This window comes from Leifsonia sp. 115AMFTsu3.1 (assembly GCF_004362795.1).
Lineage (GTDB): Bacteria > Actinomycetota > Actinomycetes > Actinomycetales > Microbacteriaceae > Leifsonia.
The window spans coordinates 443,734-498,160 of sequence record NZ_SNYB01000001.1; the positions used below are offsets into that span (position 1 = coordinate 443,734).

At 69.5% G+C, this 54,427-nt stretch carries 61 protein-coding genes (2 of these 61 running past the window's edge); 38 read left to right on the forward strand and 23 right to left on the reverse strand.

The genetic code is table 11. The features are described 5' to 3' along the window. The 6 genes from AXZ95_RS02270 to AXZ95_RS02295 all read right to left on the reverse strand — a co-directional run. Positions 1-89, reverse strand: partial view of a copper homeostasis protein CutC gene (locus AXZ95_RS02270; RefSeq protein WP_018189373.1) — the 5' end (the start) only. The gene continues 667 nt to the left of window position 1, outside the view; only the first 89 of its 756 coding nucleotides appear in the window; it begins with the start codon at positions 87-89; its stop codon lies beyond the left edge, outside the window. Further along, entirely contained in the window at positions 86-1,102 is a 1,017-nt protein-coding gene (locus AXZ95_RS02275) for an asparaginase (RefSeq protein ID WP_018189374.1), read from the reverse strand. Before AXZ95_RS02275 ends, AXZ95_RS02270 begins: the two co-directional genes overlap by 4 nt. Further along, entirely contained in the window at positions 1,095-2,048 is a 954-nt protein-coding gene (locus tag AXZ95_RS02280) for an amino acid ABC transporter permease (RefSeq protein WP_018189375.1), read from the reverse strand. The genes AXZ95_RS02275 and AXZ95_RS02280 overlap by 8 nt, the downstream gene beginning before the upstream one ends. Next, entirely contained in the window at positions 2,045-2,689 is a 645-nt protein-coding gene (locus tag AXZ95_RS02285; RefSeq protein ID WP_018189376.1) for an amino acid ABC transporter permease, read from the reverse strand. Before AXZ95_RS02285 ends, AXZ95_RS02280 begins: the two co-directional genes overlap by 4 nt. A gap of 111 nt (positions 2,690-2,800) precedes the next feature. Further along, positions 2,801-3,739, reverse strand: coding sequence for a glutamate ABC transporter substrate-binding protein (locus AXZ95_RS02290; RefSeq protein ID WP_018189377.1), 939 nt, complete (start codon positions 3,737-3,739; stop codon positions 2,801-2,803). Between the two features lie 73 nt (positions 3,740-3,812). Beyond that, complete coding sequence (locus tag AXZ95_RS02295) at positions 3,813-4,565, reverse strand: amino acid ABC transporter ATP-binding protein (protein ID WP_018189378.1); 753 nt, start codon at positions 4,563-4,565, stop codon at positions 3,813-3,815. Positions 4,566-4,729: 164 nt separating this feature from the next. Between AXZ95_RS02295 and AXZ95_RS02300 the strand changes: the two genes are divergently transcribed. The 4 genes from AXZ95_RS02300 to AXZ95_RS02315 are packed head-to-tail and all read left to right on the forward strand — an operon-like array spanning position 4,730 to position 9,073. Beyond that, on the forward strand, positions 4,730-5,917 hold the full coding sequence (locus AXZ95_RS02300) for an ROK family transcriptional regulator (protein WP_018189379.1): 1,188 nt from the start codon (positions 4,730-4,732) through the stop codon (positions 5,915-5,917). After that, on the forward strand, positions 5,914-6,822 hold the full coding sequence (locus tag AXZ95_RS02305) for a Gfo/Idh/MocA family oxidoreductase (protein WP_018189380.1): 909 nt from the start codon (positions 5,914-5,916) through the stop codon (positions 6,820-6,822). Before AXZ95_RS02300 ends, AXZ95_RS02305 begins: the two co-directional genes overlap by 4 nt. Before the next feature lie 9 nt (positions 6,823-6,831). Beyond that, on the forward strand, positions 6,832-8,556 hold the full coding sequence (locus AXZ95_RS02310; protein ID WP_018189381.1) for an alpha-glucosidase: 1,725 nt from the start codon (positions 6,832-6,834) through the stop codon (positions 8,554-8,556). A 46-nt stretch (positions 8,557-8,602) separates the two neighbouring features. Then, entirely contained in the window at positions 8,603-9,073 is a 471-nt protein-coding gene (locus AXZ95_RS02315) for an SRPBCC family protein (RefSeq protein WP_018189382.1), read from the forward strand. A gap of 36 nt (positions 9,074-9,109) precedes the next feature. On the opposite strand, the gene AXZ95_RS02320 is transcribed toward AXZ95_RS02315, so the two are convergent. The 5 genes from AXZ95_RS02320 to AXZ95_RS02340 all read right to left on the reverse strand — a co-directional run bounded on the left by AXZ95_RS02320 (position 9,110) and on the right by AXZ95_RS02340 (position 13,882). Beyond that, entirely contained in the window at positions 9,110-9,694 is a 585-nt protein-coding gene (locus AXZ95_RS02320; protein ID WP_018189383.1) for a TetR/AcrR family transcriptional regulator, read from the reverse strand. Between the two features lie 99 nt (positions 9,695-9,793). Next, a complete protein-coding gene (locus AXZ95_RS02325; protein WP_018189384.1) occupies positions 9,794-12,070 on the reverse strand; it encodes a transglycosylase domain-containing protein in 2,277 nt (758 codons plus the stop codon). A gap of 130 nt (positions 12,071-12,200) precedes the next feature. Beyond that, the gene (locus AXZ95_RS02330; RefSeq protein WP_018189385.1) at positions 12,201-12,668 is read right to left on the reverse strand and encodes a helix-turn-helix domain-containing protein; all 468 of its coding nucleotides are present in this window, start codon (positions 12,666-12,668) and stop codon (positions 12,201-12,203) included. Positions 12,669-13,040: 372 nt separating this feature from the next. After that, positions 13,041-13,481, reverse strand: a complete 441-nt coding sequence (locus AXZ95_RS02335) for a DoxX family protein (protein WP_018189386.1) — start codon at positions 13,479-13,481, stop codon at positions 13,041-13,043. A 167-nt stretch (positions 13,482-13,648) separates the two neighbouring features. Further along, positions 13,649-13,882: a histidine ammonia-lyase gene (locus AXZ95_RS02340; RefSeq protein ID WP_231374309.1), complete on the reverse strand. Its 234-nt coding sequence runs from the start codon at positions 13,880-13,882 to the stop codon at positions 13,649-13,651. Between the two features lie 268 nt (positions 13,883-14,150). Between AXZ95_RS02340 and AXZ95_RS02345 the strand changes: the two genes are divergently transcribed. Genes AXZ95_RS02345 through AXZ95_RS02405 form a run of 13 tightly spaced genes read left to right on the forward strand, consistent with a single transcriptional unit; the run spans position 14,151 to position 27,885 of the window. Next, positions 14,151-14,993, forward strand: a complete 843-nt coding sequence (locus AXZ95_RS02345) for a GntR family transcriptional regulator (protein WP_231374310.1) — start codon at positions 14,151-14,153, stop codon at positions 14,991-14,993. Continuing rightward, positions 14,914-15,984 carry a BMP family ABC transporter substrate-binding protein gene (locus tag AXZ95_RS02350; protein ID WP_018189389.1) on the forward strand — a complete coding sequence of 357 codons (1,071 nt, stop codon included), beginning with the start codon at positions 14,914-14,916 and terminating at the stop codon, positions 15,982-15,984. Before AXZ95_RS02345 ends, AXZ95_RS02350 begins: the two co-directional genes overlap by 80 nt. A gap of 13 nt (positions 15,985-15,997) precedes the next feature. Beyond that, complete coding sequence (locus tag AXZ95_RS02355) at positions 15,998-17,572, forward strand: ABC transporter ATP-binding protein (protein WP_018189390.1); 1,575 nt, start codon at positions 15,998-16,000, stop codon at positions 17,570-17,572. Further along, positions 17,569-18,678, forward strand: coding sequence for an ABC transporter permease (locus AXZ95_RS02360; protein WP_018189391.1), 1,110 nt, complete (start codon positions 17,569-17,571; stop codon positions 18,676-18,678). The genes AXZ95_RS02355 and AXZ95_RS02360 overlap by 4 nt, the downstream gene beginning before the upstream one ends. Continuing rightward, positions 18,675-19,577 carry an ABC transporter permease gene (locus AXZ95_RS02365; RefSeq protein WP_018189392.1) on the forward strand — a complete coding sequence of 301 codons (903 nt, stop codon included), beginning with the start codon at positions 18,675-18,677 and terminating at the stop codon, positions 19,575-19,577. Before AXZ95_RS02360 ends, AXZ95_RS02365 begins: the two co-directional genes overlap by 4 nt. Positions 19,578-19,599: 22 nt before the next feature. Beyond that, the gene (locus tag AXZ95_RS02370; RefSeq protein ID WP_018189393.1) at positions 19,600-20,175 is read left to right on the forward strand and encodes an isochorismatase family cysteine hydrolase; all 576 of its coding nucleotides are present in this window, start codon (positions 19,600-19,602) and stop codon (positions 20,173-20,175) included. Beyond that, the gene (locus tag AXZ95_RS02375; RefSeq protein WP_018189394.1) at positions 20,172-21,092 is read left to right on the forward strand and encodes a PfkB family carbohydrate kinase; all 921 of its coding nucleotides are present in this window, start codon (positions 20,172-20,174) and stop codon (positions 21,090-21,092) included. The genes AXZ95_RS02370 and AXZ95_RS02375 overlap by 4 nt, the downstream gene beginning before the upstream one ends. Continuing rightward, positions 21,089-21,844 (forward strand): hypothetical protein, encoded by a 756-nt coding sequence (locus AXZ95_RS02380; RefSeq protein WP_018189395.1) that lies wholly within the window; start codon positions 21,089-21,091, stop codon positions 21,842-21,844. Before AXZ95_RS02375 ends, AXZ95_RS02380 begins: the two co-directional genes overlap by 4 nt. Positions 21,845-21,876: 32 nt before the next feature. Then, on the forward strand, positions 21,877-22,665 hold the full coding sequence (locus AXZ95_RS02385; protein WP_018189396.1) for an SIS domain-containing protein: 789 nt from the start codon (positions 21,877-21,879) through the stop codon (positions 22,663-22,665). A gap of 3 nt (positions 22,666-22,668) precedes the next feature. Next, the gene (locus AXZ95_RS02390) at positions 22,669-24,120 is read left to right on the forward strand and encodes an aldehyde dehydrogenase family protein (RefSeq protein WP_018189397.1); all 1,452 of its coding nucleotides are present in this window, start codon (positions 22,669-22,671) and stop codon (positions 24,118-24,120) included. Then, positions 24,121-25,239 carry a CoA transferase gene (locus tag AXZ95_RS02395; RefSeq protein ID WP_018189398.1) on the forward strand — a complete coding sequence of 373 codons (1,119 nt, stop codon included), beginning with the start codon at positions 24,121-24,123 and terminating at the stop codon, positions 25,237-25,239. Between the two features lie 31 nt (positions 25,240-25,270). Continuing rightward, positions 25,271-26,434 carry an acyl-CoA dehydrogenase family protein gene (locus tag AXZ95_RS02400; protein WP_018189399.1) on the forward strand — a complete coding sequence of 388 codons (1,164 nt, stop codon included), beginning with the start codon at positions 25,271-25,273 and terminating at the stop codon, positions 26,432-26,434. Beyond that, entirely contained in the window at positions 26,431-27,885 is a 1,455-nt protein-coding gene (locus tag AXZ95_RS02405) for an aldehyde dehydrogenase (NADP(+)) (protein WP_018189400.1), read from the forward strand. Before AXZ95_RS02400 ends, AXZ95_RS02405 begins: the two co-directional genes overlap by 4 nt. Here the strand turns inward: AXZ95_RS02405 and AXZ95_RS02410 are convergent. Next, positions 27,874-28,059 (reverse strand): hypothetical protein, encoded by a 186-nt coding sequence (locus AXZ95_RS02410; protein WP_133638751.1) that lies wholly within the window; start codon positions 28,057-28,059, stop codon positions 27,874-27,876. The genes AXZ95_RS02405 and AXZ95_RS02410 overlap by 12 nt on opposite strands. Positions 28,060-28,196: 137 nt before the next feature. Between AXZ95_RS02410 and AXZ95_RS02415 the strand changes: the two genes are divergently transcribed. The 3 genes from AXZ95_RS02415 to AXZ95_RS02425 all read left to right on the forward strand — a co-directional run bounded on the left by AXZ95_RS02415 (position 28,197) and on the right by AXZ95_RS02425 (position 30,860). Next, a complete protein-coding gene (locus AXZ95_RS02415) occupies positions 28,197-28,871 on the forward strand; it encodes a PadR family transcriptional regulator (RefSeq protein WP_018189402.1) in 675 nt (224 codons plus the stop codon). 154 nt (positions 28,872-29,025) lie between these two features. Further along, a complete protein-coding gene (locus AXZ95_RS02420; RefSeq protein WP_018189403.1) occupies positions 29,026-30,039 on the forward strand; it encodes an ATP-binding cassette domain-containing protein in 1,014 nt (337 codons plus the stop codon). Then, on the forward strand, positions 30,036-30,860 hold the full coding sequence (locus AXZ95_RS02425; protein WP_018189404.1) for an ABC transporter permease: 825 nt from the start codon (positions 30,036-30,038) through the stop codon (positions 30,858-30,860). The genes AXZ95_RS02420 and AXZ95_RS02425 overlap by 4 nt, the downstream gene beginning before the upstream one ends. A gap of 111 nt (positions 30,861-30,971) precedes the next feature. On the opposite strand, the gene AXZ95_RS02430 is transcribed toward AXZ95_RS02425, so the two are convergent. Both AXZ95_RS02430 and upp read right to left on the reverse strand, forming a co-directional pair. Next, positions 30,972-31,703, reverse strand: a complete 732-nt coding sequence (locus AXZ95_RS02430) for a winged helix-turn-helix domain-containing protein (protein WP_018189405.1) — start codon at positions 31,701-31,703, stop codon at positions 30,972-30,974. A gap of 380 nt (positions 31,704-32,083) precedes the next feature. Then, complete coding sequence (gene upp / locus AXZ95_RS02435) at positions 32,084-32,716, reverse strand: uracil phosphoribosyltransferase (protein WP_026307013.1); 633 nt, start codon at positions 32,714-32,716, stop codon at positions 32,084-32,086. Positions 32,717-32,774: 58 nt separating this feature from the next. On the opposite strand from upp, the gene tadA reads away from it, so the two are divergent. Beyond that, on the forward strand, positions 32,775-33,242 hold the full coding sequence (gene tadA, locus AXZ95_RS02440) for a tRNA adenosine(34) deaminase TadA (RefSeq protein WP_018189407.1): 468 nt from the start codon (positions 32,775-32,777) through the stop codon (positions 33,240-33,242). A 26-nt stretch (positions 33,243-33,268) separates the two neighbouring features. On the opposite strand, the gene AXZ95_RS02445 is transcribed toward tadA, so the two are convergent. Together AXZ95_RS02445 and AXZ95_RS02450 are read right to left on the reverse strand one after the other, a co-directional pair. Beyond that, the gene (locus tag AXZ95_RS02445; protein ID WP_018189408.1) at positions 33,269-33,970 is read right to left on the reverse strand and encodes a glutamine amidotransferase; all 702 of its coding nucleotides are present in this window, start codon (positions 33,968-33,970) and stop codon (positions 33,269-33,271) included. Next, a complete protein-coding gene (locus tag AXZ95_RS02450) occupies positions 33,967-34,929 on the reverse strand; it encodes a cation diffusion facilitator family transporter (protein WP_018189409.1) in 963 nt (320 codons plus the stop codon). The genes AXZ95_RS02445 and AXZ95_RS02450 overlap by 4 nt, the downstream gene beginning before the upstream one ends. A 23-nt stretch (positions 34,930-34,952) precedes the next feature. Here AXZ95_RS02450 and proC point away from each other — a divergent pair, with 23 nt between their 5' ends. After that, on the forward strand, positions 34,953-35,798 hold the full coding sequence (gene proC, locus AXZ95_RS02455; protein WP_018189410.1) for a pyrroline-5-carboxylate reductase: 846 nt from the start codon (positions 34,953-34,955) through the stop codon (positions 35,796-35,798). 84 nt (positions 35,799-35,882) lie between these two features. Here proC and AXZ95_RS02460 read toward each other — a convergent pair whose 3' ends face one another. The 3 genes from AXZ95_RS02460 to AXZ95_RS02470 all read right to left on the reverse strand — a co-directional run bounded on the left by AXZ95_RS02460 (position 35,883) and on the right by AXZ95_RS02470 (position 39,020). Continuing rightward, a complete protein-coding gene (locus AXZ95_RS02460; protein ID WP_026307014.1) occupies positions 35,883-36,770 on the reverse strand; it encodes a hypothetical protein in 888 nt (295 codons plus the stop codon). A 146-nt stretch (positions 36,771-36,916) separates the two neighbouring features. Further along, the gene (locus AXZ95_RS02465) at positions 36,917-37,588 is read right to left on the reverse strand and encodes a TrkA family potassium uptake protein (RefSeq protein WP_018189412.1); all 672 of its coding nucleotides are present in this window, start codon (positions 37,586-37,588) and stop codon (positions 36,917-36,919) included. Continuing rightward, entirely contained in the window at positions 37,581-39,020 is a 1,440-nt protein-coding gene (locus AXZ95_RS02470) for a potassium transporter TrkG (RefSeq protein ID WP_018189413.1), read from the reverse strand. Before AXZ95_RS02470 ends, AXZ95_RS02465 begins: the two co-directional genes overlap by 8 nt. Positions 39,021-39,101: 81 nt before the next feature. Here AXZ95_RS02470 and AXZ95_RS02475 point away from each other — a divergent pair, with 81 nt between their 5' ends. The 5 genes from AXZ95_RS02475 to AXZ95_RS02495 all read left to right on the forward strand — a co-directional run bounded on the left by AXZ95_RS02475 (position 39,102) and on the right by AXZ95_RS02495 (position 40,580). Beyond that, complete coding sequence (locus tag AXZ95_RS02475; protein ID WP_018189414.1) at positions 39,102-39,527, forward strand: metalloregulator ArsR/SmtB family transcription factor; 426 nt, start codon at positions 39,102-39,104, stop codon at positions 39,525-39,527. 41 nt (positions 39,528-39,568) lie between these two features. Next, positions 39,569-39,781, forward strand: a complete 213-nt coding sequence (locus tag AXZ95_RS02480; RefSeq protein WP_020075898.1) for a helix-turn-helix domain-containing protein — start codon at positions 39,569-39,571, stop codon at positions 39,779-39,781. Between the two features lie 70 nt (positions 39,782-39,851). Next, positions 39,852-39,950, forward strand: a complete 99-nt coding sequence (locus AXZ95_RS02485) for an AURKAIP1/COX24 domain-containing protein (protein ID WP_003792170.1) — start codon at positions 39,852-39,854, stop codon at positions 39,948-39,950. A 70-nt stretch (positions 39,951-40,020) separates the two neighbouring features. Further along, positions 40,021-40,284, forward strand: coding sequence for a glutaredoxin family protein (locus AXZ95_RS02490; protein ID WP_018189416.1), 264 nt, complete (start codon positions 40,021-40,023; stop codon positions 40,282-40,284). Beyond that, positions 40,281-40,580: a Dabb family protein gene (locus tag AXZ95_RS02495; RefSeq protein ID WP_018189417.1), complete on the forward strand. Its 300-nt coding sequence runs from the start codon at positions 40,281-40,283 to the stop codon at positions 40,578-40,580. Before AXZ95_RS02490 ends, AXZ95_RS02495 begins: the two co-directional genes overlap by 4 nt. 23 nt (positions 40,581-40,603) lie before the next feature. Here the strand turns inward: AXZ95_RS02495 and AXZ95_RS02500 are convergent, their stop codons facing one another. Further along, positions 40,604-41,305: a GntR family transcriptional regulator gene (locus AXZ95_RS02500; RefSeq protein WP_018189418.1), complete on the reverse strand. Its 702-nt coding sequence runs from the start codon at positions 41,303-41,305 to the stop codon at positions 40,604-40,606. After that, a complete protein-coding gene (locus AXZ95_RS02505; protein WP_018189419.1) occupies positions 41,305-41,973 on the reverse strand; it encodes a GntR family transcriptional regulator in 669 nt (222 codons plus the stop codon). The genes AXZ95_RS02500 and AXZ95_RS02505 overlap by 1 nt, the downstream gene beginning before the upstream one ends. Before the next feature lie 216 nt (positions 41,974-42,189). On the opposite strand from AXZ95_RS02505, the gene AXZ95_RS02510 reads away from it, so the two are divergent. Continuing rightward, complete coding sequence (locus AXZ95_RS02510; RefSeq protein ID WP_018189420.1) at positions 42,190-43,410, forward strand: isochorismate synthase; 1,221 nt, start codon at positions 42,190-42,192, stop codon at positions 43,408-43,410. Between the two features lie 29 nt (positions 43,411-43,439). Here the strand turns inward: AXZ95_RS02510 and AXZ95_RS02515 are convergent, their stop codons facing one another. Then, the gene (locus AXZ95_RS02515) at positions 43,440-44,294 is read right to left on the reverse strand and encodes a polyphosphate kinase 2 family protein (RefSeq protein ID WP_018189421.1); all 855 of its coding nucleotides are present in this window, start codon (positions 44,292-44,294) and stop codon (positions 43,440-43,442) included. A 135-nt stretch (positions 44,295-44,429) separates the two neighbouring features. Here AXZ95_RS02515 and AXZ95_RS02520 point away from each other — a divergent pair, with 135 nt between their 5' ends. From AXZ95_RS02520 to AXZ95_RS02540, 5 genes are all read left to right on the forward strand, one after another. Next, complete coding sequence (locus tag AXZ95_RS02520; RefSeq protein ID WP_018189422.1) at positions 44,430-44,816, forward strand: hypothetical protein; 387 nt, start codon at positions 44,430-44,432, stop codon at positions 44,814-44,816. 101 nt (positions 44,817-44,917) lie between these two features. Continuing rightward, positions 44,918-46,054: a bifunctional demethylmenaquinone methyltransferase/2-methoxy-6-polyprenyl-1,4-benzoquinol methylase UbiE gene (gene ubiE / locus AXZ95_RS02525; protein WP_133638753.1), complete on the forward strand. Its 1,137-nt coding sequence runs from the start codon at positions 44,918-44,920 to the stop codon at positions 46,052-46,054. Between the two features lie 20 nt (positions 46,055-46,074). Continuing rightward, the gene (locus AXZ95_RS02530; RefSeq protein WP_018189424.1) at positions 46,075-47,130 is read left to right on the forward strand and encodes a polyprenyl synthetase family protein; all 1,056 of its coding nucleotides are present in this window, start codon (positions 46,075-46,077) and stop codon (positions 47,128-47,130) included. 30 nt (positions 47,131-47,160) lie between these two features. Continuing rightward, complete coding sequence (locus AXZ95_RS02535; protein WP_018189425.1) at positions 47,161-48,558, forward strand: FAD-dependent oxidoreductase; 1,398 nt, start codon at positions 47,161-47,163, stop codon at positions 48,556-48,558. 13 nt (positions 48,559-48,571) lie between these two features. Continuing rightward, the gene (locus AXZ95_RS02540) at positions 48,572-49,588 is read left to right on the forward strand and encodes an alpha/beta hydrolase (protein ID WP_018189426.1); all 1,017 of its coding nucleotides are present in this window, start codon (positions 48,572-48,574) and stop codon (positions 49,586-49,588) included. Here AXZ95_RS02540 and AXZ95_RS02545 read toward each other — a convergent pair. After that, the gene (locus tag AXZ95_RS02545; RefSeq protein WP_018189427.1) at positions 49,575-50,063 is read right to left on the reverse strand and encodes a YajQ family cyclic di-GMP-binding protein; all 489 of its coding nucleotides are present in this window, start codon (positions 50,061-50,063) and stop codon (positions 49,575-49,577) included. The genes AXZ95_RS02540 and AXZ95_RS02545 overlap by 14 nt on opposite strands. 127 nt (positions 50,064-50,190) lie before the next feature. Between AXZ95_RS02545 and AXZ95_RS02550 the strand changes: the two genes are divergently transcribed. The 5 genes from AXZ95_RS02550 to AXZ95_RS02570 all read left to right on the forward strand — a co-directional run. Continuing rightward, a complete protein-coding gene (locus AXZ95_RS02550; RefSeq protein WP_018189428.1) occupies positions 50,191-50,880 on the forward strand; it encodes a VTT domain-containing protein in 690 nt (229 codons plus the stop codon). After that, on the forward strand, positions 50,877-52,109 hold the full coding sequence (locus AXZ95_RS02555) for a sensor histidine kinase (protein WP_018189429.1): 1,233 nt from the start codon (positions 50,877-50,879) through the stop codon (positions 52,107-52,109). Before AXZ95_RS02550 ends, AXZ95_RS02555 begins: the two co-directional genes overlap by 4 nt. Further along, a complete protein-coding gene (locus AXZ95_RS02560; RefSeq protein WP_018189430.1) occupies positions 52,106-52,777 on the forward strand; it encodes a response regulator transcription factor in 672 nt (223 codons plus the stop codon). Before AXZ95_RS02555 ends, AXZ95_RS02560 begins: the two co-directional genes overlap by 4 nt. 172 nt (positions 52,778-52,949) lie before the next feature. Further along, positions 52,950-54,326, forward strand: a complete 1,377-nt coding sequence (locus AXZ95_RS02565) for an acyltransferase (RefSeq protein ID WP_231374311.1) — start codon at positions 52,950-52,952, stop codon at positions 54,324-54,326. Between the two features lie 28 nt (positions 54,327-54,354). Then, positions 54,355-54,427, forward strand: partial view of a biliverdin-producing heme oxygenase gene (locus tag AXZ95_RS02570; protein WP_018189432.1) — the beginning only. Its footprint extends 575 nt past the window's final position; the window shows 73 of its 648 coding nt (coding positions 1-73); it begins with the start codon at positions 54,355-54,357; its stop codon lies off the right edge, out of view.

Sequence of the window (54,427 nt, forward strand, 5' to 3'; positions counted from 1 at the left end):
GCCGCGCACAGCTCGATCCGGTCGGCGCCGGCCTCCTCGGCCACCCGGACGCCGGCGAGGTCGTCGAGGCAGATCTCGACGACGGTCACGCGAGGCGCTCCAGCGCGGCCGTGAGGTCCGCGCCGAGCTCGATCGCACCGACCGGGACGCCGCCGCCCAGCACGGGGAGGTCGGTGAGCGCGCGCGCGTCCGCGATCGGGGTCCCGAGCGCCTCGAGCACGCGGAGCGCGATAAGAGTCGTCGCCCGGGGGCTGCCATCCACGATCTTCATGGCGACCGCCGTGCCGTCCGCTGCCGCGACTCCGATCACGCCCTCGGCGCCGCCCTTGGCGAGCGCTCCGGGGACCGTCTCCATGAGCGTCGTGTTCTGGTGGCCCGTGCCGCCGACGTAATAGGGGTGCTCGCGCATCGCGTCGGCGACGGCGCGCTCGGGCGCGCCCGGCTCCGCCTGCACCAGCCGGCCGAAGGCGCGCGCGATCCCGCGGACGCTCGTGCCGAAGAGCGGTGCGCCGCAGCCGTCGATCGCATCGTGCCCGACCGGCACGCCGGTCAGCTCCGCCATGGTGGCGCGGATGTGCTGCTGCAGCGGATGCTCCGGCTCGAGGTAGCCGTCGGTCGGCCACCCGTTGGTCGCCGCGGCGAGGAGCATCGCGGCGTGCTTGCCGGAGCAGTTCATCCGCACGCGCGAGCGTCCCTCGCCGTCGCGCAGCATCCGCTCGAACGTCGCCTCGTCCTCGGGCCGGTCGACGGGGCAGCCGAGCGCAGCGTCGTCGACGCCCGCGCGGGTCAGCAGCTCGCGCACCAGCCGGACGTGCTCGTCCTCGCCCGTGTGGCTGCCCGCAGCGATGGCGAGCTCCGGACCGGCCAGTGGCGCGCCAGCGGTCAGGCAGCCGAGGGCCTGCAGCGGCTTCACGGTGCTGCGCGGCAGCACCACGGCATCCGGGTCGCCGAGCTCGATCAGCGGGTTGCCCGCGGGGTCGAGCGCCACGAGGCTCCCGAAGTGCCGGCTCTCGATGAGCCCGGAACGCCGCACGACGGCCAGCTCGGCGAGTCCGGTGGTGGAGTCGGCGGTGCGGACGGAGACGGTGGGGGCGTCAGACATGGTCGGCTTTCGTGGAATCGGTGCCGTCGTCGACGTGCTCGACGGCGACGACGGCGGGGAGCGTCGGGAGGACCGGCTGCGGTGAAGTGCGCCGGCGCGAGCCGCGCTGCAGCCGCGACGCGAAGGCCGAGAGGCTGCCGTTGACGACGAGGTAGATCACCGTCACCGCGACGTAGGTGGGGATGAGCAGGTGCAGGTATGAGGCGAGCACCTGCCCGCGGTACAGCAGTTCGGTGAACGCGACGATGTAGCCGAGCGAGGTGTCCTTGAGGAGGCTGACGAACTGGGTCACGAGCGACGGCGTGACGTTGCGCACCGCCTGGGGGAGCACCACGTACGTCATCGCCTGGACCGGACGCATCCCGAGGCTGAGGGCCGCCTCGCGCTGTCCGCGCGGCAGGCTGAGGATGCCGGCTCGGATGATCTCCGCGAACACCGCGGCGTTCGCGATGGTGAGCGGCACGACCAGCTTCCAGAGCGTCGGAAGGTTGATGCCGATCTGCGGGAGGCCGAACAGCATCAGGTAGATGACCAGAAGTACCGGGACGGTACGGGCGATCTCGATGTAGAGCCCGCAGACGAAGCGGACCCAGCGCACCTGGCTGACCCGGCCGAGCGCCAGCACGGTTCCGAGCGCAGCGCCGAGCACCGCGACGATCGCCGCCGCCTCCAGCGTCCCGAGCAGACCGACCAGCAGGTACTGCCAGATGGCCCACTCGGTGAACGGCGCCCAGCGCTCCGGTGCGAGCTGGCCGTGGGCGGCGAACTGCCAGAGCCCCAGGCCGACGATCGCAGCGAAGACGACGACGCTGACGATCGACCCGATGAGGATGTTGCGACGGCCGCGCGGGCCGGGAACGTCGTAGATGAAGGAGGCGCCGTACTGACGCTTCTGGCGCCGGGCGCGGGCGGGAACCGGCCGGTCCGGGATGAGCTGTGCGGTCATCGGGCGATCGCCACCTTCCGCTCGACCCAGCCGGCGGCGAGGCCGATGGCGAGGGCGATGGCCATGTAGATGAGTCCGGCGCTGGAGAAGATCAGGATGGGCTGCGCGGCGACGAGGTTGACCTTGTTGACCTCGGCCGTGAGCTCGACGACGCCGACGGCCGCGGCGAGGGCCGTGTTCATGGCGAGCGCGATCATGACGTTGCCGATGGGCTGCACGACGGCGCGCAGCGCCTGCGGGACGACGACGTAGCGCAGTGACTGCCACAGGGTGAGGCCGAGCGCACGGGAGGCCTCGACCTGGCCGACGGGGACGGTGTTCACACCCGATCGCACCGCCTCGGCGACGTACGCCGCCTCGTAGACGGTGAGCACGATGATCGCGGTCGGGGTCAGCGGGAGAAGGATGCCCGCATCCGGCAGGGCGAACACCGCGAGCAGCAGCAGGGCCAGCAGCGGGACGTTGATGAAGAACTGGACGTACAGGAACGCAGCCGCGCGCAGCACCGGGATGGGGCTGACGCGGGCGATCGTGACCAGCACGCCGAGCACGATGGAGCCGACGCCGGCCACCACGGCCATCAGCAGCGTGGTGCCGAGTGCCTGGGCCAGCGGCCCGAGGTTGTCGATCAGGGGGTTCATCGTTCTCTCGTCGAGTGGTCGGGGAGTGGCGGTCGGGGACTGGGGGGCCGGATGCGCGCGGGCCTGTGTGGGTGCCTCTCGCGCGCATCCGGCCGGTCTGGTGCGGTCGGATCAGGAGCCGGGAACCGACCCGATCTCCGGCGGCGTCGGGATGTCCGAGTCGGTCACGGTGCCGAGCGTGGTCTTCCACGCCTTGCCCCACTGGCCGTCCTTCTGGATGGTCTTCAGCCACTCGTTGACGAACTTCTTGAAGTCGTCGTCACCGTGCTTCAGGCCGATGCCGTACGGCTCCTTGGTGAAGGGCTGCCCGACGACCTTGATCTGCTTCTCGCTGGCGGCGTCGCTCGCGAGGAGCGTGTAGTCCTGAACGTAGGCGTCGCCGCGGCCCTGGATGAGCGCCTGGACGGCGGCCGGGTCGGTGCCGAACGCGGTGACCGTCGCCTTCGGGGCGATCTTCGGCACCTCGGTGACGGCCGGCGTGTTGGCGCCGACGATCACGTTCTTGCCGTCGAGGTCCTTGTAGCTCTTGATGTCCTTGTTGTCGCTCTTGACCGCGACCGCAAGACCGGACTCGAAGTAGGGGCCGGCGAAGTCGACCTGCTTGGCCCGCTCCTCGGTGATCGTGTAGGTGTTGAAGACGACGTCGACCGTGTCGTTCTGCAGCATCGCCTCGCGGGTCTCGGAGGCCGGCGGAACGATCTCGACGTTCGGCTTGCCGATGATGTAGATCGCCAGCAGCTTGGCCAGCTCGGCGTCGAAACCGTTGACCTTCTGCGGGTCGGTCGGGTCCTGCTGCGAGAGCAGCGGGGCGTCGAGCGCCTCGGCGACGATGAGCTTGCCGCGCTTCTTGATCTTCTCCATGGTCGAGCCGGAGAGGATGAGGTCGGCCTTCGCGACGGGGGCGCCGGCGAGGACGGAGTCCCCCGACGCGGTCGAGCTCGCGTCGCTGCCGGGCAGTGCCGTGTTGCCGGAGCAGGCGGTGACGGCGAGCGTCACGGCCGCGAGCAGGACGCCGGCGACGGCGCTCTTCCTGCGGATGCTGCGGGTCATGGGATGCATCCCTTTCTGATTGGACTTCGGTGTGATGTGGAACGGTGGTGCGCGGCCTCGTGCGGTGCGGGTGCTAGTGCGAGAGCACGGAGGCCAGGAACGACTTCGCCCGCTCGGTGGCGGGGGAGTCGAAGAACTGTGCTGGGGCGGCCTGCTCGACGATCTGCCCGCGGTCCATGAAGACGACGCGGTCGGCGGCGCGGCGGGCGAAGCCCATCTCGTGGGTGACGACGATCATCGTCATGCCCTCCTTCGCGAGGGAGGTCATGACGTCGAGCACCTCGCCGACCATCTCGGGGTCGAGGGCGCTGGTCGGCTCGTCGAAGAGCATGACCTTCGGCTGCATGGCGAGAGCGCGGGCGATGGCCGCGCGCTGCTGCTGGCCGCCGGAGAGCTGGGCCGGGTGGCTGTCCGCCTTGTCGGCGATGCCGACCCGGTCGAGCAGCTCCATCGCCTGGGCGCGTGCGGCATCCTTGCCGAGCTTGCGCACCTTGAGGGGAGCGAGGGTGACGTTGTCGAGGATCGTCCGGTGGGCGAACAGGTTGAACGACTGGAACACCATCCCGACCTCGGCGCGGAGCTTGGCGAGCGGCGCGCCCTCTTCCGGCAGCAGCTCGCCGTCGACGCGGATCTCGCCGGAGTCGATGGTCTCCAGGCGGTTGATGGAACGGCACAGCGTCGACTTGCCGGACCCGGACGGCCCGATGACCACGACGACCTCGCGCTCGGCGACGTCGAGGTCGATGTTCTGCAGCACGTGGAGGTCGCCGAAGTGCTTGTCGACCGCGCGCAGGCTCACCATCGGCCGGGCGTCGGTTGCTGTCATCGGGGTCCTCGCATCGTCGTCGGGAAGGTTTCGATGAGCGTACTAAGTATCGACCGTTGATCGCAATATCGAAATTAGTTAATCCGAAATCGAACGAAGTCGGTACAGTATTCTCGACGCAAGACGGCGGGCAGCAGGCCCATCGCCGCAGAGGGGATGCCGCGATGACGAGCACGATGGAGGGGGCGCCCGTCCTGACCGGACCGGGCACTCCTGGCGGCATCCTGGAGCTCGTCCGCTCCGGCCGGTCCCGGTCGCGGGCGGATCTCGCCCGCAGCACCGGCCTCTCGCCCTCGACGGTCTCGCAGCGCGTCGACGCCCTCATCGCCGCTGGCTACCTCCGCGAGGCGGGTGCGGGCGTCTCCCACGGCGGTCGCCGCCCGCGCGCCCTCGAAGTGGATGCGTCCACGGGTGTCGTCTGCGCCGCAGACCTCGGCTCTCACCACGCCACCTTCGGGCTCATCGATCTGAGCGGGCGCGTGCTCGCCTCCCGGACCGAGCCGATGGACATCTCCACCGGCCCTGCCGCCGTGCTCCGCTGGATCGCCGAGGTCGGCGCCGAGCTGACGGAGGCGCACGCGCAGCCGGGCCAGACGCTCCGCGGGTTCGGCATCGGACTCCCCGGCCCCGTCGACTCCACCACCGGTCGCATGGTGTCGCCCTCGCGCATGCCCGGCTGGAACGGTGTGGATGTAGCGGCCGAGCTCTCCGCGATCACCGGCCTCCCCGCCGCGGCGGACAACGACGCCAACCTGATGGCGCTCGGCGAGTATGACACCCTGGGCGGCGACGTCGGCGAGCTCGTGTTCGTGAAGGCGGGATCGAGCATCGGCTGCGGCATCGTCGCCTTCGGCGGCGTCTACCACGGTCACCACGGCATGGCGGGCGACATCAGCCACGTCACCGTCCCCGGCGCCCCAGCCGTGCTCTGCTCCTGCGGCCGGATCGGCTGCCTTGATGCGGTGGCCGGCGGCGCCGCCATCGTCCAGGCACTGCGGTCCTCCGGCGTCGAGATCTCCGACACCCGCGAGGTGCTCGCGCTCGCCAGGGACGCGCATCCACGCGCAACACAGGAGCTCCGGGAGGCGGGCCTCCGCACCGGCGGCGTCCTGGCGACCATCATGAACTTCTTCAACCCGCAGCGCCTGGTGCTCGGCGGCATCCTGGGGGAGGCCGAGGCGTTCGTCGCCGGGGTGCGCTCCGCCATTTACTCGGACTGCCTGCCGATGATCACCGACCAACTCGACATCGCGGTGAGCGTCGCCAAAGAGCAGGCGGGCATCCGCGGGGCCGGGCGGCTCATCCTCGACTCGGTGTTCGACCCCGCGCGCGTCGACCTCGTCGTCCGATGACCCAGGCCGTCGCCATCGTCGGCGCCGGCCGGATGGGCCGGGCGCACGCGGCGGCATGGGCGACGAACGACGTCCCGGTGCTCTACGCGGTGTCGCCGCGCCGGCGTCCGGATCTCCCGGAGGCGCCCGACGCCCGCTGGGCCACCCGGCTGGAGGAGGCGCTCGACGACCCCGCCGTCACCATCGTCTCGGTCTGCACTCCCACGCCATCGCACGCCGATCTGGCCATCCAGGCGCTCGAGGCGGGCCGTCACGTGCTGCTGGAGAAGCCCATCGCGCTCACTGTGGAGGACGCCGAGCGCGTGGAGGCCGCGGCTGGCAGGGCGCGCGGGACGCTGATGGTCGCGCACGTCGTCCGGTTCTTCCCCGGATACGCGGCGCTGGCGGAGCGCGTCACAGCGGGCACCGTCGGCCGTCCCCGCGTGGTGCGCGCGTCGCGGGTCTCGGCGGCGCCGATCGGCTACGACTGGCTCGAGGACGAATCGCGGTCCGGCGGCATGCTCGTCGACTTCGCCATCCACGACATCGACCAGGCGTCCGCCTACCTGGGTCGCGCTGTCGGCGTGACCAGCATCCCGTCGGCGGGTGCGGGCTTCGGCGTCCCCGTCACCACGACGATCGAGTACGAGGGCGGCGGCGTCGCACAGGTGCTCAGCGTGTCCGACCTCCCGGAGGGCCAGCCGTTCCGCACGACGTTCGAGGTCGTCGGCGACACGGGGGTGGATGCGGCGGAGCCGGAGGCGGGCGACGCGTTCGCCGCGCAGGCGCGCTACTTCCTCGACTGCGTGACCGCGGGCGTGCCGACCACCCGAGGACCCGTCTCCTCGGCGGTCGAGGCACTGCGTGTGGCCGTCGCGGCGCGGGAGTCCGCGCGCACCGGGCGACGCATCCTGCTGCCCCGGTAGGGTGGGCGCGTGAGCGACAAGTGGTGGCAGTCGGCGGTCGTCTATCAGGTCTATCCGCGCAGCTTCGCGGACAGCGACGGAGACGGGATCGGTGACCTGCGCGGGGTGATCGAGCACCTCGACTACCTGAACGAACTCGGCGTCGACGTGGTCTGGCTCTCGCCGATCTACGCGTCCCCGCACGACGACAACGGCTACGACATCAGCGACTACCGCGCGATCGACCCGCTGTTCGGCACGTTCGACGACTTCGACGAACTGCTGGAGGGGATGCACGCGCGCGGCATGAAGCTGGTCATGGACCTCGTCGTCAATCACACGTCCGATGAGCATCCGTGGTTCATCGAGTCGGCGTCCTCCACCGACAACCCCAAGCGCGACTGGTACTGGTGGCGTCCCGCTCGCGAGGGCAAGCAGCCGGGCGAGCAGGGCGCGGAGCCGAACAATTGGGGCTCCTTCTTCTCCGGGCCGGCCTGGCAGCTCGACCCGCAGACCGGCGAGTACTACCTGCACCTGTTCTCGCGCAAGCAGCCGGACCTCAACTGGGAGAACCCGGAGGTCCGCGACGCGGTCTACGAGATGATGAACTGGTGGCTCGACCGCGGGGTCGACGGCTTCCGGATGGACGTCATCAACTTCATCTCCAAGGTCACCTCGCTGCCCGACGGGGTTGTCCCGGAGGGCGCCCTCTACGGCGACGCGTACCCGTACTTCGCGCAGGGCCCGCGCATCCACGAGTTCCTGCACGAGATGCACGAGCGCGTGTTCGCCGGCCGCGATGACCGGTACCTGACGGTCGGCGAGATGCCGGGCGTCGACATCGAGCAGGCCCGACGCTTCACGGACCCCCGCAACGGTGAGCTCGACATGGTGTTCCAGTTCGAGCACGTCGACCTCGACCACGGACCGGGCGGCAAGTGGGATCACCGGCCGCTCAGCGTGCTCGACCTCAAGCGCAACCTCTCCACGTGGCAGGAAGGACTCGCCGACCTCGGCTGGAACAGCCTGTACTGGAACAACCACGACCAGCCGCGCGTCGTCAGCCGGTTCGGCGACGACGGCGAGCACCGCATCCCGTCGGCGAAGGCGCTCGGGACGGTCCTGCACCTGATGCGCGGCACGCCGTACGTCTACCAGGGAGAGGAGCTCGGGATGACGAACGTCCCGTTCTCCTCGATCGAGGACTTCCGCGACATCGAGTCGCTGAATCACTACGCGGAAGCCGTCGACATCCTGGGCGCACCCGCGGAGGAGGTGCTGGCGGCGCTGCGGCGGACCAGCCGCGACAACGCCCGCACTCCGATGCAGTGGACGTCCGGCCCGCACGCCGGCTTCACCACCGGGACGCCGTGGATCACGGTCAACCCGAACGCGGCCGAGATCAACGCCGAAGCCGAGGTGGCCGATCCCGACTCGGTGTTCGCCCACTACCGCGCGCTCATCGACCTGCGCCACAGGTCGGAGGTCGTCGCGATCGGAGACTATGCGCTCGTGCTGCCGGAGCATCCCCAGGTCTTCGCATACACCCGCAGCCTCAGCGACCGGTCGTTGCTTGTGCTCGCGAACCTCAGCAGCGAGCCGGCGACATTCGATGCCGCGCAGCTTCCCGCCTGGGCGGTCGGTGGCGACGATGCGCCTGCGGCCGAACTGGTGCTCTCCAACCTGGGATCCGCGACCGAGGCGACGAGCGGATCGCTCCGCCCCTGGGAGGCCGTGGTCTACTCCCGGGGCTGAGTCTCGCGACAGGTCGTCCTTGCGCGGGCGGCGCGCCGGGTGTGGGATGGGCGACACGACCCGGGAGGCGACGATGGGCAACTATGTGGCGCGTGCGGAGATCGACGTGGCCGCACCACGGCGTGCGGTGTGGGATGTGCTGACCACGAACGGCGCGCGTCCGGAGATCCTGTTCGGCGCGGACGTGGTGTCCGACTGGCGCCTGGGGTCGGAGATCGTCTGGCGCGGCGAATGGCAGGGCAAGGCGTTCGAGGACCACGGTCGGGTGATCGAGCTGGAGGATCGCGAGGAGCCGTGGCGTATTGTGCTGACGCACTTCAGCCCGCTGAGCGGCCTGCCCGACGAACCGGAGAACTATCACACCCTCCGGTTCGAGCTGGATGAGATCCCCGGCGGAACGCGCGTGACCCTCGACCAGGACAACAACCCGACGCGGGAGGCCGCGGAGCACTCCCGGGCGAACTGGGCGCAGATGTTGGAGGGTGTGAAGACGGTGGCCGAGCGCGACGCGCGGTAGGCGTCCGCTCGCCGGTTGGGCGGCGCGGTCGCCCGATCAGGCGTCGAACGCTTCGCGGAGGAACGCGACGAGGAACACGTCGAACGCCTGCACGGTGCCGTTTCGGTCGCCGGTCATCAGGAAGCCGAAGTGGAGCCCGGCGGCCGAGTCGACGAGCCAGGTGGCGAGGATGCCCGCCCGCCGGGTCTCGATGCCCTGCTTCTTGAGCCACGCTTTGACCGTGTCGCGCCACTGCATGAAGGACGTGGTCACGCGCTTGCCGATGTCGGGGTCGATCGGCTCCAGGGCTCCCGCCTCGAACTGCAGGCGAAGGCCGGTGCGATTGTTCTCACGCAGGGAGTGGCGGAACGCCTCCTTGTACCAGTCGTGGAACTGGTCGCGGTCGAACGCCGTCACTTCGACACCGGCGAGCGACTCGGTCTGCTGACGGACGCCCTCTTCGAGGATGGCGTCGATCATCTCCTGGCGGGAGCCGAAGTGGTACACGAACGAGTAGGTGCTCACCCCGAGGGCGCTGGCCAGACTGCGAAAGGTCATGCGGGAGAGCGGCTCCGTCGCCACGTGCTCCATGATGCGGCCGAGCAGTTCCGGTTTGCGGTTCGGATCTGGTGTGCGTCCCACGCGATAACACTAGTCCTGATATCGGGCGGCCTGGCTAGACAGCAGTGGACTCTGCTGCCGACCTTCGGCGTGCGAAGGCCGGGCCGACTCGCGGCTCTATCAGGGCTTACCGGGCTTGCCCGGACCGCCCTGGCCGCCACCGTTCCCGGGGTTGCCGCCGGCTCCCGGTGCGGGTGCCGTCGGCGCTCCCGGAGCGGTCGGCGGCTTGGGTGCGACCGGAACCGTCGTGAACTTGCCGCTCGGCGACGGGAAGGCCCCGCCTCCGTACGCCGCGTTCAGGGCTGTCTGGATGCGCTTGACGATCGAGAACTTGACGTTGCCGCCTCCGATGCCCTGGAAGCTCTGGCTGCGGAGCGCGACGCCGCCCTGGACGTTGCCGACCCAGGTGGCCTGGGCGACCTTGGTGGTGGAGGTGACGAGCCAGTTCTCGACGGAGTTGTCGGTCGTGCCGGTCTTGCCGAAGATCGGGATTCCGTCGCCGGGGTTGGCCGACGACGCCGTGCCGCCTCCGCGCAGCACGCCCTGCAGCGCGTAGATCGCGGCAGCGGCGACCTGCGGATCGATCGGCGTCGGCGAGCACGCCGTCTTGGGCACCGCGTGCTCGGCGCCGTCGGCGTCGACGATCTTGTCGATCGCGATGGGGCTGCAGGCGACGCCGTTGTTGGCGAGGCCCGCGTAGGCGGTGGCCATGGTGATCGGCGCGATGTAGTTCGTGCCGAGCACCGCCGACGGGTTGGCCATGAACGGGTTCGCCGCCTCGTCCGCGCCGTGGACCAGCAGATCCTGGGCGCGCTGCTTGATGCCGCACAGGTCGAGCTGGGTCGCCATCTTCGCGAACACGGTGTTGATCGACTGCGCGGTCGCATTCATCACGGTCGTCGCCGTGACGCTCTCGCCCTCGTCGTTGGAGACGTTCCAGGGGGCCCCGCCGATGTCGTTGCACGGGTCGCTCGCGTGGAACTGCGTCTGCGGGAAGACGTGCTGGGTTCCGCTCACCGTCTGGTAGAGCGAGTGCCCCTCCTGGAGCCATTCGAGCAGGTCGAACACCTTGTACGCCGAACCGGTCTGGAAGCCCTCGGAGCCGCCGTAGTCGTAGTCGGTGTTGTAATTGACGGCCGTTGTCGCCGGGGCCGGATTCGCCGTGTTGTCGTACGGGCGGTTCTGCACCATGGTCACGACGCGCCCGGTCCCGACCTCGACGGAGACGTTCGACGATCCGAGGTCGAGGCGCGGGTCGGCCGGCGGGATGTACGCGCTGATCGCCGCCTGCGCCTGGCTCTGCAGGTCGAGGTTGAGCGTCGTGTAGATCTTGAGGCCGCCGCGGGTGAGGAAGTTGGAGCGGTCGTCCTCGGTCTTGCCGAAGATCGGGTTCTGCTCGATGGTCCGCTCGACGTAGTCGCAGAAGAACGCGGCGTTGTACTGCTGGGCGGTCATGCAGCCGTTCTGCGTCGGGGTGATCTTTGGCTCGACCTTGGTGGCCCGAGCCGCGTCGTGCTCCTCTTTGGTGATCTTCCCGTTGGCGAACATCCGGTCGAGCACGTAGTTGCGCCGGTCGAGGGTCTCCTTGTAGCCGTTGGCGGCGCCGTTCTCCTTGTCGTCCGGACGGTCGATGCGCAGGTTGTCGGGGTTGTTCAGGATGGCGATCAGCGTCGCCGCCTGCTGGATGTTCACATCCTTCGCCGCAACGCCGAAGTAGTACTCGGCAGCGGACTGGACGCCGTACACCCGGCCGCCGAATAGCGCGATGTTCAGGTAGCTCTGAAGGATGTCGTTCTTCGAGTACTCCTTCTCGAGCCCGATCGCGTAGCGCATCTCCTTCAGCTTGCGCGACGGGTCCACCTTCGTCGCGTCGTCGTAGCAGGCCTCGTAGACCGTGAGCTGCTTCTTCTGGACCGCATCGGTCGCGGTCGGGTCCGGCTGCTTGTTCTCGCAGCGCTGGACGAGGATGTTCTTCACGTACTGCTGCGTGATCGACGAGCCACCCTGCACGGATTTGTGCAGCGCCGTCAGAACGGCCCCGCGCACGGTGCCCGTGACATCCACGCCGCCGTGCTCATAGAACCGCGGATCCTCCGTGGCGATGGCGGCGTCCTTGAGGTTCTGCGAGATGCCGTCCCAGCCGACCTCGACGCGGTTCTGCGAGTAGAAGCTGGCGATCGGGACCTGCTGCCCGTTGCTGAGGGCGTACATCGTCGAGGCCTGTGCGAGCGGCTCGACCTTGATGTATTCGGGCAGACCGTCGAAGACGCTGATGGTCGAATCGGCCGCGCTGCCCGTGAGCGCCACGGCCGGTGTCACCGCCGCCGCAGCCAGCACACCAGCGAGTCCGCTCAGTGCCACGAAGCCGGCCAGGGCAGGCGCCCATCCCCATCTCATGCGTCTTCTCCCTCGTGGAACAACCATCCGTCCGTGGCGGCAATGATACGCGTCGCATCCGACGGGTCCGGGACGCGCACGCTCAGGTTGGTGGAGAGAACGAAGACCGCTGGGCCTGTGGAAACCTTCGTCAGGAGGCGTCGCGCAGCTTGTCGCAGAGCACGGCGAGGGTCTCGAGTTCCTCGGGGGTCAGCCGACCGCCGACGCGTTCTGTGATGGTCTTCATATGATCGACGGCGACCCGGCGGAACATGTCGTATCCCGTGTCGGTCAGCCGGATCACCGTGCCGCGCGCATCGGACGGCTCCGGGCATTTCGCCACCAGTCCGCGTGCGACCAGCCGGTCGACGAGGCGGCTCACGCTCGGCTGGGTGAGCAGCACGTGCTTGTTCAGGTCGCGCAGGCGCAGTTCGCGGTTCGGCTGCCGCGACAGGTTGAACAGGACGTCGTACTCGTTGAACGAGATGTCGCGGGTGGGGAACTCGGCCGCCAACGTCCGCATCACGGCTACCTGGGCCCGGAACAGCGACTCCCACGCGGAGACGGCGCTGATGCGGGCGCGTTTCGTCGACTCCGCCGCCATCGCGCTCTCGGCCATGACCCGTCCTCCTTATGCGAGCTCAATGCATTCGCATCTTCTCATCATGCGCGCGAGGCCGACATCCGTGCCACCACGGGGGACCGGCGAGGGCGGAAGGAGAGGACGGGGAGACAAAAGATTGAGGGCCGGCCGCAGAGGCTAGCGGCCGGCCCTCTCCCTTGCACCAAGAGTGTCCTGCAATCACATTCCGCGATGGCTGCCACAGCAAACAACCATTGCTCTTGAACTATATAACGAAGAGGTAACGGCATCTAGTTATCAAGTCGTTATTTTTTCTGCGAGTTCGCTATGCGTACGTGAGAACTGTCGTCGGAACGACATCGCCGATCCCGCACGCCGCGGTTTTCCCTCGAACTCGACCGACCGGGCTCAGGCCGCCAGCGGCATCCGCCCATGCAGGACGGCTGCGTGCAAGGACAGGCGTCCGGGACCGGTCAGGGCGAGCGCGACGGCCGCACAGGCCAGCAGCAGCGGGAACTCGAATCCGCCGTCACTGGCGAAGAAGCCGGCGGAGATGTGGGCCGTGAATACGGCGCCCAGCATCGCGGCCGCGGCGAAGAGCCCGGCGATGCGTGTGCCGACTCCCGCCACGATGAGCGCACCTCCGAGCAGTTCGATGGTCGCGACCGCCGGCGCCACGACCTCCGCGGCGGGGACACCCATCCCCGCGAAGGATTCCGTCACCCCGGGCAGGGTGTAGACGAACAGCTTCTGGATGCCGTGGGCGATGAGTATGCCTCCGACGGCGATGCGGAGCAGGAGCAGACCGAGGTCGCGAGTCGACGGTCGAGACGTTGCGCGTGGGCTCATGGAGTCCTCCAGGTCGTGGTGACTTCCGGTGCGGGATGCACCGTGCGGTCTACCCTCGCAGCGCTTTCTGGAGCGCCGGTGGACATGCTCCGGGAATCGCCGGACAGCGGCGTGTCAGGTGAACCGATCCGATCGCGATCTCGTGTCGCCGAACGCGCCGCAGTCTTTCAGGAGGGCGAGCCGCCCGGGTAAGCCGGGTTCCCTGGGCCGTGGTGGCGGCCGGTCGCCGGGTCGATCCAGTTGCCCGAGCCGGTGAGCCGGTGCCAGCGTTTATGGAACCCGAGGTCGGTGCCCTCACCTTCGACGACGGCCGCACCGCACAGATCGCAGATGCGGAGGATGACGATGTCGCCGTCCGCGGTCGTGACTGAGATCATCCCCTCCGGGAATGCAACGCTCATGGTGCTCCTCCTCCTGCTGCCATCGCGCCCCGCATCCATGTTCCGAAACTTCTGTCAGGGTACGTGATCGATCCCGAGCTCCCGTGGGTGCCATCCGAAGTGTCTGTCGCTCTCCGGGGGCGTGTTTCCGGCTTCGGCACCCTATGTAAATTCGCTGTTTCGTCTCTTCCGCTGCGCGTTCCGGTCTGACAATCTCCACTTGACCGGACAACTGGTCAACCGTGACAATGTGACGACAACACCGTCGTTGCACCGAGAGGGATCCAGCATGAAAGTTGCGCTCGAGCAGGGTCGTGGAGGCCCGCCCATGTACCTCCAGCTGGCCAACGCACTGCAGGCGTTCATCGCCGAGGAGCAGCTCCAGCCCGGCGATCTCCTGCCCAGTGAGAACGCCCTCGCCAGCGAGAACCATCTGAGCCGCGCAACCGTGATCAAGGCGTTCGACCTGCTGATCGAGCGCGGTCTCATCTCACGTCGTCAGGGTCGTGGCACCTTCGTCAACGCGCGGCCGATGGAACGCCAGCTGCCCGACTTCACCAGCTTCTCCGAGCACGTCCACGGCCTCGGACTGACGCCCGGCAGCGAGCTCCTCTCGTTCGACCGCTTCGAGCCGCATGCGTCCGGGCGGCCGGACTCGTCGTTCGCCGAGGACCAGGCCGTGGTGTCCGTCGAGCGACTCCGCCTCGTCGATGGTGTTCCCGTCGGCATCCATCGTGCGCTGGTGCCGGCCGATGTCGTCGATGTCCTGGGGATGGACGAGCAGACGGCCGCGGCGCCCGGCTTCTCGTTCTATCAGTCGCTGCAGACACACGGGATCTTCCTGGCCTCCGGCGAGGAGACGTTGCGTGCGATCAACGCGAACGCCTCCGACGCCGCCGTCCTGAACGTCGACGAGGGGACGGCGCTCATCGAAATCGTCCGAGACTCACGTGACACCACCGGCCGGCTGGTCGAAGTCGTGCGAGCCCGCTATCTCGGATCGCAGTACCTGTACCACATCACTTTCGCCCCCTCTAACCCCGGAGTGACCCATGAAGAAGAAGACCGCACTCACAGCTTTCCTCGTTCCGGCGGCGGCCTCGCTGCTGCTGCTCAGCGGATGCGCCGCTGACGCCGGATCGTCCTCGTCGTCGGGCCCCGCCAAGTCCGCTGCGCTCGTCATCGCGCAGGGAGGTCTCGGCGATCAGTCGTACAACGACCTGGCCTACTCGGGCTTCAAGTCCGCAGTGAAGGCGAACGGGATGACCGGCTCCCCGATCGAGTCCTCCGACGTCGTCGGCCAGGGCGAGCAGATCCTCCGCCGCGCAGGCGGGCAGAACCTGGGCCTGGTCGTCGACCTCGAGTACTCCCACAACGAGATCCTCTCGAAGGTCGCGGCGGACTACGCCAAGACCGACTGGGTGCTGGTGAATGCGACCGCGAAGGGCAAGAACGTCGCCTCCGTCCTCTTCCAGGAGCAGGAGGGGTCGTACCTGGCAGGCGCCCTCGCCGCGATGCAGACCACGAACACGTCGGACCCGAAGATCAACCCGGAGAAGGTCATCGGCGTCATCGGCGGCACGCAGTCGGTCGGCATCGACAAGTTCCTGGTCGGATACATCCAGGGAGCCCACGACGTCGACCCGAACGTCAAGGTGCTCACCGCGTACGCCAACAGCTTCGCCGACCCGACCAAGGGCCAGCAGCTCGCCAAGTCGATGTTCGACCAGGGCGCCGACATCGTCTACGCGGTGGCCGGCGGCACCGGCTCCGGCGTCATCCAGGCGGCGAAGGACGCCGACCACTACGCGATCGGAGTGGACGGCGACCAGGACGGCATCGCACCGGGCAGCGTCCTGACGAGCATGGTGAAGAAGACGGATGTCGCCGTCGCCGACATCGTCAAGCAGTACGCCGACGGCTCGTTCCCCGGCGGCAAGACGGTCTATTACGGCCTGGCGCAGGACGGGGTCGGCCTCACCGACTTCAAGTACACCAAGGACGCCATCGGGCAGGCCACGATCGACAAGGTCGACGCGCTCAAGAAGAAGATCATCGACGGCTCCCTCAAGGTCTGGAACGTGGTCGACCAGGGCTACCCGAGCTTCTACAGCGGCAAGTAGGAAGCACCAGCGGATGCCCATCCTTTCCCCCACCACCCCCGCCGCCGATCCGGTGACCTGCCGGATCGGCGCGCGGGGCGTGAGCCGAGCCTTCGGTTCCGTCCGAGCGAACGTCGACGTGAGCGTCACCGTCCGGCGAGGGTCCGTGCACGCCATCGTCGGAGAGAACGGTGCAGGCAAGTCCACGCTCATGCGCATGCTCTACGGTCTCGACGCCCCCGACGCCGGAGCCATCGTCGTCGACGACGCCGACGTGACCTTCAGCGGCCCGCGGGACGCGATCGCCCGCGGTATCGGCCTCGTCCAGCAGGAGCTCGCGATCATCCCGGAGCTGACCCTGCTCGAGAACCTCGTCCTCGGCGCAGAGCCCCGCGCCGGGCTCGTCTGGGATCGGAAGCGGGCGCTCGCGGACGCACGCGAGCTCGCCGCGGTCGTCGGGGTGGAGATCGAATGGGACCTGTCAGCCGCGCACGCGTCGATCGCCGTCCAACAGCAGGTGGAGATCCTGCGACTGCTGTACCGGGGCGCGGACGTGCTCATCCTCGACGAGCCGACGGCCGTTCTCGCCCCTGCGCAGGCGGCGGAACTCCTCCGCCTGTTGCTGTCGCTGCGCGCGGCGGGTCGGACGGTGATCTTCATCAGCCACAAGCTGGATGAGGTGGTCGAGATCGCGGACGACATCACCGTCCTGCGCTCGGGCCGCACCGTTGCGTCGTTCTCCCGCGGTGAGGTCGACCGGGCGGGCCTGACCGAGCTGATCGTCGGCGATCAGGCGGTGGAGGTGCGCGATGAGGCCGGCCGGCCCGCGATCGGCGAGGCCGTGCTGGTGGTCGACGGGTTGAGCGCCGCCGACGATCGTGGGATCCAGCGGCTCTCCGGTGTCGGGTTCAGCCTTCACCGCTGCGAGATCGTCGGTGTCGCCGCGGTGGCGGGCAACGGGCAGGAGGAGCTCGCGGAGGCGATCCTCGGCATCCGGGACTGCTCGTCCGGATCGATCCTGCTCGACGGCGTCGATCTCACCCGGGAGACGGTTCGCGGGCGCCGCCGGCTCGGCATCCGCTATGTCAGCGCCGACCGCAAGCGAGAGGGGCTCGGCATCGACCTGAGCCTCGTCGACAACGCGATCGCGTCGTCCGGGCTCTCCCGGCTGGGCCGCGCCGGGTGGTTACGCCGTTCCACCGTCGACGCCAGGGTCCGGGCCGTCCTCGACCGCGCCGCCGTGCGCTTCGGCACGGCGAAGGACCCCGCATCGAGTCTGTCCGGCGGCAACCAGCAGCGCGTCGTGATCGGTCGGGAGACGATCGACGAACCCCGCGTCCTGATCGCCAGCCAGCCGACCCGTGGCGTCGACGTCCGCGGGATCGGCTACATCCACGAACTGCTCCGGCAGGCGCGCGACGACGGCGCCGCGGTCCTCCTGTTCAGCGAGGAGCTCGACGAACTGCATGTCCTGGCCGACCGCATCGTCGTGCTCTGCCAGGGCAGAGTCGCCGGGACGCTCCCCGGCGATGCGCCCCGCGCCGAGATCGGCCGCCTCATGCTCGGTGAGACCGCAACAACCCCCACAACAGAGGAGGAGGGGAGATGACCGAACTGCGCACCGCCTCCGTCGACGCCGTGCCTGGCTCCCGTGCGGGCTTCACCCGGGCGCGCATCCTCGCCGGCGTCCGCGGAGCTGGCCTGCCGGTGGCGATCGCACTGATCGTCGGGGGAGTCGTTCTGGCCGTGACCGGCAACAACCCCTTCGTCGTCTATGGGATGCTCGTCCGCGAGGCCTTCGGAGACATCAACCGGATCGACGCGACACTCGCCGCCGCGACGCCACTGCTGTTCACAGCGGTGGCCGCCGCCTTCGCCTATCGGGCGGGGGTGTTCACCGTCGGCGTGGAGGGCAGCTTCGTGCTCGGCGGGTTGACCGCCGCCGTCGTCGGCTCGTCGGTCGGCGGCCTGCCCCCAGTGCTCGCCGTCGCCGTCACCCTCCTGTCGGCCACCGTCGCCGGCGGTGCGGCGGCCGCCATCCCCGCGCTGCTCCGCGCGCGCTGGGCGGTCGACGAGGTCGTCACCACACTGATGTTCAACTTCATCGTCATCGGAGTGGCCAATTGGAGCGTCCAGGCCTTCTTCCAGCAGCGCGGGCAGGCCAACTCGGCTACGGCGTACGTCGCACCGGCCGCCGAGCTACCGCCACTGAACCCGCCGAACCAGGCCAACGTCGGACTCATCATCGCCATCGTCGTCGTCGCCGGGTACGCCGTGTGGATGCGTCGCTCGGTCCTCGGCTTCGAGTTCCGTGCCGTCGGGAGCGCACCGCGCTTCTCCCTCGCGCAGGGGCTCCGGGTCCGTCTGGTCGTCTTCGTCGCGATCCTCGGCGCTGGGCTGATCGGCGGTCTCGGCGGCGGTGCTCACGCGCTCGGCATCGTCCACCGGTACACCAGCGGCTTCTCGGCGAGCTTCGGCTTCACCGGCATCGCCATCGCCCTGCTTGCACGGTTCAATCCCATCGGCATCGTGGTCGGAGCGATCCTCTTCGGCGCCCTCAACTCCGCGGGGGCGACCGTCCAACTCTTCGTCAACATCCCGATCCAGCTGATCGACATCCTCCAGGGCACCGTGATGGTCTTCGCGGTGGCGTCCTTCGCGATCCCCCGCTTCATGAAACGCGCCCGTCGCGGCGCGGGAAGGGACGACGCGTGATCGACGACATCATCGCCTCCGCCCTCGTCCTCTCCGTGCCGATCGCGCTCGCCGCCCTGGGAGGCGCCATCCACCGTCGGGCCGGGATCGTCAACATCGGACTGGAAGCGCACATGCTGGTCGGCGCGTTCATCGGAGCGCTCGTGAGCGGCGCCAGTCAGAACTGGCTCCTCGGGGTGCTCGGGGGAGCGGCAGCCGGTGCGCTGTCCGGGTGGCTGATGAGCGCGATCATCACACGGCTGAAGGCCAACGAGATCATCGTGGGTCTCGGCTTCAACATCGTCGTGCTCGGTCTGGTCGGCTACGTGCTCCGGTCGGTCTTCTCGGTCTCCGGGACACTCCACGTCCCCGGCCTGCAGCGGCTTCCGGCGATCACGATCCCGGGCATCGACGACGTCCCCGTCCTCGGAGCCGTGCTCTCCGGCAAGGACCCGCTCTTCTGGCTGACGATCGCCCTGGTCCCGCTGATCGCCTGGGTCCTCGCCAGGACACCGGGCGGCCTCCGGTTGCGGGCGAGCGGCGCGTCGGCCGGGATCAGCACGTCACTCGGTCTCCGCACCCTTCGCATCCGCGACATCGCCGGGATCATCGCCGGGGCCCTTGCCGGTCTGGGAGGTGTCGCCCTCAGCCTGGGAGCCGTCGGGCTGTTCAACGAGAACATGACGGCGGGCCGTGGCTTCGTCGCGCTGGCCGCCTTCTACTTCGGCCGGTCCCGACCGTTGCCGACGGCCCTCGCGTGCGTGCTCTTCGGCTTCTTCGACGCTCTCCAGATCCGTCTGCAGACCGTCGGCGGCCTCTCGCCCGACCTCATCTCGACGCTGCCGTATGTGGCCGTCGTCCTCGTCCTCACGCTGACCGCGATCCGCGAGCAGCGCCGCAACGCCCGCCGGCTCGTCTGACCCTCTCCAGGAGGCACCCACCGTGACCACAGCACCAACGACCGCACAGACCGCCCTCGTGCTCGTCGACGTGATCGCATCGTTCTACCGACCGTTGGAGGCGAACTACTACCCGGACGCTCCGCTCACGCTCGACCCCATCCACCTGCTCCTCGACCAGGCCAGGGCGAGCGACGCGTTCGTCGTGCACGCCGTCGAGCGCCACCGCGCCGGGGTCGAGGACTTCGAGTTCGCCAAGCTCCCGCGCCACCATCAGGAGGGGAGCGCCGACGCGGAGTACGTGCCGGGCTTCGAGCCCGTGTTCGGGCCGCGAGAGGTCGAGGTGACCAAGCGGAGGTTCTCGGCGTTTTATGCGACCGACCTCGACCTCCTCCTCCGCGAGCAGGACATCCGCCGGGTCATGATCGTGGGCGTCAAGACGAACGTGTGCATCCGGGCCACGGCTCAGGACGCCTTCGCCGGCGGCTTCGAGGTCCTCGTCCCCCGCGAGACGACGAACTCCAACCGGCCCCACCTGGCGGCTGCCAGCCTCGAGGACATCGAGCGGTACATGGGGAGCGTGCCGACGCTCGACCAGGCGCTGGACGCGCTCCGATGACGGCGGGTTCTGTGCATCGGCTGGCCGTCGTCGGATACGCGAGCCTGGACTCAACGGTCCGGTCGCCGCGGTTCCAGGGACTCGACGCCACCAGCATCGTCGGCCCGAAGCTCGCCGACGGGAACGCCGGCGGCATCGTCCACATCACCAGCGCGATCCACCTCGCCGGGGCCGAGGCCGACGCGGTCAGCTGGGTCGGCGCCGACGAGAACGGCGACCGCTGGCGCGCGGCGCTCCGCTCGCACGGTGCTTCGGACGCGGGCGTCGCCGTCTCCGGCTCCCGGACGCCAACATCGACCCTCATCCACTTCGAGGCGGGCGGGACGATCTGCCTCTTTGACCCGGGAGACTGCCACGGGAGCGAGCTCACCCCCGCGCAGGCCGCGATCCTGGTTGCCGCGGACTGGTGCCTCCTGACCGTCGCCCCTCGGCACATCGTCGAGCAGGTGCTCGACCTCCTCCCGGACACGACCCGGCTGGCGTGGGCGGTCAAGTCGGACGCGTCGGCGTTTCCTCCCGAGCTCGTCGAGCGCCTTCTCCGTCGCTCCGCGCTCGTGAGCTTCAGCTCCGGCGAGGCACCCTTCCTGAGCGACGGTGGAGCCCGACCCGAGGCCCGAGTCCGCCCCGGGACGCTTCTGGTGGAGACCCGGGGAGCGCGCGGCGTCGACTACGCGGTCGTCGGCGACCCGGCCCTGGCCGGTTCGGTCGAGGTCGTCCCCGTCGCCGCCGCGGACGCCACCGGTGCAGGCGACACCTTCATCGGAACGCTCACCGCGCTCCTGGCAGCCGAACGGCCCGCCGGCGCGCTCACGCCCCAACAGCTCCACCAGCACCTGGTGGCCTCCACCGAAGCGTCCGCAGCGATGCTCGAACGCCGCCACCGCACCCCCCTCTCGATCACCAAGGAGACACCGTGACGTCCACCCCTCCCACCGCCTGGTACCTCCGATGCGGACGTGACGACGTCGGCGACCGCGCCGTCCTCGTGGGCGATCGCGGACGTGTGGCGATCGCGGCCACCATCCTCGAGGACGCCGTCGTGCTCAACGAGGACCGTGGGCTCACGACGGCCACGGGCACCTACCGCGGAGAGCGGATCACGGTCAGCGCCTTCGGGATGGGCGCGCCGATCGCGGCCATCGTGCTCCACGAGCTCAGTACCCTCGGCGTGACCCAGTTCATCCGGCTCGGCACCGCGCTCACGCTCGGCCCCACACGCCTCGGCGACTTCGTCGTCGCGCACGGCGCTGTCCGGAACGAGGGGACGTCCGCCGGATACCTCCCCGTCGAGTATCCCGCGGTGCCCGACTTCGACCTCACCCGCCGCGCGGAACGCGCGGCCACGGCGAGCGGCACCCCCACGCGCTCCGGCCTGTACGCGACGTTCGACGGCTTCTACACGGACATGTTCGATCTCGACCCGGCGTCGACCAGGGCCGCGGAGACGCTCGCGTTCCACGCGGCGAACGGCGTGATCGCGGCCGACATGGAGACCAGCGCCCTCTTCGTCGCGGCGCGGGCGCTCGGCGTGGCGGCCGCCTCCCTCTGCCTCGCCAGCGTCGACGGGAGCACCCGCGAGAAGCTCCCGCACGACGAGCGGATCGAGGCCGAGGCGCGACTGCTCCGCGCCGGATTCGACGCGCTCGTCGCCGAACCCGACACCTTCTGACCCATCCCCATCCGTCCAGAGAGGACACCACTATGACCATCGCGCACAGCTACCTCGACGACGTCATCGCCAAGCTCGCCTGGGTCCGCGACACCCAGGAGGAGAACATCTCGGCTGCCGGCGCCATCTGCGCCGACACGATCGAGGGAGACGGTCTCGTCTTCGCGTTCGGGACCGGGCACGGCGGGTTTGCCGCGCTCGAGACGTTTCCCCGGACTGGAGGCGTCACCGGCTTCCGTCCGATCGTGGAGACGTCCATCGCTCTGATGCACCACGTGCTCGGAGACATGGGAACGGCCCAGTACCGGTTCCTCCACACGCAGGAGGGATACGGCAAGGCCATCCTGCGCTCCCACCAGATCAAGGAAGGTGACGCGCTCATCCTGTTCAGCCACTCGGGCATCAACGCCGTCATCCTCGACATGGCGATCGAGTTCAAGGAGCGCGGGCTGAAGGTCATCGGCGTGACCAGCGTCCCGCACTCGTCCCAGGTCGCCAGCAGACACTCGTCGGGCAAGCGCCTCTTCGAGATCGCCGATGTCACGGTGGACACGGGCATCCCGCTCGAAGACGCGTCTCAGTTCATCGACGGCCTGGAGTATCCCGTCGGCCCCACGTCCACGTCGGTCGCCGTCGCGGTCTCGCACGCCATCAACGCGTCCGCCACCGCGTCGCTGGTCGCCCGCGGTTACCAGCCGATGATCATGGTCAACACGAATTCGAACCGCACGACCGAAGCCCACCAGCAGAACGACCGCAACTACGCGGACCTCTGGCGGCGGCTGCGCGACCGCGAGTTCTCGGCGCCGGTGGTGAAGTAGCGCATGGACAGGTCCCTCTACATCGGCGGCCGCTGGGTCGCGAGTTCGTCGGGCGAGACCATCGACGTCGTCGACCCGGCCACCCGACTCCCGGTCGGCCGCTCCTCGGTGGCCGGCGCGGCCGACGTCGACCTCGCGGTCGATGCAGCGCTGGCCGGGTTCTCGACCTGGTCGCGGATGTCCGCGTCGGAGCGCGCCGCCATCCTCCACCGGGCGGCGGCCCTCGTGAACGAGCGCGTGGACGACATCGCCGCGGTGCTCACGCTCGAACAGGGCAAGCCGCTGGCCGACAGCCGCAAGGAGATCCTGTTCGGGGCGGTCGTGCTCGACTACTACGCGGAGGAGGGCAGGCGGCTCGGGGGTAGCGTCCGTCCGAGCGACAGAGCCGACATCCGGTCCATCGTCAGCTGGGCGCCCGTCGGCATCGTCGGGGCGATCGTCCCCTGGAACTACCCGATCGATCTCTACTGCTGGAAGATCGGCCCCGCTCTCGCGGCCGGCAACGCGGTGATCGTCAAGCCGCCGGTGGAGACTCCGCTGGCCGTCGGGCTGCTCGTGCAGGCGCTCCACGACGCCGGCCTCCCCGCCGGTGTGCTGGCCGATCTCCCCGGCGGGATCGAGGCGGGACAGCGGCTGGCGGCGCACCCGCGGATCGACATGATCACAGCCACGGCCTCGACGCGGACCGGGCAGGCGTTGATGCGGACCGCCGCCGACACGATGAAGCGCCTCTCGCTGGAACTCGGGGGTCACAGCCCGTTCATCGTCCTCGACGACGCCGACGTCGCGGAGGCCGCCGCGGCCGCTGCGCGCCGGTCGTTCTCGAACACCGGGCAGATCTGCATCGCCGTGAACCGCGTGCTCGTCGCGGACTCGCTGGCCGACGACTTCGTCGCCGCGCTCGCCGAGGAGGCGTCGCGGATCCGTCTGGGCCACGGGACGGACGGAGACGTGACGTGCGGACCCGCCACCACCTCCGGCGTCATCGACACCGCCCGGGCGCACATCGACGATGCTCTCTCCCGGGGTGCGACCCTGGCGGCCGGAGGTTCGAGGGCGACGGTGAAGGACCTTCCGGACGGTCTGTTCTTCCAGCCGACCGTGCTCGACAACGTCCCCACCACGGCGCTCTCGATGAACGAGGAGACCTTCGGGCCTGTGGTCGCCGTCCATCGTTTCGCGCCGGACGAGAGCGTCACCGCCCTGGCTAATGCGACGCCGTTCGGTCTCGCCGCCTATGTCTACGGCCGCGACCTCGACCGCGCGTGGGCGGTCGCGGAGGGTCTCCACGCCGGAGGGGTCGGTGTCAACGTGAACGACGTCACCGAGCTCCAGGCGCCGTTCGGAGGCTGGAAGATGTCCGGTTTCGGCAGGGAGCTCGGCCCGGAGGGGCTCACCGGATTCTCGCAGCAGCGCCACATCCGCATCCGCCGCCATCGGCTGCCGGAGGGCTGAATGCTCTCCGGAGTCCGCGTCGTCGACTTCTCCCGTGTCCTCGCCGGCCCCTACGCGACGATGATGATGGCCGACCACGGCGCCGACGTCGTCAAGGTGGAGAGTCCCGCCGGCGATGACACCCGCCACTGGGCGCCGCCGGTGGATGCCGACGGCAACTCCACGTACTTCGCGTCGGTCAACCGCAACAAGCGCTCCGTGGTGTGCGACCTTCGCACGTCGGAGGGCGTCGCTCGCGCCAGGACGCTCGCCGAGAGCGCCGACGTGCTGGTCGAGAACTTCCGCCCCGGCGTGATGGCCGGCTTCGGTCTCGACGAACCGACGCTGCGGCGAGCCAACCCTGGGCTGGTCTACTGCACCATCACGGGCTTCGGCTCGTCCACGGCCCTCCCGGGATACGACCTCCTCGTCCAAGCACTGGGCGGCCTGATGAGCATCACGGGTGAGCCGGATCGTGCCCCGACCAAGGTCGGGGTCGCCCTCGTCGACGTCATCACCGGATCGCACGCCCTGTCCGGTGTGCTGATGGCGTTGCGGGCGCGGGAACGGACCGGGCGCGGCGGGTTGGTCGAGGTCGACCTGCTCTCGTCCCTGCTGTCGGCGTTGACGAATCAGGCGTCCAGCGCGATCACGACCGGGCAGTCTCCGCCGCGGTTGGGCAACGGGCACCCCAGCATCGCTCCCTACGACGTCTACCTGGCGGCCGACCGCCGGCTGGTGATCGCCGTCGGGAACGACCGCCAGTTCCGTCGGATGTGTGAAACGCTCGACATCGACCTGGCCGACGACCCGAGGTTCGCGACCAACGCGGACCGCGTACGCAACCGCGAGGAGCTTCGCGCGCTGATCGAGGATGCGCTCCGCTCGGCGGAGGCGTCTTCCTGGGTCGAGGCGCTCGGAGCGGCAGGAGTCCCCGCTGGTCTCGTGAACACCGTCCCCGAGGCGTTCGCGTTCGCCGAATCCCTCGGGCTGGAACCGATCGCCCGGTTCGTCGACCCGGCAACCGGCCGCTCCAGCGCACAGCCCGCGAACCCCATCCGCTTGTCCGACCACCCCGCACGGTACGTCCGCGCCGCCCCGGCGCTGGGCGAGCACGACGGCGCACTCTGGGCGGACTAGCGCCTCAGCCGACGAGAGAAAGAACCCACGAATGACCACCCAGCTGCAGCAAGTGTTCGACTACGACGATCTCCTCAGCCCGACGGAGCGGGAGTGGCAGGCCAAGGCCCGTGCCTTCGCCCGTGAACGGATCCTCCCGGTGATCGACGACGATGCCGAACACGCGCGCTTCCGCCGTGAACTGGTCGCGCCGCTCGGGGAGCAGGGGTTCCTCGGCATGCACCTTTCGGGCTATGGATGCGCCGGCGCGGGTGCCGTCGCATACGGGCTGGTGTGCCTCGAGCTCGAGGCCGCCGACAGTGCATGGCGCACTTTCGTCTCGGTGCAGGGGTCGCTGGCGATGTCGGCGATCCACAAGTACGGGTCGGAGGCGCAGAAGGAGGAGTGGCTCCCGCGGATGGCGCGCGGCGAAACGATCGGCTGCTTCGCCCTGACCGAGGCCCACGGGGGCAGCGACCCCGCTGCGATGTCGACGACCGCCCGGCGCGATGGCGATGGGTGGGTCCTGGAGGGCACGAAGCGGTGGATCGGGTTGGCCAGCGTCGCCGACGTCGCGGTCGTCTGGGCCGCCACGGGCGAGGGGATACGCGGTTTCCTCGTCCCCACCGACTCACCCGGCTTCACCGCGACACCGATCGACGGCAAGCTCGCCATGCGCGCATCCATCCAGTGCGACATCGTCCTGGACGGCGTCCGGCTGCCCGAGGACGCGATCCTTCCCGGCGCCGCGGGCCTGTCCGGCCCCTTCGGCTGCCTCAACGAAGCCCGATTCGGGATCGTGTGGGGCGTCATGGGGGCGGCTCGCGCCTGCCTGGAGGCGGCTCTCGAACGCAGCACGTCGCGCTCGGTGTTCGGCAAGCCGATCGGCCAGCACCAGCTCACGCAGGCGAAGCTCGCCGACATGCTGCTGGAGTACGAGAAGGGCATCCTCCTCGCCCATCGCCTGGGCCGGCTCAAAGAGAGCGGCGCGCTCACACCCGCGCAGATCAGCGTCGGAAAGCTGAACAACGTCCGGGAGGCGCTGGAGATCGCGCACACCGCGCGCGCCATCCTCGCGGGCGACGGCATCACGAGCGAGTGGCCGATCATGCGCCATGCCGCCAACCTGGAGGCCGTCCGCACCTACGAGGGCACCGACGACATCCACGCGCTCGTGATCGGTCGTGCGCTCACGGGACTGGCAGCGTTCGCATGAGCCGCCCGGTCCCGGTCGAGGAAGCAGCGGTCGCCGCAGCCGACGCGGCCGCGCTCGTCGCGGCGAGTCCGCGTCCGGACCGCGCCCGCTGGCTCGACGCGCTCGCGGCCGTGCTCGAGGCGCACAGGGACGAGCTGGTGCAACTCGCCGCAGAGGAGACGCACCTGTCGACGTCCCGCCTCGACGGGGAGGTCACCAGGACGGCCGCCCAACTGAGGTTCTTCGCGGGGGTGGTGCTCGAAGGGTCGTACCTCGAGGCCACGATCGACACCGCGGACGCCACTCTCACCCCGCCGAGGCCCGACCTGCGGCGGATCCTGCGCCCGCTCGGACCCGTCGGTGTCTTCGCTGCGTCGAACTTCCCGTTCGCGTTCTCAGTGCTCGGCAACGACACGGCGTCGGCCCTCGCGGCCGGCTGCCCCGTGGTCGTCAAAGCCCACCCAGGACACCCGCTGCTGTCGCGACGCGTCGCCGAGCTGGCCCGGGGCGCGCTCTCGGATGCCGGCGCGCCCCCCGGTATCTTCGACCTCGTCGAAGGGGTGGAGGACGGGGTCGATCTCGTCCGGCACCCGGCGATCCGGGCGGTCGGCTTCACCGGCTCGACCGCCGGCGGCCGAGCGCTCTTCGACATCGCCTGCGCCCGGCCGGCGCCGATCCCGTTCTACGGGGAGCTGGGCAGCATCAATCCGGTCGTCGTCACCGAGGCGGCCGCCAGACGCCGGGGGCCGAGCATCGCGGCCGGCTTCGTGGGCTCCTTCACCCGGGATGGCGGACAGTACTGCACCAAACCGGGACTCGTGTTCGTCCCCGACAGCGATGCCGGAGACGCCCTCGTCGCCGCCATAGAAGAGCAACTGCTGCTGGCACCGTCACAGATGCTTCTCACCGAACACATGACCGCCGCGTTCGACCACCACGTCGCCCGGGGAGAATTCGATGGGAGAAGCATCCTCCGAGGCTGCGCCGCGGTCGGAGAGACGGACCCGGTCGTCGTCACGGTCGACCTGGGCCAGTTCCTCGACCGCCATGACTACTTCGTGCACGAGTGCTTCGGCCCGTTCGCTGTCGTGGTGCGGTACCGCGAGGACCGGGACCTTTCCGTCGCTCTGGTGCAGGTGGAGGGTTCGCTCACAGCGACACTCCACATAGAGGACTCCGACGACATCGCCGCCCTGGTCGAGCAGCTTTCGGCCCGGTCCGGACGGGTGATCTTCAACAGCTGGCCGACCGGCGTCGCCATAGCGTGGGGGCAGCACCACGGCGGGCCGTGGCCGGCGACGACGTCGTCCATCCACACATCGGTCGGTGCAACGGCGATCCGCAGGTTCCTCACACCGATCGCGTACCAGGACTGCCCGCCCGCGTTGCTTCCCGAAGAACTCACCGATGAGAGCACGGTTCCTCGCCGAATCGACGGTGAAATGGTCTCCCCGAGCCGACTACGTGCGTGAGACGTCGGACAGGCTCTCGAGATAACGGTTCACTTCGTCGAGGGCTATCCGCACGGCTCCGCGGTAGAACACGGTACGCAGCCCGCCGGCCGCGATGAGTTCGTGCACCTGCAGCTCTCCGATGCCGATCCGCGAAGCCGCCATCTCGGGGAGAAGAAAAGTCGGGTCGTCCACGGGAAAACCGTAATCGCGTGCGTCGAGGCGGGAGGCCGCGAGTACGGGTACGCGAACCCCGAGGGCCGAGAGGGTGGACAGCCTTACTCTGAATCGAATACTCTAATCAGAGTAATGATCCGTTCCGAGGAGGCGTCATGGCGAAGCGTGCGGTATCCAACCCGCTGGCGTTGGCCGTCCTGGCCTGCCTCTGGGAGCGGCCGATGTACCCGTACGAGATGACGACGACCATGAAGGAGCGCGGAAAGGAAGACAGCATCCGCCTGAACTTCGGGTCGCTCTACGCCGTCATCAAGTCGCTCGAGAAGCACGGCTTCATCGACGTGGCGCAGACCGAGCGCGAGGGCAACCGGCCGGAACGCGTCGTCTACGCGATCACGCCGGCCGGGCGGCAGGAGGCCGAGGAATGGCTGCGGGAGCTCGTCGAGATCCCGGTCAAGGAGTACCCGGCCATCGAAACCGGCCTCTCGCTCCTTCCGATGCTGCCGCCGCAGGTCGCAGCGGATCTGCTCGAGCGCCGGCGCGACCGGATCGACGCCGACATCGCCGAACGCACCGTCCTCCTGGCGGAGGCGAGCGGCCTCCCGGAGCTCTTCATGGTCGAGTTCCACTACCGGATGGCTGTGCTCCAGGCGGAGCGCGCGTTCGTGGCCGACCTGGCCGCACGCATCCGCGACCGCTCGATCGGCGGCTACGACTGGTGGGAGCAGCTGCATGAGCTGCTCGCCCAAGGGATCGGCATGGAGGAGCTGCGCGAGCGCATCGCCGCGGGTGCCTTCGGAAAGGAGGCGGCCGAGCTGTTCCTGTCGTAAGGCCTCGTGCCACAGAACGATGGCCGGAGAGCGGCAACTCTCCGGCCATCCACACCTTCAGTCGTTCCGTGAGGAACCTGCGTCAACAGTCACCGAGGGCTGTCTTCAAGGATATCCCTGTCGGTGGCTGCCTACCTGAAAGAGAGAAGCCACCATGGCAACCGCAAACGGGCCGGCGCTCGCCGCCGACCGCCTCGTGAAGACCTATCCAGGAGGGCGGGGGAGGCCTCCGCTCCGCGCCCTCGACGACCTCGGCTTCGTGGCCGAGAAAGGCACCGTGTTCGGCCTGCTCGGACCCAACGGCGCCGGCAAGTCGACGACCATGAAGATCCTGTCGACGCTCACCCGCCCGGACTCGGGAACGGCCTACGTCGCGGGCATCGATGTCGCGCGTCATCCGGCGCGCGTCCGCCGTGCCCTCGGGTTCGTCGCCCAGAAGCCGGTGTCCGATCCGATGGACACCGGAGTGGAGAACCTCGTACTCGCCGGCCGGCTGCAGGGCATGTCCGGGCGCGAGGCGGCGGCTCGCGCCCGCGAACTCCTCGACCGGTTCGGCCTGACCGACCACGCCCGCCGCCAGGTGAAGACCTACTCCGGCGGCATGGCGCGAAAGCTGGATGTGGCGATCGGCCTCATGCACCGGCCGGAGGTGCTGTTCCTCGACGAGCCGACCACCGGCCTCGACCCGGAGGCGCGTGCCGAGCTCTGGCTGGAGCTCGAACGGATGACGACCGCCGAGAACCTGACCGTGCTGCTGACGACCCACTATCTCGACGAGGCGGACCGTCTGGCCGACCGGCTGGCGATCGTCGACCACGGACGGGTGGTCGCCGGCGGGACGCCCGAGGAGCTCAAGAACGATCTCCGCGGCGACGCCGTGATCGTCGAGCTGGCCGGCGACGCGGATCCGTTCGCGGGGCTCACCGCCCTGCAGCGGGTGGATGCGCTCCGCGAGGTGGGCGGAGACGGCCGCACCCTGCGCGCCCGCGCCGACAACGGCGCTGCGACGCTCCCGCTGGCACTCGCCGCGCTGGAGGCCGCGGGCGTCGCCGTCGCCTCCGCCACCGTCGCCCGGCCCAGCCTGGACGACGTCTACCTGCGGCACACCGGCCGCACCTTCACGCGGGCGCAGGAGTCCGCCGAGTTCGTCCTGGAGAACGCATCATGACCACGACCGCCCTTCCCGCGTCCCGTCCGCAGCGGCGGAACGGCCCCACCTTCCTGACGCACACGCTGCTGCTGACCGGACGGCAGCTGCGCGCCGCCTGGCGGATGCCGGCCTTCCTGGTGATGAACCTGGTGCAGCCGGTGATCTGGCTCCTGCTGTTCGGTCAGCTGTTCAAGTCGGTGATCGACATCCCCGGCTTCGGCGTCGGCCAGAGCTACCTGGAGTACCTCACGCCCGGCGTCGTGATGATGCTGGCGCTGTTCGGGTCCGCGTGGTCGGGGACCGTGTACATCCAGGACATGGATCGCGGCGTGATGGACCGCTTCCTCACCTCGCCGACGAACCGCGGCGCGATGATCGTGTCGACGCTCGTCTACCAGTCGCTGCTCGCGGTGGTGCAGTCGCTGGTGGTGGTCGGCATCGCGTTCTGGGCGGGGGCGCGGTACGAGGGAGGCGTCGTCGGCATCCTGCTTCTCCTCCTCGGAGTGGTGCTGCTGACCGCGGTGTTCTGCTCGCTGTCGAACGCGGTCGCGCTGCTGGCGCGCGAGCAGACGGCGCTGATCGGAATCTCGCAGCTCATCACGCTGCCGCTGATGTTCCTCAGCTCGGCGATCATGAACACGAAGCTCTCGCCGGAGTGGGTGCAGAACGTCTCCGCCTACAACCCGTTCGAGTGGGCGGTGATCGTCGGTCGCCAGGCGCTCAGCGCGCATCCCGACTGGGCGACACTGTGGGCGCACGCCGGTCTGCTGGCGGCGCTCGCGGTCGTCATGGCCGCCTGGGCGACCAGCGCCTTCCGCGTCTACCAGCGCTCCGCCTGACCCCGCGCCCCATCCGCCCACCGTCGAGTCCGCACAAATTGCACGTTTCTCCCCCGAGAAGCGGTAAGTCTTTGCGGACTCGGCGGTGGGCGCCGGGGCGGGGCGGGGCGGTCAGAAGAGGTCGGGGGAGGGAGCGCTCGCGTAGCGGATCGAGACGTCGGCGTGACGGTCGAAGCGGTAGCCGACACCGCGGACGGTGCGCACGATGTCCTCGTAGCGGCCCAGCTTCGCGCGCAGGCGGCGAACGTGCACGTCGATGGTGCGCTCGTTCGGGATCTCGTCCTCATCGGCGCCGCTCCACAGCGACGAGATGAGCTCGGAGCGCTCGATGGTGCGGCCCTCGCGGAGCACGAGGTACTGCAGCAGCTCGAACTCCTTGTAGGTCAGCGCGACGGTCTGGTTGTCGAGCACGAGACGCTTCCGTGAGATGTCGACGACGACGCCGGATGCGGCGCGGTCCTCATCCTCGTCGACGGTGACAGCGTGGCGGTGCTTCGCGATGGCGGCCGGGTCCTGCAGGGCGAGGCGCACCACATCCACGTCGCGTCCACCGGCGCCGGCCGGGGCGAGGGCGACCGCGGCGTAGGTCTCGGCGGTCGGGGCGATCTCGGCGGTGAGACGCTTCAGCGCCTCCACGATGCGACCGAGGTCGGTGCCTGCGGCGGCGGCCTTCGCCTCGTCGATGCCGACGTAGAGCACGAAGCCACGGGCCTCGGTTCCCTCGGGCACGGCGCGGATGCGAGGAGCCGGGTCGGCGGCGGGCGCCGGAGCCGGACGGACCGGGCTGACGGGGGAGACGGCGGAGGTGCGGGGGAAAGCGGTGTCGATGGTGGCCAGAGACATGGGAATCGAGTCCTTAGTGATGATGTTCCGGATCCCGATGCGATGAAGCTCCGCGGGTACGGCGGAGTGCAGGGATTCCGGGGAATGTCGTGTTGTGTGCCCCTAGACGGTGGGGCGGATGCGCGGGAGCGTGAGTGTGGCGCTCCCGGGGAGCGTGCGCCCGGTCACGACGAGATGACGTCGGAGGGCTGCTGCTCGGCGAAGGGTCGTCAGATCAGCGACACATTCGGCAACACATGACGGAGTCGCGGCCGGCCATCATCATGCCGGCATCCCCAAGGGCCTCGAAGGAGGTCAGGGTACGCGAGTTGTCAGTCATGGAGGTTAGTAAAACCGACGATGACTCGACGTGTCAAATCATTACGCAATGTTTCGTGCGGCTACACCGTGCCGTAAAGGCGGTCGCCGGCGTCTCCGAGGCCCGGAACGATGTAGCCGTTCTCGTTCAGGCGCTCGTCGAGCGCGCCCAGGACGATGGTCACATTGCGGCCTTCTGTCGCCTTCTCGAGCGCCTCGAGACCCTCCGGGGCCGCGAGCAGGCAGATGGCCGTCACATCGACGGCGTTACGTGCGAACAGGAACTCGATCGCTGCGCCGAGCGATCCGCCGGTGGCGAGCATCGGGTCCAGCACGAAGCACTGCCGGTCGGACAGGTCCATCGGGAGTCGCTCGGCGTACGTGGTCGGCTCGAGCGTCTCCTCGTTGCGGACCATGCCGAGGAAGCCGACCTCGGCGGTCGGCATGAGTCGCACCATCCCCTCGAGCATCCCGAGGCCCGCACGCAGGATCGGGACGACGAGCGGGCGCGGCTCGCTCAGGGCGACGCCGGTCGTGGTGGTGACCGGGGTCTGAATCTCGACGGGCTGCACACGGACACCGCGCGTCGCCTCGTACGCGAGCAGCGTCACGAGCTCCTCGGTGAGCTGGCGGAACACCGGCGACGGCGTCCGCTTGTCACGGAGCACCGTCAGCTTGTGGGTGATGAGTGGGTGGTCCGCAACGTGCACTCGCATAGGCTCAAGGCTAGCCGAACCCCGACCAGCCGAACCCCCGAACGCCGAGAGGACCGCCGTGAGCCTGCCCGTGCCCAGCGACTACGAGCAGTGGATGCGGCGCGCGCTAGACGACGCCCGGCTCGCCTTCGATACGGGCGACGTACCGGTGGCCGCCCTCGTGCTCGACGAGCACGGCGAGGTCATCGGACGGGGCCGCAACGAACGCGAGCTCCGGCACGACCCGACGGCGCACGCCGAGGTGCTGGCCCTGCGGGAGGCGGCGGCGACCCGCGACGACTGGCACCTCGAGGGATGCACGCTCGTGGTCACGCTGGAGCCGTGCGTGATGTGCGCGGGCGCCGTGCTGGCGGCACGCGTGCCCACCGTCGTGTTCGGCGCCTGGGACGAGAAGGCGGGCGCCGCGGGGTCGGTGTACGACGTCCTGCGCGATCGCCGGCTCAACCACCGCGTCGAGGTGTTCGCGGGCGTGCTCGCGGAGGACTGCGGCGAAGTGCTTCTGGACTTCTTCCGCGCCAAGCGCTGAACGCTGGGCTCTCACAACGCGACCCGTCAAGCGGGCAGGCGCTCCAGCCACTCGGAGAACGCCGCGCGCGACGCCTCCTGCATCCGCGCCGAGTACACCTCGCGGTCGCGTCGGAGGGCGTCCGGGTCGATGGCCAGCTCATCCAGCTCGTTGTATCCATCGGCGACCCACGCCTCGTGCATCTCATCCGTGACCTCGGGATGGAATTGCACGGCGAGGGCGAAGCCGCCGATCGCGAACGCCTCGTTCGAGTAGTCGCTGGAGGAGGCCAGCAGCGTCGCCTGCTCCGGCAGTTCGAACGTGTCGCCGTGCCACTCCACGACCGGAACGCCATCGAAGTGGCGGATCGGCGAGTCCGCGCCGGCTGTCGTCGGCTCGACCCGGCGGTAACCGATCTGGGTGGTTTCACCCTTGTAGACGCGCTCGCCGAGCGCGCCGGCCATCAGCTGAGCGCCAAGGCACACACCGAGCACGGGACGCTCCGCGGCGATGCGCTCCCGCAGCAGCTCCTTCTCCTGTTCGAGGAAGGGGAACTCGTCGGTCTGGTAGGCGCCCATCTCCCCGCCGAGGACGACGACGAGGTCCGCCTCCGCCGGGTCGATCGCCGAAACGTCCTCCGTGGTCACATCCACGATCCGCAGGTCGTAGCCGTGCTCGGTCAGGACCGGACCGATGTTGCCGAGGTGGATGCTGGGGTCGTGCTGCAGGATGACGGCGGTGCGGGTCACTCGAGTCCTTTGATGACGATGGTGTCGGTTGCGGGAGCGGCCTCGTTGGGGTCGACCCATACGTCCGGCTCGATGTAGATGACGCGCGCCGCGGGGACGGCTTCACGGATGCGGTGCTCGACGACATCGATCGCCGCGGCGACGTCCGCGAGACGGTGCTCGCCCGAGAACGCGAGCTTCGCGGCCACCATCAGCTCGTCCGGGCCGAGGTACAGGGTCTTCATGTGGATGATGCGCTCCACCTCGGGGCCGGACGTCACCGCGCTCTCGATCGCGGCGAGATCGGCGTCCGACGCGCCCTCGCCGACGAGCAGGCTCTTCGTCTCGATACCCAGCACGACGGCGACCGCGACCAGCAGCGCGCCGATGAAGAGGGTGCCGATGCCGTCCCAGACGCTGTTGCCGGTGATGATCGTCAGGCCGACGCCGATCAGGGCGAAGACGAGGCCGGTCAGCGCCGCCACATCCTCGAGCAGGACCACGGGGAGTTCGGGAGCCTTCGCGCGGCGCACGAACTGCGGCCACGACATCCCCTTCTTGTGCGGGCGGGACTCGTGGACCGCCGTGCGCAGCGAGAAGGACTCCAGACCGATGGCGATGAGCAGCACCAGGATCGGCAGCCAGGCGTTCTCGAGCGGGTGCGGGTGGGTGAGCTTCTCGATCCCCTCGTAGATGGAGAACACGCCGCCGACAGAGAACAGGATGATGGAGACGACGAAGGCGTAGACGTAGCGCTCGCGCCCGTAGCCGAAGGGATGCTCGCGGTCGGCCTTGCGGCGCGACTGCCGACCGCCGAGGAGCAGGAGCAGCTGGTTGCCCGAGTCGGCGACCGAGTGCACGCCCTCCGCGAGCATCGACGACGAGCCCGAGAACGCCCACGCGATGAACTTGGTCAGGGCGATCCCCAGGTTGGCCGCGAAAGCAGCGATGATCGCTCTGTTACCGCCGGATGCGCTCATGCCCTTCATCCTAGGATGGCCGCATGGACGACGCGCAGAACGTGACCCTTCCGACCATCGCGATGCTCGGTGCGGGCTCCATGGGCCGTGCGATCCTGAGCGGTCTGCTCGCGCCGGGCGTGCAGGTCGCCGGGATTCGGGTCACGAACCGGTCGGAGGCGCGAGCGGCGGAGCTCGCCGGGACGCCGGGCGTGACCGCCTACGCCACGGAGACGAAGGCGGACGCCAACCGGCTCGCGGTCGATGGAGCGCAGGTGGTGATCGTCGCGGTGAAGCCGGCGATGGTCCGCGACCTGCTGGCCGAGATCACCGACTCGTTGGCGCCGGGGACCGTCGTCGTCAGCGTGGCGGCCGGGGTCACCACCGAGACGATGGAGTTGCTCCTGCCGGACTCGGTCTCCGTCGTCCGCTCGATGCCGAACACTCCGGCCGTCGTCGGCAAGGCGGTGACCGGCATCAGCGCGGGTTCGCGCACCGACCCGGAGGACCTGCAGGTCGTGCGCGCCCTGTTCGAGACCGTCGGCGAGGTGGTCGAGGTGCCGGAGTCGCAGCTGGATGCGCTGAGCACGATCTCGGGATCCGGCCCGGCGTACGTGTTCCTTCTCATCGAGGCGCTGACCGAGGCGGCCGTGCAGAAGGGCTTCACGCCGGAGCAGGCGGCGACCCTCGTCAACGGGACGTTCCTCGGGGCGTCCGAGCTGCTCGTCTCGTCCGGCGAGGACCCGGCCGAACTGCGCCGCCGCGTCACCAGCCCGAACGGCACCACCGAGCGGGCGATCGCCGTCCTCTCCGAGGCAGACCTCCCCGCTCTCTTCGCCCGCGCGACCGACGCCGCCCTCGCCCGCGCGCGCGAGCTCGCCGCCGGCTGACCGCCCCCGAGCCCTTCCCCACCCCCTCAAGCCCCACCGTCGAGTCCGCAAAGACTTACCGCTGCGGGGGTGGATTCCGTGCAGTTATCGCGTACTCGACCGGTGGAGGGCGCGACGGACCCGCAGCGCGACGTCGTCGAAAGGGTCCGCGGCGGTCACGAAGATGACGTCCCATCCCGAGTCGACGAGGCGCTCCCGGCGACGGATGTCGTTTCTATACGTCGACGTGTCCGTCCGGTGGTGATCACCGAGGTACTCGATGGCGACGCGGGCTGCGGGATACGCGAGGTCGATCATGGCTTCCACCCGATCGCCGTCCGATGAACGGACCACGTGATTGAGCTCCGGCGCGGGAAGGCCCGAGTCCTCGAGCGCCACGCGCAGGCGGGACTCCCGGGGTGAGAGGGAGCCGTAGCGGATGCGCTCCAGCGCCTGCCGGAGAGTCGTCACGCCGCGCCGTCGGCCGTGCCGTCGAACCGCCGCCTCGAGGTCGGCGCGTGTCAGGAGCGGCGGCTGCTGTGAGTACGGCTCGTCACCCGTGACCAGGTAGTCGCCGATGGCGACCAGGTCGGGAACCTGCAACCGGGTGCTCAGCTGGGCCCACGTGTCCTGAGCGGCGATCACGCGGAGCCCGTCGACAACTGCCCACCGATGTTCGTCGGGGGTCAGCTGATGGGAGACGATCCCGCGGACACGAGGGGGCCGCGTCGGCTCGAACACCGAGATCTCGACTTCTTCGGGTTCGGCCCAGCCGGGCAGCGGCATCCCGTGGATGACGGCAGCCGAACGATGGCTGAACAGGGCCTCAGCGGGCAGTATGACTGCGGCAGCACGACAGAGCGCAATGTGTCCCGCTGGCTCGGTGGCGCAGCGCATCCCGAAGAAGGGGCGGTGCAGCTTCTGCCCGTAGACCGTGCGCCACGAGACCCCGTCCCGCAGCAGTTCTCTCGTCCGTACGCCGTGCTCATCCATCCCCCTACCCAAGCGCCTCGGTCCTGCCCGGACCGACCTATCCACAGCCCCGCCGTCGAGTCCACAAACTTTGCACGCCGAACCGCCCCGGAGCGTGCAAAGTTTGCGGACTCGACGGTGGGGGGAGAGGGGCGAGGGCGGGGAGGTCAGGCGTCGAGGGCGGCGAAGCGCTCGATGTCGGCGGAGGCGCCCGAGACGATGACGAGGTCGTGGTCGGAGACGACCGTGTCGGGCGTCGCGTACGTGAACGGTTTGCCGGGGCTCTTCACGCCGACGACCGTGATGTTGTACTTGGAGCGGACACCGGATGCGCCCAGACGCAGGCCGCGGATCGGCTTCGGCGGGTACATCTTGACCAGCGCGAAGTCGTCGTCGAACTCGATGAAGTCGAGCATCCGGCCGGACACCAGGTGCGCCGCCCGCTCGCCCGCCTCCGCCTCCGGGTAGATCACGTGGTTGGCGCCGATGCGCTCCAGGATCTTGCCGTGCGATTTCGAGATCGCCTTCGCCCAGATCTGGGGCACCTTTAGGTCGACGAGGTTCGCCGTGATCAGCACGCTCGCCTCGATCGACGATCCGACGGCGACGACCCCGATGGAGAAGTCCTCCGCGCCGATCTGCCGCAGCGTCTCGATCGAACGCGCGTCGGCCTGCACGGTGTGGGTCACACGGTCGGCCCACTTCTGCACGAGGTTCGCATCCGTGTCGATCGCGAGCACCTCGCGGCCGAGGCGGTCGAGCTGCCCGGCAGTCGCGGCGCCGAACCGGCCGAGCCCGATGACGAGGACGGGCGCGTTGTGTCTGATCCGGTCAACCAACGAGCGGCCTCTCCTCCGGGTTGTGGTACAGCTGGCGGCGTTGGCTCTGGGCCAGCGCCGCGGCGAGAGTCACTGTACCAACGCGTCCGCAGAACATCGTGGCGGCCATGACGTAGACGCCGGCGTCCGGCAGTTGTTCGGTCAGACCGGTGGACAGACCGCACGTCGCGAACGCCGAGATCACGTCGAACAGCACGTGGTCGAGCGGCGCCTTGGTGATCTGCAGGATGAGGATGCTCGACACCGCCACGATCGTCGCGCCCCAGAGCGCAACGGCCACCGACAGTCGCAGCACGTCGATGGGGATGCGGCGGCGGAACGCATCCATCGACTCCACCCCGCGCGCCTCGGCGAACGCGGCCAGGAAGAGGACGGCCAGCGTCGTGACCTTGATGCCACCGGCGGTGGATGCGGACCCTCCGCCGATGAACATGAGCATGTCGGTGACGAGCAGGCTCGACCCGTGCAGGTCGTCGATGGGGATGGTCGAGAACCCGCCCGACCGCGCCATGGTCGACAGGAAGAACGACTGGAACACCGTGTGTCCGGCGTCCAGGTCGCCGAACGTCTTCGGGTTGTCGTACTCGAGCACGATGTAGAGCACCGCCCCGGCGACGAGCAGGATGACCGACGTGAGCAGCGTCAGCTTCACGTGGATGGACCAGCGCCGCCGCTTCTGACGGAGATTGGATGCGATGGCCAGGATGACCGGGAACCCGATCGCGCCGAGGAACACGCCGATCATCAGTGCGCTCAGGAACCAGTAGTCGGTCGCGAACGCGTCGATGCCTTCGCGGTTGGGTGTGAACCCGGTGTTGGTGAACGCCATGGCCGAGTAGTAGATCGACTCCCACGCGGCCGTGCCCACATCGATGCCCGCGATGAGCATCCGCGGGAACAGCAGCAGGGCCACGGCGCCCTCGATGACGACCATGCTGATCGCGACGGTGGTGAGCAGCTTGCCGACCTCGCCCAGCCGGACCGCCTGACCTTCGGCGACCGGGCCGCCGTGCACGCGGAGCGGGTTGCTGTCGCTCGCCGCCATCAGCTTGGCGCGCAGCCCGAGCTTCCGCGAGATGACGAGCCCGAGGATGGATGCCATGGTCAGCACGCCGACGGCACCGACCTGCACGCCGATGTAGACGAGCAGATGCCCGAACACGGACCAGTGGGTCGCCATGTCGACGGTCGCGAGCCCGGTCACGCAAATGACCGAGACCGCGGTGAACAGGGAGTCCGCCAGCGGCGTCCACCGCCCGTTCGACGAGGAGATCGGCAGGGAGAACAGTAGCGTGAAGACGAGGATCAGAAGGGCGAACACGAGGATCGCGAACCGGGACGGGCTGCGGGCCGCGAACCCGTTGAGTGCGGCGCGGATGCGCCCGACGGCCGACGCGGGCCGTCCGGGGACCGCCCGGGTGGTGGCGCTCATGTCTCGTCCTTCCCGTCGTCTTCGGCTGTCGGGCGGGCTTCGGACATGGTACTGCGTCGGGGGAATGGCTAGCCTGGGGACATGGCCGACATCTTCGACGTGATCGCCGATCCGACGCGGCGCGACATTCTGCACGTGCTGCTCGATCGCAATACGGACGCGGCGCATTCCGTGGGCGAGATATCCGTTTCCGAGATCGTCGCGACGCTCGAGCTGAGCCAGCCGACGGTGTCCAAGCACCTGAAAGTTCTGCGCGAGGCAGGTCTCGTGTCCGTGCGGGAGGAGGGCCAGCACCGCTACTACAGCCTGGATGCCGGCCCGCTGGTGGCGGTCGAGGACTGGATCATTCCGTTCACGGCATCCGATGAGGACATGGAGCTGAGCGTCCGTCTGGCGGAGGAGACCCGCGAGTTCGCGAGCACGGTCGGCAAGGTGCTCGCCGACACGCGTCACCGGGTGTCGTCGGCGACCGAGCGCGTGACGCCGAAGAAGTGGCGCAAGGACTGACCCTCCGCGAGTACGATGACCGGAAAGAGGAGGACGGACGCATGGCACACGATCTGAGGGACGTGCGCTTCCTGACGGTCGCCGAGGTGGCCGACATGATGCGCGTCTCCCGTATGACCGTGTACCGGCTCGTCCATTCGGGCGAGTTGCCCGCCATCCGCTTCGGTCGATCGTTCCGTGTTCCGGAGTCCGCGGTCGACCAGCTGCTGCAAGCCGCGACGTTCCGAGAGGGCGGCGTCGCGGACTCTGCGTGACGTCAGGTAGACTGGCTGCTCGTGTCGCCGCGCGCCCCGCGGCATGCCCCCGATTCTTTGTGAGGTCCACGTGGGTTCCGTTATCAAGAAGCGTCGCAAGCGTATGGCGAAGAAGAAGCACCGCAAGCTTCTTCGCAAGACGCGCCACCAGCGTCGCAACAAGAAGTAGACCTCGAGTCTGCGGCTCCAAGCGTCGGTCCATCCGGTCCGGCGCTTTTTGCTGCGTCTAGAGTGGATTCGTGTCCAGCGTCTCCCTGACTCTCATCGGCAAGCCCGGATGCCACCTGTGCGATGACGCGCGGGATGTCATCCACTCGGTCATCGACCAGCTGCCGGACGGCTCGCCCACAGTGACCGTGGAGGAGCGCGACATCCTGCAGGACGCCGAACTCCACGAGAAGTACGTGGAGGAGATCCCCGTCGTGCTCGTCGATGGACGCGTCCACACCTACTGGCGGGTCGACCCGACGCGCCTGCGCACGGCACTCCTGGAGGCCGAATGACCATCCGCCACATCGTCTCGTGGAAGCTCGCGACCAGCGATGAGACGGAGCGCGCCGAGCAGGCCGCCGAGATCAAGCGCGGCCTGGAGTCGCTTCCCGCCGTCATCCCGCAGCTGCGTTCGCTCCAGGTCGGTGTCAACGCGGTGCCGGGCGACAACTTCGACGTCGTGCTGATCAGCGACTTCGACGACCTGGACGGCATCCAGGCGTACCTCGACCACCCGGCGCACCTCGAGGTGGCGGGATACATCCGCTCCGTTGTGGGATCTCGAGCCGCGGTCGACTTCGAGGTCTGACGCCGCAATGCGACGCCCGCGGGTCAGAAGACCGGCGTCTTGGTGATGTCGGCGTCGCGGCGGCGGTAGTCCTCGAGGAACTGCGTGAGGGTGCCGGCGTAGAGATCCTTGACGAGGTCTCCGGCCTTCTGACCGTCGCGGTCCTTCGCGGCGGCGAGGATGCCGGCCAGCGCACCCGGGAGGTCGTCGATCCCGAACGGCGTCTCCCAGACCGAGATGTAGCGGAGCAGCTGCGGGCTGAGGCCGTCGCTGACCGAGGCCAATACATCGTTTCCGCCCGCGCGCGTCAGCTCGAGGAAGAAGTCGTTGAAGGCGCGGCCGAGAGCGGGGAGGTCGCGGGCCTTCGCGGCCTTCTTGACCTCCTTCTGCGCCTTGTCGAGGCGAGTGACGACGGCGTTCTCGAGCTCGGGGACGTTCGCGCGGGCGGCGTGCTCGTGGAGGAGACCGGTCGTGTAGATGGCCTCGTCGATCGCCTTGAGGTCGATCGGTGCGACACGGGTGTACCGGTTGGGCGCCATCTCGACGAGGCCGATGTCGGCGAGCTTCATCAGCGCTTCGCGGATCGGGGTGCGCGAGACGCCGAGCCACGCGGTGAGCTTCTCGTCGAGGAGTGTCTCACCCGGCTCGAGGGTGCCGTCGAGGATGCCCTCGTACAGGCGGTTGTAGACCACATCGCGCAGCAGCCGGCGCTCGACCGGTGCGGTGTCGCTCACGGGCAGCGGCATCAGCGGGCCTCCTTCGATGACGTGCCGAACTCGTCGGCGATCGAGACGATCGACTTGTCGAACAGGTCGCCGGCGGCCCGTGCAGCCTTGTCGGCCTTGCCGGCGACGGCGGCGTCGATCAGTGCCTTGATCGAGGGGAGCGCCTTCTCGAGCGGCGCGGAGGAGGGCGCGGCCTTGAGCGCCCGCTGCACCTCGGGAAGGTGTCGCTTGAGCAGGCGCGCGACGGTCGCGTTGTCGAGGCGGCGGACGAAGACGCCGAGGAAGCCGTCGGCGGAGAGCCCGGTGCGGACGGCGTCGGACGCGTCGGCGGATGCGAAGGAGCGCAGCGTCTCGCGGTCGCCCTCGGTGAGGAGCGGCGTCGCGTCGCGCACGACACCGGCGACGAGCACACCGACGGTGGTGAGCAGCTCGCGGAGGCGGCGCGATTCGATCGGCGTGACGCGCGTGCGTCGCTGGGGCAGGATCTCGACGAGGCCCATGGCCGCCAGCTGGTTGAGCGCCTCACGGACGGGGGTGCGGGACACCCCGACCCAGCGTTCGATCTCGGCGTCGTAGAGCTGCTCGCCGGGGAGCAGGTCGCCGTCGACGATGGCGTCGAGCAGGCGCAGGAAGACTTCGTCTCGGATCAGCCGCCGGGGGCTGGCGGCTCCGGTCACGGGCACGGGCATAGTTGGATGTTACATCCAGGTGGATCGGTCTTCGGGCTGATGTACTGAGTGTCGAACGCGCGCATTGCCTGCTCTATTTGTCTGGGGAGCGCCCGGATGCGCCGCGCGCCGCATCCATCGACTCCCCATCCGCTCCCCAACGGGCGTACAGCATCGCGGGCGTAGGCTGGCCTGGTGAGATCAGCCCCGACCGCTCGGCGGGATACGGGCGTTACGGTGCTCGTGGCCGAGACCGCACCGCTCGACGACGTCCGCCAGCTCATCCCGTTCCTCGACTCCCGCGCACCCCTGCTCTGGTTGCGCAAAGGCGAAGGGATGGCGGCGATCGGGGAGGTGCTCCGGCTCGACTTCACCGGCCCGGACCGCATCCAAGAGGCGTCTGCCGCCTGGCGGGCCACCGCGGCCGCCGCGGAGGTCGACGACGCCGTCCGCACGCCGGGAACGGGACTCGTGGCGTTCGGCACGTTCGCGTTCGACGACGAGAGCACGGCGACGAGCACGCTGATCGTGCCCGAGGTGATCATCGGCCGCCGCGGCAGCCGCAGCTGGATCACCCGCATCCGTCGTGCCGACGCCCAGGCGACGGCCCCGCTGCCGCGCCCGACCCCGTTCGGTGACGAGTACCGGCTGGCGCTCCTCCCCGGCGAACTGGGGGGAGAAGGCTATCGTTCGGCTGTCGCGGCCGCGGTCGAGCACATCCGCGAGCAGGATCTGTCGAAGGTCGTGCTGGCGCGCGACCTCCGAGGGCACCTGCCGATCGAGTCGGACCTCCGCCGCGCGCTGGTGGAGCTCGCGCTCGGCTATCCGGACTGCTGGACCTTCGCGGTGGACGGCCTGGTCGGCTCGTCCCCGGAGACGCTGGTGCGCGTCCACCACGGAACGGTGACGGCACGCGTGCTGGCTGGGACGATCTCGCGCGGCTCGGACGCCTCCCTCGACGCTGCCGCTGCCGCCGAGCTGGTGGCCAGCGCGAAGGATCAGGGCGAGCACCGCTTCGCTGTGACGAGCGTGATGGATGCGCTCCGCCCGCACAGTGCAGACCTGGCAGCGAGCGACGAGCCCTTCACGCTCAAGCTCCCCAACCTGTGGCACCTCGCGACGGACATCGCCGGGATGCTGAGCGACGGATCCAGCTCCCTCGACCTCGCCGCCGCGCTGCACCCGACGGCCGCGGTCGCGGGAACGCCCCGACGCGAGGCGCTGGAGCTGATCCGCGAACTGGAGCCGTTCGACCGCGGACGCTACGCGGGCCCGGTCGGCTGGGTCGGCGGGGACGGCGACGGCGAGTGGGCGATCGCACTCCGGTGCGCACAGGTGACTCCGGACGGCGACCTGACCGCATATGCGGGGGCGGGCATCGTCGCGGACTCCGACCCCGAGCGGGAGCTCGCCGAGACGACGATGAAGTTCCGGCCGATCGTGGAGGCGTTCGGCTGAGCGGGGTCCGCTGACCGGCCGACCCGCGATCAGGAGTCGGCCAGGCGGCGCTTCTGCTCCTCGACGTCGTAGTCGGGCATCGGCCACTCCAGGTCCAGCCCCTCGAGCGCGCGGATCAGCAGCTGCTGCACGGCGACCCGCGCGTACCACTTGTGGTCGGCGGGGACGACGAACCACGGCGCCTCCGCCGTGCTCGTGCGCTCCAGAGCGATCTGGTACGCCTCCTGGTAGTCGTCCCAGCGGAGCCGCTCGTCGACGTCGGCGGGGTTGAACTTCCAGAGCTTGGCGCGGTTCTCGAGCCGGGCGGCCAGGCGCTTCTTCTGCTCGGCCTTCCCGAGGTGCAGCATCACCTTCACGATGGTGGTGCCGGACTCCGCCAGCTCGTGCTCGAATCCGGTGATCGCGCCGTAGCGGCGCTCCAGCTCCTCCGGCGGCGCGAGCTGGCGCACACGGCCGATCAGCACGTCCTCGTAGTGGGAGCGATCGAAGACGCCGACCTGGCCGGCGGCCGGCACCTCGCGCCAGACGCGCCAGAGGAAGTCGTGCGAGAGCTCCTCCGGGGTCGGCTTGCCGAAGCCCGCGTAGTGGACGCCGCCGGGGTTCATCGCGCCGATGACGTGCGAGACGATGCCGCCCTTGCCGGCGGTGTCCATCGCCTGGAGCACGAGGAGGACGGATCGCGGGGCGCCCTCCCTTCCGCACGCGAACAGCTTCTCCTGGAGCTCGGCGAGGACGTCCTTCCCCGCTGAGAGGGCATCCTTCCCCTCCTCCTTGCCGCCCTCGAAGCCGGGGGCGCCGTCGGTGGGCTGGTCGGCGAGGCGGAAGCCGGGTCGCACCCGGAGCAGCTCGGAGGGATCCGTCGTCCAAAACGTGTCGTGGGACACCGTCGCTCCTCACCCGTGGGGCGGCCGTCCGCTCCGCGATCTCTGGGATCGCCATGGTAGTCCCGCCCGTTCAGATGTGGTCTAGCCGTGGGTCGGCACGCAGCATTACGGTGTGCGCGATGAGAGGGGACTGAGATGGGCACCTTCTGGAATGCGTTCTTGTACGTCTTCTGGATCTTCGCGTTCGTGGCTTTCGTGATGATCCTGTTCACCGTGCTGGTCGACCTGTTCCGCGACAGCGGGCTCAATGGATGGTGGAAGGCCCTGTGGGTGATCTTCTTCATCTTCGTCCCGCTGATCTCGGTGCTCGTGTATCTGATCGCCCGCGGACGGGGGATGGCGGAGCGGAGCATGGCCCGCCGTGCCCAGGTACCGGAGGACGACGATTGGGGGTCGAAGCCGACGGCGTCGGCGACACCGGCGGCCGACATCCAGCAGGCGCAGGCGCTTCTCGACCAGGGCGTCATCTCGCGCGGCGAGTTCGACGCTCTGCGGGCGAAGGCGCTGGGGCAGCGGTTCTGATGGTCGGATCCCCGATGCCGCGGCGGGTCGCCTGGCTGACCGTTCGGCGTGCATCCTGCCGTCGGCATGCACCCGCTGACGCTGCAGCCTAAGCTGGTGGGGTGAGTAAGGCCGACCTCAGCAAGCAGCCCGCGCAGGTCGCCGCCATGTTCGACCAGGTGTCGACGCGCTACGACCGGACCAACAACGTCCTGTCGGTCGGCAATGCGGCCCTGTGGCGCGTCGCGACGACGCGTGCGGTCGCGCCGCGCGCCGGCGAGACGATCCTCGACGTCGCGGCCGGGACGGGGACGTCGAGCGCCTCCCTCGCCCGTAACGGGGCGTCCGTCGTCGCCGCCGACTTCTCGGCCGGGATGATCGACGTCGGCCGGCAGCGCCAGGCCGGAAACCCCTTCATCCGTTTCGTCCAGGCCGACGCCATGGACCTCCCGTTCGACGACGACACCTTCGACGCGGTGACGATCTCGTTCGGTCTGCGCAACATCGTCGACCCGAAGAAGGCGCTCGCCGAGTTCTTCCGGGTGGTCAAGCCCGGGGGCCGCGTGGTGGTGTGCGAGTTCTCCCAGCCGCCGCTCGCTCCCGTCCGCGCCGGCTACTCGGCGTATCTCAAGTTCGGGATGCCCGTGCTGGCGCGCGTCGCCAGTTCCAACCCGGCAGCCTACGAGTACCTCATGGAGTCCATCCAGGCGTGGCCGGACCAGCGCGCGCTCGCCGGGTGGATGCGCGAGGCCGGTTTCGAGCGTGTCGCGTACCGCAATCTGACGGCCGGCATCGTCGCCCTGCACCGCGGTTTCAAGCCCGAGCGCCAGGCAGCGCCGGTGGAGCCGGTCGCGGCGACGCCCGCCGTGAATGCGCAGCCCGAGGCGCCGGCCGAGAAGCCGGCTGCCGCGACGAAGCCCAAGGCCGCTCCGAAGCCGAAGGCCGCTGCGACGAAGGCGAAGCCCGCTGCTGCGAAGCCCGCTGCTGCGAAGCCCGCTGCTGCGAAGCCCGCTGCTGCGAAGCCCGCTGCTGCGAAGCCCGCTGCTGCGAAGCCCGCAACCGCGAAGGCCGCCGCTCCGAAGCCCGCTGCTGCGAAGTCTGCCGCTCCGAAGTCTGCCGCCGCCAAGCCCACGACGCCGAAGCCCGCGGCACCCAAGCCGAAGCGCTCGACCTCCGCCGGCTCCGAGTCGCGTCCGGCATCCGCCGGAACCGCCGGCTCCGAAGAGTCTGCGTCCACCATCCCGTCCGAGGGGGAGTAGTGCCACGAAGTGTCCCGGCTGTGCGGCGCCCGTCGCTGACCAGCCAGCTCGGCTTCACCGAGCGGATCTTCCTCCGCGGTGACGACCGCCAACTCGCGAACGCCGTCGACGCCGGTCTCGCGCAGGTCGAGGAGAGCCTCCACCGCGAGATGCACTTCGCGGACAACCTCGCCGACGTGACCGCCCGGTACCTCCTCGAGGCCGGCGGCAAGCGGGTCCGCCCCATGCTGACGCTGCTGGCCGCCCAGCTCGGCGACGGCACGAACGCCGACGTCATCCAGGCGGCCGAGGCCGTCGAGATCACTCACCTCGCCTCGCTGTACCACGACGACGTCATGGACGACTCCCAGATGCGCCGCGGCGTGCCGAGCGCGCAGTTCGTCTGGGGCAACTCCGTCGCCGTGCTGACCGGCGACCTGCTGTTCGCCCGCGCCAGCAAGCTGGTCTCCGCGCTCGGTGAGCGCGCCATCCAACTTCAGGCCGACACGTTCGAGCGGCTGTGCCTCGGCCAGCTGCACGAGACCATCGGACCCCAGGAGGGCGAGGACCCGATCGAGCACTACATCGGTGTGCTCGAGGACAAGACCGGCTCCCTGATCGCGGTCGCCGCCCAGATGGGCGTGCTGTTCTCGAATGCTCCCCAGGAGTTCGAGCAGCCGGTCGTGGTGTTCGGTGAGAAGATCGGCGTCGCGTTCCAGCTCATCGACGACGTGATCGACTTGTCGTCGGAGGGGGTGGCCGAGACCGGCAAGACCCCCGGCAACGATCTGCGTGCCGGCGTCGCGACCCTCCCCGTCCTGCGCCTCCGCGAGCGCGCCTCCACCGACCCGGAGGCCGCAGCCCTGCTCGAGCGTTTGGAGCGCGACGTCATCGGCTCGGCCGAGGACGGCGAGGTCACGCCCGCCGCGATGGAGGCGATCGCCGCGCTCCGTGAGCACGAGGTGACCCGCCAGACGCTGGAGGAGGCGCACCGCTGGGCGCGCGAGGCGGTCGAGGCCCTCGAGCCCCTTCCGGACGGCCCGGTGAAGAAGGCTCTGATCCGGTTCGCGGACACGATCGTCGAACGCTCCAGCTGAGCGACCAGCAACCCCAGAAGGAATCAACGAATGACCAAACTGCGACTGGCCATCGTCGGCGCCGGACCGGCGGGCATCTACGCCGCCGACATCCTGCTGAAAGCGGAGCGGGGCTTCGACGTGTCGATCGACCTGTTCGAGCAGCTTCCCGCGCCGTACGGCCTCGTCCGCTACGGCGTGGCCCCCGACCACCCGCGCATCAAGGGCATCATCACCGCGCTGCGCGAGGTGCTCGACAGCGGTGACATCCGGATCTTCGGCAACGTCCAGTACGGCCGCGACATCACGCTCGACGACCTCAAGCGCCACTACAACGCCGTCATCTTCGCCACCGGCGCCGTGCGCGACGCCGACCTCGAGATCCCGGGCATCGAGCTTCGGGGTTCGTATGGAGCGGCCGACTTCGTCAGCTGGTTCGACGGGCACCCCGACGTCCCGCGCTCGTGGCCGCTCGACGCGAAGTCGGTCGCCGTCATCGGCAACGGCAACGTCGCACTCGACATCTCCCGCATGCTCGCCAAGCACGCCGACGACCTGCTGCCGACCGAGATCCCGGACAACGTCTACGAGGGGCTCAAGAACTCGCCCGTCACCGACGTTCACGTCTTCGGCCGTCGTGGCCCCGCGCAGGTGAAGTTCACTCCACTGGAGCTGCGCGAGCTCGGCGAGCTTCGCGATGTGGACATGATCCTCTACGACGAGGATTTCGACTACGACGAGCAGTCGAAAGCGGCGATCGCGAGCAACAAGCAGGTGATGGTCATCGACCGCGTGCTGCAGCAGTGGCGGCAGCGCGAGGTCGGCAGTGCGTCGCGCCGGCTCCACCTGCACTTCTACGCGAAGCCGCTCGAGGTGGTGGGCGACGAGAACGGCCAGGTGCGGGCCTTCCGTTGGGAGCGGACCGAGCCCGACGGCGAGGGCGGCGTGTGCGGCACGGGCGAGATCCGCGAGCTCGAGATCGACGCGATCTACCGGGCCGTCGGCTACTTCGGCTCGCCGCTGCCCGGCATCCCGTTCGACCGCAAGCACGGCGTCATCCCGAACCACGAGGGCCAGGTGCTGCGCAAGGGCGACAACGAGCGCATGTACGGGGTCTACGCGACCGGGTGGATCAAACGCGGGCCCGTCGGGCTCATCGGTCACACCAAATCGGATGCCATGGAGACGATCAAACATGTCATCAACGATCAGGGGAACTGGTGGTCGCCGTCCGACCCTGACGAGCAATCTGTGGAAAACCTCCTCCACGAGCGAGGTGTGGAGTACACGACGCTCGACGGCTGGCACAACCTCGACGCGTACGAGCAGTCTCTCGGCGCCGAGCGCGGCCGGGTGCGGGTGAAGGTCGTCCCGCGCGACGAGATGGTGCGGGCCTCCAACGGGGAGCCTGTCGGCAGCGGGCCGGCGAGCGGGCAGGCCGCCGAGTAGGCGCCCCGGCGGCATGGCGAACGCGCGCGAGTGGGTCCCCGACATCCTCGGGGAGCCGTTCGAGCAGCTGACGCTTCCGCTGCGACCGGACGCGGAGGGCGACGTCGTCGCCACGCTCGTGCGATACTCGCCGCCGCCGCGCCTCCACCTGCACCGTCGGCCCGCCGCCGACACCGACGTCCTGTACGTGCACGGCTGGTCGGATTACTTCTTCCAGACCGAGCTCGCCGAGTTCTGGCACAGCCAGGGCGCTCGGTTCCACGCGCTCGATCTGCGCAAGTACGGCCGCAGTCTCCGCGAGGGGCAGACCCCGGGGTTCGTGGACGACCTGGCCGTCTACGACGAGGACATCGCGGCAGCGCTGGACGCGATCGGTCATGGCGAGACCCCGGGCGCGGACGCCCCACAGCGCCCGCGGTCGCGCCGCCTCATCCTGCTGGGCCACTCGACCGGCGGTCTCACCCTCAGCCTGTGGGCCGACCGCCACCCCGGCCGAGCGGATGCGCTCATCCTGAACAGCCCCTGGCTCGAGTTCCAAGCCCGGTCGGCGGGTCGCGCCGCCCTGACACCGCTCATCGACCTGCACGCGCGCATCGACCCGAAAGCGGCGATGCCCAACGTCGACCTGGGCTTCTACAGCCGGACGGTGTCACGCACCATGGACGGCGAGTGGGACTATGACCTGGCCTGGCGCCCCATCCGCGGCTTCCCGGTCCACCCCGCCTGGCTGGTGGCCGTGCTGGCCGGGCACGCGCGCGTCGCTGCGGGCCTGCACATCGACGCACCCGTGCTCACCCTGTTGTCCGAACGGTCGACGCTGCTGCCGCACTGGACGCCGGACATGCTGACCTCGGACGTGGTGCTCGTCGTCCGCGACATCGCTCAGCGCGCCCTGCAACTCGGGCCGACCGTCACCGTGTCGTGGCTGGAGGACGCCCTCCACGACGTGTTCCTGTCGCGACCGCCGGTGCGCCAGGCGGCATACGCATCCATCACGCAGTGGATGCGCGGGTACCTCAGCGCAGGTTGACGAACTGCAGGGCGACGTCGAGGTCCGCGTTCTTGAGCAGCGCCATGGTGGCCTGCAGATCGTCGCGGCTCTTGGAGCTGACCCGCAGCTCGTCGCCCTGGATCTGCGACTTCACGCTCTTGGGTGCCTCATCGCGGATCAGTTTGTTGATCTTCTTGGCCGCATCCTGCTCGATGCCGTTCTTGAGTCCGACCTCGATGCGGAACTCCTTGCCGGACGCGTACGGCGCGCCGGTGTCGAGCGACTTGAGGGTGATGCCCCGCTTGACGAACTTCGACTCGAGAACCTCGAGCACGGCCTTCACGCGCTCTTCGGTGTTCGCCTTCAGGAGGACCTTCTCGCCGCTCCACTCGACGGATGCGCCGACGTTCTTGAAGTCGTAGCGCTGGTCCACCTCTTTGCGGGCCTGGTTGACGGCGTTGTCCGCCTCCATCTTGTCGACCTTGCTGACGACGTCGAACGAGGAGTCTGCCATGGTGTCCGTCCTTCCCGTAGTGAGCTGCTCCCAGTCTACGAGGCGGGACAAGTCCCTCCGCGGTAGGGGTCGGACCGGTACTCCCGGGGGACGCGCGGAGGGCGCTCCGATTCCTATCGTCGGGACCATGGACGCCATCAACGACTTCATCGCGGCAGCGGCCGCATCTCCGTGGGTCTATCTCGTCGTCTTCGCGGTCGTGCTGGTGGACGCCTTCTTCCCGCCTGTTCCGAGCGAGTCTGTCGTGATCGGCGCCTCTGCTGCGGCGGTCGCCGTCGGCGTTCCGAACCTGCCCCTGGTGCTGGCATGCGCCGCCGCGGGGGCGATCGTGGGCGACAACCTCACCTTCGCGCTCGGGAGGACGTTGGGGCTCGACCGGTTCCGGGTGCTGCGGAGGCCACGCATGGCCGCCGCCGTCGAGCGCGCACGGCGCGGCATCCACGCTCGCGCCGGGGTCCTGGTGCTGTCGGCGCGATACGTTCCGGTCGGCCGGGTGGCCGTCAATCTGGTGGCCGGGGCGTCCGGTCTGGCGTGGCGCCGGTTCGTCGGGCTGTCGGTCATCGCGGGCGTCTCGTGGGCGCTCTACTCCGTTACAGTGGGGGTGGTCGCGGCCCAGTGGCTGCACGGCAACGCGTTCCTCGCGATGGTCGTCGGCATCGCACTCGGAGTCGGCACGGGGGTCGTGGTGGATGCGCTCCTACGGCGTTCCGCTCGCCGGCGCGCGTCGCGGGCGGGCGTCGAGTCGCCTGCCGCCGTCGCATCCCGACCTGCGCGGACCGGAGCGCGACGCGCCGCACTGGAGGGAGGACGCCGATGACCGCGAACAGCCTCCCCACCACCGCCCGGGTCGACCGGTGGCTCCTCGTGCTGTGGATTGCCGCTGCCGCAGCGTCCGTCGCCATCGTCGCGGTCGCCGCCTCCATCGGACCGGCCGTCTACGGCGTGCCCGTCGCTCTCGCCCTGCTTCTAGCGCTCCTCCAGGGCGCGTCCATCGTTGGCGCATTGCTCTGGCCGCGCGTCGCGGCCGCTGCCGCCGCGGCCTCGCTGCTGGGCTTCGCCGTCGTCTCACCCGCGACGGCGTCCGCTCCGTGGCCGGTGTCGGCCCCATCCATCGTCGCGTTCTCGGCCACGATCGCCCTCGTCGTCGTGCGGGGCGCCTGGCGTCCCGGACTGGTGGCGTGGGCCGTCGCGGTCGCGGGAGCGGTGACCATCGGAGTGGTGGGCGGCGCTGCTGGCGGCACGGCGAGCGGAGTCGACGGCGCCGCGACGGCCGACCTGATCGTGTTCGCGTCCGTCAGCGGAGCTGTGCTCCTCGGGGCGTTGCTCGTTTCGCGCTGGCAGGATGTTCGCCGCCAGTTGGTGCGCGAACGGCAGACCTCCGCGGGGGAGCTCGCACGGCGTGAGGTCGCGGAGGAGCGGACCCGCATCGCGCGCGAACTGCACGACATCGTGGCGCACGGGATGTCGGCGATCCAGGTGCAGGCGTCGAGCGCGAAGTACCGCATCCCGTCGCTCCCGGACGAGGCGGTCGCCGAGTTCGACGACCTCGCCGCCACCGCGCGCACCGCGATGGGGGAGATGCGGCGACTGCTCGGGGTACTGCGCAGCGACGACGCCGGGGTGGAGACGGCGCCGCAGCCGGGCGTGACGGACATCCCGGCGCTGGTCGCCGACGCGGCGCGGCGCGGACGGGTGGAGCTCGTCGGCACCGACGTCGACACCGGCGGCATGGACGCCATCACCTCTCTCGCCGCCTACCGGATCGTGCAGGAGTCGCTCAGCAACGTCGCGCGGCACGCGACCGACGCCGCCACCATGGTTCGCCTGGACCGGGTGGACGACTCGCTCGCGATCGAGGTCCGCAATGCCCCGGCCCCCGGTCGCCCCGCCTCGCCGCCTGCTCCCGACGGTGGAGGGCACGGCGTCCGCGGGATGCGGGAGCGGGCGGAGCTGCTCGGCGGCACGCTGACCGCCGCCGCGCATCCCGACGGCGGGTTCGTCGTGCGTGCGGTCCTCCCGCTCGCCGGGAAGAATGGAACGCCGTGACGATCTCCGTGCTCGTGGTCGACGACCAGGCGATGGTCCGCGCCGGCTTCGCCGCCATCCTCGCGGCCCAGGACGGGATCGACGTGCTCGGCCAGGCGTCGGACGGCGCTGAGGGCGTCGAACTGGCGCGCCGGCTGCGACCGGACGTCGTGCTCATGGACGTCCGGATGCCCGGCATGAACGGCATCGACGCGACGCGCGAGCTCGTCCATCCGTCGCGCGGTGAGCCGCATCGACCGCTCGTTCTCGTGCTGACCACGTTCGACGCGGACGAGTACGTCTACGACGCGCTCGCCGCCGGTGCGAGCGGGTTCCTGCTCAAGGACGCGCCGCCGGACGACCTCGTCCACGCCGTGCGCGTCGTCGCGGCCGGGGAGGCGCTGCTCGCTCCGCGCGTGACCAAACGACTGCTGGAGCGGTTCGCGACCCAGCGGCCCGCCACCTCCAGCCGCGCTCTCCTGCTCGCCGACCTGACCGAGCGCGAGCGCGAGATCCTCGTGCTCATCGGGCGGGGCAGGTCGAACGCCGAGATCGCGGCGCAGCTCTTCATCGCGGAGCAGACCGTGAAGACGCACGTGAGCCGCATCTTCACCAAACTGGGCCTGCGCGACCGGGTGCAGGCCGTGATCCTGGCCTTCGATGCCGGGCTCGTCGAGCCGGCGCCGTAACGCCACATACGCGGCGGGCGACAGCGGCGACAGCGCTGGCAGCGCTGGGCCGCTGACGCCACCCCTACCGCGGTAGTGCCGAGGGTTGGCTCCGCGGAGGGACGCGGCGGCCGACACCGCATCGAGACGCTCGTTCCGACCGGTCACCCCGACCGGACGGAAGGAACGTCCGATGTCTCTCGCAGCCGCCACGCTCGCGCCCGACTCCCCGCCGACTCCGGCGCGAGCCGCTACGGGTCCGCATCCCGACCGCGCTCCGTCCCCTCGGCGTGACGCCGCAGTGGATGTGGCCCGCGCCTGGTGCCTCACCGTCGTCGTCGCCCTTCACGCTCTGATGGTCGGCGTCTCCGTCACGGCCGACGGGCCGCTGCTCCAGAACGCGATGGAGCACTGGAGCGGGTTCGGCATCCTGACCTGGTTCGGCCAGGTCATGCCGCTCTTCTTCGTGCTCGGCGGTTTCTCTGGGTTCCTGCAGTGGGAGCGCGCGCGCCTGCGGGGTGACGGGTACGGTGCCCAGCTCGCCGGTCGCCTGCGGCGCCTGTTCGTGCCGGCGGTCGCGGCGGTACTCGCGATCGTGGTGCTGCTGGCCCTGCTGCAACTGGCCGGCGTACCGGACGACATCGTGGCGACCGCGGGTTTCCGGCTCAGCCAGCCGCTGTGGTTCCTCGGCGTCTACGTCGTGTGCACGGCGGCGCTGCCTCTGCTGGCCGCCCTGCACCGGCGTCGTCCCCTGCTCGCGCTCGCGGGTCTGGGCGCAGCGGTGCTCTCCGTGGACGTGGTCCGCGCATCCACGGGCGTGGCCGCCGTGGGCCTGATCAACCTGCTCTTCGTGTGGTTGCTCGTCCAGCAACTGGGCTTCGTTCTCGCAACGCTTCCCCGGGACGGATGGTCAGCACGTCGTGCGAGGTGGATGGCCGTCGCCGCGTTCGGGACTCTGGCCGTGCTGTGCGCCGCCGGCGTCTACTCCCCCGACCTCTACCTCAATCTCAATCCGCCGACCGGAGCCCTCGTGCTCCTCGGCGTCGGTCAGCTCGCCGTGTTCTCCCTGCTGCGCACCCGTCTGGCGCGCCTCGCGGAGGGTCGCATCCTCGGCCGGTACGTGGCCGCCGTGAATCGACGCGCGATGACCGTGTACTCGTGGCACATGCTCGTTCTGGTTCTTCTGGCGGGTGTGCTGCTCATGGCGGGCGGCGAGTCGCTGCCTCAGCCGCTGTCGGCCGGGTGGTGGCTGACGCGGCCGCTGTGGCTGGCCGCCGCCGGGGTGGCGGTGGCCGTGGTTGTGGCGGTCGCCGGGCGGCTCGAGGCCCGGCCGTCCGACGCGGGGGCTGGGATGGGATGGCGCGTCGCGAGGCCGGTCCGCGCGGTGTGCGCCGCGGCCGCGGGAGCCGGCGGTGTCCTGCTCATTCTGGTCTCCGGGTCGGCGCTGGCGGGATGGATCGTGGGCGCCGGGCTGATCCTCGCGTGCCTCGGCCTACTGCGCTCGCCGGGCGTGTCGGCAGAGCAGCGCCCGGTCGTCTTGACGGGAGTCGCGCGGGTAGGAGAGGCTTAGGCAAGCCTCCCCTAAGTCAGGAGACCCGATGGCTGATCTGATCCCCTTCTCCGAAGCCCTCCGCGAACGCACGCGGGGTGTCCACCAGGAGAGCGAGGGCG

Excerpts from the sequence above, each read along its gene's own strand:
- AXZ95_RS02275 (WP_018189374.1), bottom strand. The coding sequence starts at position 1,102 with ATGTCTGACGCCCCCACCGTCTCCGTCCGCACCGCCGACTCCACCACC.
- AXZ95_RS02280 (WP_018189375.1), bottom strand. The coding sequence starts at position 2,048 with ATGACCGCACAGCTCATCCCGGACCGGCCGGTTCCCGCCCGCGCCCGG.
- AXZ95_RS02285 (WP_018189376.1), bottom strand. The coding sequence starts at position 2,689 with ATGAACCCCCTGATCGACAACCTCGGGCCGCTGGCCCAGGCACTCGGC.
- AXZ95_RS02290 (WP_018189377.1), bottom strand. The coding sequence starts at position 3,739 with ATGACCCGCAGCATCCGCAGGAAGAGCGCCGTCGCCGGCGTCCTGCTC.
- AXZ95_RS02295 (WP_018189378.1), bottom strand. The coding sequence starts at position 4,565 with ATGACAGCAACCGACGCCCGGCCGATGGTGAGCCTGCGCGCGGTCGAC.
- AXZ95_RS02300 (WP_018189379.1), top strand. The coding sequence starts at position 4,730 with ATGACGAGCACGATGGAGGGGGCGCCCGTCCTGACCGGACCGGGCACT.
- AXZ95_RS02305 (WP_018189380.1), top strand. The coding sequence starts at position 5,914 with ATGACCCAGGCCGTCGCCATCGTCGGCGCCGGCCGGATGGGCCGGGCG.
- AXZ95_RS02315 (WP_018189382.1), top strand. The coding sequence starts at position 8,603 with ATGGGCGACACGACCCGGGAGGCGACGATGGGCAACTATGTGGCGCGT.
- AXZ95_RS02325 (WP_018189384.1), bottom strand. The coding sequence starts at position 12,070 with ATGAGATGGGGATGGGCGCCTGCCCTGGCCGGCTTCGTGGCACTGAGC.
- AXZ95_RS02330 (WP_018189385.1), bottom strand. The coding sequence starts at position 12,668 with ATGGCCGAGAGCGCGATGGCGGCGGAGTCGACGAAACGCGCCCGCATC.
- AXZ95_RS02335 (WP_018189386.1), bottom strand. The coding sequence starts at position 13,481 with ATGAGCCCACGCGCAACGTCTCGACCGTCGACTCGCGACCTCGGTCTG.
- AXZ95_RS02340 (WP_231374309.1), bottom strand. The coding sequence starts at position 13,882 with ATGAGCGTTGCATTCCCGGAGGGGATGATCTCAGTCACGACCGCGGAC.
- AXZ95_RS02345 (WP_231374310.1), top strand. The coding sequence starts at position 14,151 with ATGAAAGTTGCGCTCGAGCAGGGTCGTGGAGGCCCGCCCATGTACCTC.
- AXZ95_RS02350 (WP_018189389.1), top strand. The coding sequence starts at position 14,914 with ATGAAGAAGAAGACCGCACTCACAGCTTTCCTCGTTCCGGCGGCGGCC.
- AXZ95_RS02355 (WP_018189390.1), top strand. The coding sequence starts at position 15,998 with ATGCCCATCCTTTCCCCCACCACCCCCGCCGCCGATCCGGTGACCTGC.
- AXZ95_RS02360 (WP_018189391.1), top strand. The coding sequence starts at position 17,569 with ATGACCGAACTGCGCACCGCCTCCGTCGACGCCGTGCCTGGCTCCCGT.
- AXZ95_RS02375 (WP_018189394.1), top strand. The coding sequence starts at position 20,172 with ATGACGGCGGGTTCTGTGCATCGGCTGGCCGTCGTCGGATACGCGAGC.
- AXZ95_RS02385 (WP_018189396.1), top strand. The coding sequence starts at position 21,877 with ATGACCATCGCGCACAGCTACCTCGACGACGTCATCGCCAAGCTCGCC.
- AXZ95_RS02390 (WP_018189397.1), top strand. The coding sequence starts at position 22,669 with ATGGACAGGTCCCTCTACATCGGCGGCCGCTGGGTCGCGAGTTCGTCG.
- AXZ95_RS02395 (WP_018189398.1), top strand. The coding sequence starts at position 24,121 with ATGCTCTCCGGAGTCCGCGTCGTCGACTTCTCCCGTGTCCTCGCCGGC.
- AXZ95_RS02400 (WP_018189399.1), top strand. The coding sequence starts at position 25,271 with ATGACCACCCAGCTGCAGCAAGTGTTCGACTACGACGATCTCCTCAGC.
- AXZ95_RS02405 (WP_018189400.1), top strand. The coding sequence starts at position 26,431 with ATGAGCCGCCCGGTCCCGGTCGAGGAAGCAGCGGTCGCCGCAGCCGAC.
- AXZ95_RS02415 (WP_018189402.1), top strand. The coding sequence starts at position 28,197 with ATGGCGAAGCGTGCGGTATCCAACCCGCTGGCGTTGGCCGTCCTGGCC.
- AXZ95_RS02420 (WP_018189403.1), top strand. The coding sequence starts at position 29,026 with ATGGCAACCGCAAACGGGCCGGCGCTCGCCGCCGACCGCCTCGTGAAG.
- AXZ95_RS02425 (WP_018189404.1), top strand. The coding sequence starts at position 30,036 with ATGACCACGACCGCCCTTCCCGCGTCCCGTCCGCAGCGGCGGAACGGC.
- AXZ95_RS02430 (WP_018189405.1), bottom strand. The coding sequence starts at position 31,703 with ATGTCTCTGGCCACCATCGACACCGCTTTCCCCCGCACCTCCGCCGTC.
- upp (WP_026307013.1), bottom strand. The coding sequence starts at position 32,716 with ATGCGAGTGCACGTTGCGGACCACCCACTCATCACCCACAAGCTGACG.
- AXZ95_RS02450 (WP_018189409.1), bottom strand. The coding sequence starts at position 34,929 with ATGAGCGCATCCGGCGGTAACAGAGCGATCATCGCTGCTTTCGCGGCC.
- proC (WP_018189410.1), top strand. The coding sequence starts at position 34,953 with ATGGACGACGCGCAGAACGTGACCCTTCCGACCATCGCGATGCTCGGT.
- AXZ95_RS02460 (WP_026307014.1), bottom strand. The coding sequence starts at position 36,770 with ATGGATGAGCACGGCGTACGGACGAGAGAACTGCTGCGGGACGGGGTC.
- AXZ95_RS02470 (WP_018189413.1), bottom strand. The coding sequence starts at position 39,020 with ATGAGCGCCACCACCCGGGCGGTCCCCGGACGGCCCGCGTCGGCCGTC.
- AXZ95_RS02475 (WP_018189414.1), top strand. The coding sequence starts at position 39,102 with ATGGCCGACATCTTCGACGTGATCGCCGATCCGACGCGGCGCGACATT.
- AXZ95_RS02480 (WP_020075898.1), top strand. The coding sequence starts at position 39,569 with ATGGCACACGATCTGAGGGACGTGCGCTTCCTGACGGTCGCCGAGGTG.
- AXZ95_RS02495 (WP_018189417.1), top strand. The coding sequence starts at position 40,281 with ATGACCATCCGCCACATCGTCTCGTGGAAGCTCGCGACCAGCGATGAG.
- AXZ95_RS02500 (WP_018189418.1), bottom strand. The coding sequence starts at position 41,305 with ATGCCGCTGCCCGTGAGCGACACCGCACCGGTCGAGCGCCGGCTGCTG.
- AXZ95_RS02505 (WP_018189419.1), bottom strand. The coding sequence starts at position 41,973 with ATGCCCGTGCCCGTGACCGGAGCCGCCAGCCCCCGGCGGCTGATCCGA.
- AXZ95_RS02520 (WP_018189422.1), top strand. The coding sequence starts at position 44,430 with ATGGGCACCTTCTGGAATGCGTTCTTGTACGTCTTCTGGATCTTCGCG.
- AXZ95_RS02535 (WP_018189425.1), top strand. The coding sequence starts at position 47,161 with ATGACCAAACTGCGACTGGCCATCGTCGGCGCCGGACCGGCGGGCATC.
- AXZ95_RS02540 (WP_018189426.1), top strand. The coding sequence starts at position 48,572 with ATGGCGAACGCGCGCGAGTGGGTCCCCGACATCCTCGGGGAGCCGTTC.
- AXZ95_RS02545 (WP_018189427.1), bottom strand. The coding sequence starts at position 50,063 with ATGGCAGACTCCTCGTTCGACGTCGTCAGCAAGGTCGACAAGATGGAG.
- AXZ95_RS02550 (WP_018189428.1), top strand. The coding sequence starts at position 50,191 with ATGGACGCCATCAACGACTTCATCGCGGCAGCGGCCGCATCTCCGTGG.
- AXZ95_RS02555 (WP_018189429.1), top strand. The coding sequence starts at position 50,877 with ATGACCGCGAACAGCCTCCCCACCACCGCCCGGGTCGACCGGTGGCTC.
- AXZ95_RS02565 (WP_231374311.1), top strand. The coding sequence starts at position 52,950 with ATGTCTCTCGCAGCCGCCACGCTCGCGCCCGACTCCCCGCCGACTCCG.